This window comes from Streptomyces sp. Edi2, assembly GCF_040253635.1.
Taxonomy (GTDB): Bacteria; Actinomycetota; Actinomycetes; order Streptomycetales; family Streptomycetaceae; genus Streptomyces.
On record NZ_JBEJGX010000003.1, the window covers coordinates 6931501 to 6989171 of the forward strand.

Below are 57671 nucleotides of genomic sequence, written 5' to 3' on the forward strand. Positions count from 1 at the left end.
CTGACCGGCCTCACGCTCCGTCAGTGGTGCGGTGCCTCGCGCCGCCGGGCCGTCCGGCGGACTTCGCGGCCGGCGTCCGTCCCCGGTCGGCGCCTCGGTTCGCGCAGCGCTGTCCCCCCGTGCCGCCGCCCCGTTAGCCTCCCGCAGCGGGCCCGGGCGGTGACCGCGCGTCCCGCGGCTGTCCGCCCATCCGGTGATCCGGTGCACCTCTCCGCTCCCCGGCTTCGACACGGCATCCGAGGGTTCCGCGATTGCCCTTATGGCATGTGCCGCGTCGAGTGCCCTGTTCTCGCCGCCAGTTGAACGGGGTCGCCGAACGGCTGGGTCCAGGCCGGATTGTTGACCTTCGATGCATTTCGTTCCGTCACAACGGGGATTGCCGACAGGGTTGGTCACGGTCCTTAACAGGGGATGCGATCTGCCGACCGGCGGCCGCGTCAAGCACCCCTTCGCAATTGACCAAGACGCACCTGTTCGTGATGTGGTTCGCGCCCCAACCCGTAGGCAGCGCAGCGGTGTTGACGACAACCGGCCTGGTCTGCAGGTATGTGCTCCCAGTGCTGTGCGGTTTCTTTCGCTGATCGGGTAAGGCATATATTTCGGCGCCCTGTTGTTGCGGCTGTTGTCCACAACTCGCCATGGAGGGCGCATTTCTTTCCGATAAAGCGTCAATTCGGGGATGGGGGGCGATCACCCTTTCGTGTGCTTTTCACCAAAGACCTCAAGGGTGTTCAGGGTGTCGCCGACAAAAGATGCGTGAGTACCCTTGCGCACACCATGATGACCGCGGCTCGCCCCGGCGACACCGGCCTCGCAGGCCCGGGCGAGCTTGACCGCTACCCCTACGCGAACGCCGCCAACGCCGCGAACGCCAACAACGCAGCCGGCCATGACCGTGCCGAGCGCGTTTCGCAGGTCTGGGACGGCCCCGAGGCCGACATCGGCCGGGTCGGCCGTCGCGCCGCCGGCAGCCGTGGCCGCGGCCTGCACGGTCAACTCGTCCAGCAGCTCGGCCAGATGATCGTCTCCGGGGATCTCGGCGCCGACCGTCCGCTCGTCCCCGAGGAGATCGGCCAGCGCTTCGAGGTCTCCCGCACCGTCGTCCGCGAGTCGCTGCGAGTCCTCGAGGCCAAGGGCCTCGTCAGCGCTCGCCCGAACGTGGGCACCCGGGTGCGCCCGGTCAGCGACTGGAACCTCCTCGACCCCGACATCATCGAATGGCGGGCCTACGGACCTCAGCGTGACGACCAGCGCCGTGAGCTCGGCGAGCTGCGCTGGACGATCGAGCCCCTCGCCGCCCGGCTCGCCGCCGGCCACGGCCGTGAGGACATCCAGCAGCGGCTGGCCGACATGGTCGAGATCATGGGGCACTCCGCGGCCCAGGGCGACACCATGACCTTCTCCCGCGCCGACGCCGAGTTCCACTCGCTGCTGCTGCAGCTCGCCGGCAACCGCATGCTCGAGCACCTCTCGGGCATCGTCTCCGCCGCCCTGCACGTCTCCGGCGGCCCCGGTGGCGGCTGTGAGCGGCCGGTCGAGACCTCCGTGGGGCAGCACATGCGGGTCGTCGACGCCATCGGCACGGGCGACGCCACGGCAGCCGAATCCGCGATGCGCCAGCTCCTCGCCGCCCATGGCGAGGTCGGCGGCCAGGGCTCCGGGACGCCCGTGGATCATGTCGTCCCCGCGCCCCGCGAGCACTGAAAGCCCGTACCCGGCCGTGCACGGACCGTAGGCGCCGCGCGGCCCCGTGCCCTGCGCGCCCCTCGGGGCAGCGCATGCCGTACGCGGCGAGACGCAGAGATATCGCCGGATCCGCGTCACCGACCGGATCCGGCGACAGGTCTTGGGAGGATTGCATGTCATATGACTGGGAATGGGTCGTTATGGGGTGTGACTCGGGCCACGCAGTTTGGGCGTAACGCTCTTCCGGGAAGCGCGATGACTTAAGAGGTGATAGCCGAGGAGGGAATACGAGCGGCGTTCGTGACGCTGTTCAACTCCCCGGTTGCCCCTGCGCCGTCGGTCCATCCCCACCGGCGGTCGTCGGCTCCGATCCACATTGGACGGGGTCGGAAGCCGTTTCCATCGTTCCGAGAGGTTGTTCGTGTCGGCCAGCACATCCCGTACGCTCCCGCCGGAGATCGCCGAGTCCGAGTCTGTGATGGCGCTCATCGAGCGGGGAAAGGCAGATGGGCAGATCGCCGGCGATGACGTGCGTCGGGCCTTCGAGGCTGACCAGATTCCGCCAACCCAGTGGAAGAACGTTCTGCGCAGCCTCAACCAGATCCTCGACGAGGAGGGTGTGACGCTGATGGTCAGTGCCGCAGAGGCGCCCAAGCGCACCCGCAAGAGCGTCGCAGCGAAGAGTCCGGCGAAGCGCACCGCCACCAAGACCGTCGCGGCCAAGGCTGCCACGGTCAAGAAGACCACCGCCGCCGCGGCCCCCGCCCATGTGGCGGACCCGTCGGCCGATGAGTCCGAGTCCGCGCCTGCGAAGAAGGCAGCGGCGAAGAAGGCGACCGCCAAGAAGACGGTCGCGAAGAAGGCCACGGCCAAGAAGGCCACCGCCAAGAAGACCGCGTCCAAGAAGGACGTCGACGAGTTGCTCGACGAGGAGGCGACCGAGGAGGCCCCGGCGCCCGGCAAGGGCGACGCTCCCGAGGCCGCCGAGGGCGCGGAGAACGCCGGCTTCGTCCTGTCCGACGACGACGAGGACGACGCCCCGGCACAGCAGGTCGCCGCGGCCGGCGCCACCGCCGACCCGGTCAAGGACTACCTCAAGCAGATCGGTAAGGTCCCGCTCCTCAACGCCGAGCAGGAAGTGGAGCTCGCCAAGCGCATCGAGGCGGGTCTGTTCGCCGAGGACAAGCTGGCGAACTCCGACAAGCTCGCACCCAAGCTCAAGCGCGAGCTGGAGATCATCGCCGAGGACGGCCGCCGGGCGAAGAACCACCTCCTGGAGGCCAACCTCCGTCTGGTCGTCTCCCTGGCCAAGCGGTACACGGGCCGCGGCATGCTGTTCCTGGACCTGATCCAGGAGGGCAACCTCGGGCTGATCCGTGCGGTCGAGAAGTTCGACTACACCAAGGGCTACAAGTTCTCGACCTACGCCACGTGGTGGATCCGTCAGGCCATCACCCGGGCCATGGCCGACCAGGCCCGTACGATCCGTATCCCCGTCCACATGGTCGAGGTCATCAACAAGCTCGCGCGCGTCCAGCGCCAGATGCTCCAGGACCTGGGCCGCGAGCCCACCCCGGAGGAGCTGGCCAAGGAGCTCGACATGACCCCTGAAAAGGTCATCGAGGTCCAGAAGTACGGCCGCGAGCCGATCTCGCTGCACACGCCGCTGGGCGAGGACGGCGACAGCGAGTTCGGTGACCTCATCGAGGACTCCGAGGCGGTCGTCCCGGCCGACGCGGTCAGCTTCACGCTTCTGCAGGAGCAGCTGCACTCGGTTCTGGACACCCTCTCCGAGCGTGAGGCCGGCGTCGTGTCCATGCGCTTCGGTCTCACCGACGGCCAGCCCAAGACGCTGGACGAGATCGGCAAGGTCTACGGCGTCACGCGTGAGCGGATCCGTCAGATCGAGTCGAAGACGATGTCGAAGCTGCGTCACCCGTCGCGTTCCCAGGTGCTGCGCGACTACCTCGACTAGTCCGGCTGCCCAAGAGCGCCACGAGCCCGGTCACTCCTCGCTGGAGTGGCCGGGCTCGCGTTTGTCCGGGGTGCGCCGGGCCGCCGTTTGGGTCACTCTGGGTGTGCGCGCACTGTCCCAGAGTCAGGAGTCCGAATGCGCCCGACCGCACACGCCGCCCTCGGCGCCCTCGCGCTGGTCCTGGCCCTGCCGGCGTCGGCGGCTGCGGACGAGTCGGTGATCGGCGGTAAGCCCGCAGCGCTGTCACAGAGCCCCTGGGCGGTGGCGCTGGCCTCTCATGAGCGCTTCGGGGCCCAGCGCTCCGGGCAGTTCTGCGGCGGTGTGCTCGTCGGGCACTCGACGGTGGTGACGGCGGCGCACTGTCTGAGCAAGGAGGTGCTGGGCGTCCCCTGGCGGGAAGTGCGGGACCTGAGGATCGTCGTCGGACGCGACAAGATCGGCGGTGGCGGCGGTCAGGAACTCAAGCCGGCGAAGGTCTGGGTCAACCCGCGCTATGACAGCTACACCAACGACGGTGACATGGCCGTCCTCACGCTGGACAAGCCGGTTCCGAACCGGCCTATCCCGATGGCGGGACGGCAGGACAGCGCCTACCGGGCAGGCAATGCGGCCACGGTCTACGGCTGGGGGGACACCACGGGCGGAGGCAGCTACGCGTCACAGCTGCGCGCGGCACACGTCACCGTGCTGCCCGATGCGGTCTGTGCGCGGGCGTATCCGGGCAGTGCCGACGGTACGTACAAGGCGCGGACGATGCTGTGCGCAGGGGCGCCGCGCGGCGGCCACGACGCCTGCCAGGGCGACAGCGGCGGGCCGCTGGTCGTGCGCGGACGGCTGGTGGGCCTGGTGTCGTGGGGGACCGGCTGTGGACGGCCGGGCAGTCCCGGGGTCTATACGCGCGCCTCGGCGATTCTCCCGGCGGTGTCCGCGAACGGGGCCGGCTGACCGGGGCGGAGGGAGGCTGACGGGCATGCGTGCGCGTACGAGTGCGGGCGGTGTCCCCGGTGGTGTCGGGGAACCGCCCGCGATACGGCGCTGGGCCGCTGCTCGCTCGTCGTGGATGCGAAGTGTCAGCGTTCCTCATCGGACGCGGACGCCGGAGAAGCGGTCAGCCGCTCCGTCTCGTCCTGTATTTCCGCGGCGATCTTCTTGAGTTCTGGCTCGAACTTGCGACCGTGGTGGGCGCAGAAGAGCAGTTCTCCGCCGGACATCAGGACGACGCGCAGGTATGCCTGGGCGCCGCAGCGGTCGCAGCGGTCAGCGGCCGTCAGCGGGCTCGCGGGTGTCAGAACAGTAGTCACGTCGCCTCTTCTCTAGCTCGACGAGCTGTCGTACCAGGGTCAACATCCAACCAGGCCGAAAACGTTCCCGCTCGTGCCTTTTCCTCGAAAAAATTCTCGGAGGGGGCCGGGTGCTGCCGGGTGGCGGCGAATGAGCCGTATTGCGTGGTGGTCTGATTCACGTTGGTTGTTGGATCTGTTGTCCTCCCGGCTGGCTTGCCGGTTGTTGATGAGGACGTGCCCGGAGCCTAAATGGTTCATGCCTCGAAGGGAACGTGATGTGCACGTCACTCGGACGTCACCCCATCGAGGGATCGAACGTACGAGCGAAATTCTACTACCATGGGCATGCTTACGGGTGGCGTCACATCGGCTCTACCAGGCCTCGGTACCCTCTGACGGGCGACACCGCCACAACCGAGTCCGCGGAATGCGGGCTGCCAGAAATTCAGCGAGGAGCGAACCGCGTGACCGCCGAGATGTCCGTGCCGTCCACCGCAGTGCTGACCGGGGCAGACCGGGACGGTTCCAACTACACCGCGCGGCATCTGCTCGTCCTCGAGGGGCTCGAAGCCGTCCGGAAGCGCCCCGGTATGTATATCGGCTCGACGGACAGCCGCGGCCTGATGCACTGCCTGTGGGAGATCATCGACAACTCCGTCGACGAAGCCCTGGGCGGCTACTGCGACCACATCGAGGTGATCCTTCACGACGACGGGTCGGTGGAGGTCAGGGACAACGGCCGCGGCATCCCCGTGGACGTCGAGCCCAAGACCGGCCTCAGCGGCGTCGAGGTCGTGATGACCAAACTGCACGCCGGCGGAAAGTTCGGCGGCGGCTCCTACGCGGCCTCCGGCGGTCTGCACGGCGTCGGCGCCTCGGTCGTCAACGCCCTCTCCGCCCGGCTCGACGTCGAGGTGGACCGCAGCAGCAAGACACACTCGATCAGCTTCCGCCGCGGCGTCCCGGGCATTTTCACCGAATCGGGCCCCGATGCCCCCTTCGACCCGGGCAACGGCCTGCTCAAGGGCAAGCGGATCGCCAAGACGAAGACCGGCACCCGGGTGCGCTACTGGGCCGACCGGCAGATTTTCCTCAAGGACGCCAGGCTCTCCCTGGAGACGCTGCACGCCCGCGCCCGTCAGACCGCGTTCCTCGTACCCGGCCTGACCCTGGTCGTCCGTGACGAGCGGGGCATCGACGGCGCCGGCAAGAGAGAAGAGACGTTCCGCTACGACGGCGGCATCAGTGAGTTCTGTGAGTACCTCGCGCAGGACAAGGCCGTCTGCGACGTGCTCCGGCTGACCGGCCAGGGCACCTTCAAGGAGACCGTGCCGGTCCTCGACGACCGCGGGCACATGACACCCACCGAGGTCACCCGGGAACTGGGCGTCGACATCGCGCTGCGCTGGGGCACCGGCTACGACGTGACGCTCAAGTCCTTCGTCAACATCATCGCGACACCCAAGGGCGGCACCCACGTCTCCGGCTTCGAGCGGTCGGTCGCCAAGACGGTCAACGAGGTGCTGCGCTCGAGCAAGCTGCTGCGCGTCGCCGAGGACGACGTCAACAAGGACGACGCCATGGAGGGCCTCACCGCCGTCGTGACCGTACGGCTCGCGGAGCCGCAGTTCGAGGGCCAGACCAAGGAGGTGCTCGGCACCTCCGCCGCCTCGCGGATCGTCGCCCAGGTGGTGAGCAAGGAACTCAAGGCGTTCCTCACCTCCACCAAGCGGGACGACAAGCAGCAGGCCCGCGCCGTCATGGAGAAGATCGTCGCCGCGGCCCGGACGCGCATCGCCGCCCGTCAGCACAAGGAGGCCCAGCGGCGGAAGACGGCGCTGGAGTCCTCCTCGTTGCCGGCCAAGCTCGCGGACTGCCGCAGTGACGACGTCGACCGCAGCGAACTCTTCATCGTCGAGGGCGACTCGGCGCTGGGCACCGCAAAACTGGCCCGGAACTCGGAATTCCAGGCGCTGCTGCCGATCCGCGGCAAGATCCTGAATGTCCAGAAGTCATCGGTTTCGGACATGCTCAAGAATGCCGAGTGCGGCTCCATCATCCAGGTCATAGGGGCCGGATCCGGTCGCACCTTCGACATCGACACCGCGCGCTACGGCAAGGTCATCTTCCTGGCCGACGCGGACGTCGACGGGGCGCACATCCGCTGTCTGCTGCTGACGCTCTTCCAGCGCTACATGCGGCCCATGGTCGAGCAGGGCCGGGTCTTCTCCGCCGTCCCGCCGCTGCACCGGGTCGAACTGATCAACCCCAAAAAGGGCCAGGAAAAGTACATCTACACCTACTCGGACAACGAGCTGCGCCAGACGCTGCTCGAGCTCCAGCGCAAGAAGGTGCGCTACAAGGACAGCATCCAGCGCTACAAGGGCCTGGGTGAGATGGACGCCGACCAGCTCGCCGAAACGACCATGGACCCGCGCCACCGCACCCTGCGCCGCATCAACATCAGCGATCTCGAAGCGGCGGAGAAGGCCTTCGACCTCCTGATGGGCAACGAAGTCGCCCCCCGTAAGGAGTTCATCACCAACTCCGCGTCCACTCTGGACCGTTCGCGCATCGATACCTGACCGGGCCGCAGCTTCCGACGGGCGCCTCTCCACCCCTGGGTGGATGGGCGCCCGTGGCATTTCCACCCGGCCCCCACCCAGGCTCCGATCCGGTCGTCGATACCGCTCAGTAGCGTCGGGAACGTCGATTTTCCCGTCCCACGAAGGGCCTGAGTTCATGAGCGGCTTGCTCAACATCGTCGTGATCACCGCGGCGGTTGCATGGGTGTTCATCCGGCAGTTCACGGCTCAGCGTGTGACGTCGGAGGGCAAGAAGTGGTGGCTGATTCCGGTCGTCCTGACGGCCCTGGCGGTGCGGCAGCCCGGCCTCCTGGACCCCGGGCACCACGCGGAGTCCGCCGTCCTGCTCGGTGTGGAGATCCTTATCGGGCTGGCCTGCGGCGTCGGCTGGGCGTGGACGACGCGCATCTGGACGGACGCGGACGGCGTGGTCTGGAGCAAAGGGGGCTGGGCGGCGGCCGGCGTGTGGCTGTGCGGCATGGTGCTGCGGCTCGGTCTCATGGGCATTGCGGCGGCCATGGGGGTCCACCAGGGCAGCGCGGCCACCATGCTCTCCGTTGCGGCGATGCTGCTGACCCGGGCCGGTGTCACCACCTGGCGGGCCCAGGCCTCGCAGCAGACGTACCGTGTCCCCGTTGCGGGCTGACGACCCCGCGAGCCCTCGAAAGGACCGTACGTGCCGCTGAACTACTGGACGAGGTGGCCCCTGCGGGAGTCAATGTCCCGTGAGGGAGTCAGCGGCGCCCGGATGTGGATCGGCCGAGCGGTGCGTGTCGTGGTGCTCGCCGCCCTGGTGTGGATCACCCTGACGGGGCCGGGCTTCACCGGCTGGGGGCGGGTGGCAGCGTGCACCGGCATGGCCGTCACCGTCCTGGTCTTCCGTGGCTTCTTCCGCATGACGCTGGCGCGCCGTCTGTGGCCGTCCCTCGGGCTGTTCGCAGTACTGGTGGCGGCGGCCTACGGCTTCGACTTCGCCGGGGCGCGGGTGCCGGCGATCGTGCTGTGGTGCGCCGGTGCCGTCATCGCGTTGGAGCGTCTTCCGCTGGGCGTCGCCGTACCGTGCGCCGCTGCAGCTCTCGGCTCGTACGCAGTACTGGACCACGGCAACTGGATCGCGATCACCGCGACCACCGTGGGTCTGGCGCTGGCGGGCTATGTCGTCCGGCTGGATGCCGAGGCTCGCGGCAATGCCCAGCGGCTGCTGGCCCAGGAACGGGCTGCCCGCAGGGCGGAGGCCGAATCGGCGGCGCTCACCGAACGAGGGCGGATCGCACGCGAGATCCACGACGTCCTTGCCCACAGTCTCAGCGCGCAACTGGTGCACCTGGAGGCGGCGCGGCAGCTGATCCAGCGCAGCACCGACCTCGAGGCGGATCGTGATCAGCTCCTGGACAGGGTGGTCGCGTGCCGGGGAATGGCCCGTGAAGGGCTTGACGGTACGCGTGAGGCGCTTTCCGCGCTACGTGGGGAGGTGATCCCGGTCGAGGGCTTTCTGCGCCGCCTGGCGGCCACTGAGGGCATTCAGCTGGAGGTGGCGGGCGAGGGCCGTGCCTTGCCGGCGGAGGCGGGCCTCGCGGTCCGCAGGGTCGCCCAGGAGGCGCTGACGAACGTACGCAAGCACGCACCGGGGGCACGGGTGAAGGTGCGGCTGGAGTACGGGACGGACGGCGTAGGGCTGGAGGTGCGTGACTTCGGCGGCCGCGACAAGCCCGGCGAGCTCGGGGACAGCGGCTCCGGATACGGTCTGCTCGGGATGCGGGAGCGCGCCGAACTCCTCGGTGGAACGCTGGATTCCGGCCCCGACGAGGAGGGTTTCGTGGTGCGGCTGCGGGTGCCTGTATGACGGCACGCACTGTGACACGGGTGGTGGTCGCCGATGACCAGACGGTGGTGCGCGAGGGAATCGTGATGCTGCTGGGACTGCTGCCGGGCATCGAGGTCGTCGGATCGGCTGCGGACGGTGCGGCCGCCATCCGCCTCGTCGCCGAACTCCGTCCCGACGTCGTACTGATGGACCTGCGGATGCCACGCTGTGACGGCGTCGAGGCCACCCGGCGCATCCGTACCGAGCATCCCGGTACTCAGGTCGTGGTGCTCACCACCTATGCGGACGACGACTCGCTCTTTCCCGCACTGCAGGCCGGCGCCCGTGGCTATCTGACCAAGGACGCGGACGGCGATGAGATCGTCCGTGCCATCGACGGTGTGCTCTCGGGCGAAGCCGGTCTGTCGCCCACGATCCAGCGCAGGCTGCTGGAGCGCGTCGCGGAGCCCGTACGGTCCCTGCCGCAACCGCCGGATGTGCCGCCGGACGGCCTGACCGCCCGCGAGGTGGAGGTGCTGCGACTGGTCGCCGAGGGGCAGTCCAATCCGGAGATCGCACGGACGCTGCACGTCTCCACCGCGACGGTGAAGACCCACATCAACAATCTCTTCGCCAAAGCAGGGCTGCGGGACCGGGCCCAGGCCATCCACTACGCGTACCGCCACGGCCTGGCACAACCGCCCGGATACCCCATCACCTGATGGGGTGAAGGGTTCGGAATGAAGAGTCCCGGATCTTCCTTTCTGTCCAACCTTGGGTCGCACGGACAACAGCCCCGTGCACCAAGGAGAGTTCGGTGGACAAGCAGGACGGCCGCTCGGCCGGTGAATCAGGGGGCGTACGGCTCGACGACCCCTGGTACGACGCTCTCGCCTCCGGGTGGGGCGAGCTGGACGGCCCAGCGGAGGCAGCGGCCGAGTGGGGCAGCGGGCAGTCACCCCGGCCGGTACCGGTACCCGAGGACGAGCGGTCCGCGCCGCATGACGAGGTCTACCTCGCGGTGCAAAGAAGCGCGGCCTTCCAGGAGGTGCGCCGCCGCTACCGGCGGTTCGTCCTGCCCGGCACGGCGGTTTTCCTGGCCTGGTACCTCGCCTACGTGATCGCGGCGACCGCAGCGCCCGGCCTCATGGCCCATCGCGTCGCCGGCGCCCTGAATGTCGCGATGCTGGCCGGACTCGGCCAGTTCGCCACGACATTCCTGCTGACCTGGGCGTACGCACGCCATGCCCGGCGGCGCAGGGACAGCGCGGCGCTCGACATCCGCTGGGAAACCCAGGAGCTCACCGGAGGGAACGTACGGTGACCGACGACCACCAGACTCTTGCCTGGGTTCTGTTCAGCGTGTTCATCGCCATCACCCTGGCGATCACCACCTGGGTGAGCCGTCGCAGACACGGCTCCGCCGAAGAGTTCTACGCGGGCGGGAGGCTTTTCTCCCCGATGGAGAACGGTTTCGCCATCGCGGGGGACTACATGTCCGCCGCCTCCTTCCTCGGGATTTCCGGGCTGATCGCCCTCTTCGGTTACGACGGCCTGTTGTACTCGGTCGGCTTCCTCGTCGCGTGGCTCGTGGTTCTGTTCCTCGTCGCCGAACTGGTCCGCAACTGCGGCAGATTCACCCTCGCCGATGTCGTCGCTGCCCGGATGCGGGAACGTCCCGTCCGTGTGGCGGCCGGGGCGGCCTCCGTCACCGTGTCGGTGCTCTACCTGGTGGCGCAGATGGTCGGGGCCGGCAGTCTGGTCGCCCTGCTCCTGGGGGGCGCCGGCCAGCAGGCCCGTACCTGGATGGTGATCGGGGTCGGCGCCTTGATGGTGGTCTACGTCGCCTTCGGCGGGATGCGTGCCACAACCTGGATCCAGATCGTCAAAGCCGTGCTCCTCATGGGTGGCGCCATCGCCCTGACCGTCCTGGTACTCGTCCGGTTTCACGGCGACTTCAACGTCCTGCTGAACACCGCCGCCGAACGCAGCGGCCACGGTCGCGACTTCCTCGCACCTGGCCTCAAATACGGTGAGGACTGGGTCTCTCGGCTGGACTTCATCAGCCTCGGCATCGCGCTCGTCCTGGGCACCGCCGGGCTGCCGCACATCCTCTCCCGCTTCTACACCGTCCCGACGGCACGTTCCGCCCGTCGATCCGTCGTCTGGTCCATCGGGCTGATCGGTGGCTTCTACTTGATGACCATCGTGCTCGGCTTCGGTGCCGCGGCGGTACTCGGCAGCGACGCCGTCCGTACGTCCAATACGGCCGGCAACACCGCAGTCCCGCTGCTGGCCCTCGATCTGGGAGGCGGCGCGGGTTCGACCGGCGGCACGGTTCTCTTCGCAGTGGTGGCCGCAGTCGCGTTCGCGACCATCCTGGCCGTGGTCGCGGGCATCACGCTCGCCTCGTCGGCTTCCGTCGCGCACGACCTGTATGCCTCGCTACGGCGCCCGCGCGGCACGGCGCAGGATGCCCAGCGCGCGGAGGTGACCGTGGCGCGCATCGCAGCGGTGGCCGTCGGCGCGGTCGCGATCGGCCTCGCCCTGCTGGCCCAGGACCTCAACGTCGCCTTCCTGGTGGGCCTGGCCTTCGCAGTTGCCGCATCGGCCGATCTTCCGGCCCTGCTGTACACGCTCTTCTGGCGCCGCTTCACAACCCGGGGCGCGGTCTGGTCCGTCTATGGCGGCCTGATTCCGGCGATCACCCTGGTCGTTCTCTCACCGGTGGTCTCCGGCAGCCAGGAGTCACTTTTCCCGGGGATGGACTTTGCCTTCTTCCCGCTCGACAACCCCGGTGTCGTATCGATCCCGCTGGGCTTCCTGATGGGGTGGCTGGGAACGGTGCTCTCCCCCGAGGCCGCCGATGAGGCACGGCATGCGGAGACGGAGGTGCGGGCGCTGACAGGGGCGGGGGCGGCTTAGGCCTGTTCGACATATTCCGATACCCCCGGGGCGGGCGGCGATGGTCTGGCCCTGGAGCGGACAGGCGCCGCAGTCGCGTGTTGCATGGTTGCCACACCGAGCTGATGGGCACCGGTTTCCCGGTGCCCATCAGCTCGGTGTGGCGTTCATTTTCCCGGCTAGACCCACTCGTAGCGGTGCTCGGGGCGGCCGGTCTCGCCGTACTTGAGCGTGAGGCGCACCCGCCCGGCGCGTTCCAGGAGCTTGAGGTAGCGCTGTGCGGTCTGCCGGCTCAGCCCTGCCTGGAGGGCGACGTCCTGCGCCGACAGCGGGGCGTCCGCGGAGCGGAGCACCGAGCGCACCCGGTCGGCCGTGGCGGTGGAGTGTCCCTTCGGCAACTCAGCGGGACCCGCGTTGGCGGCTCCCAACGCTCCGAAGATCCGGTCTACTTCGGACTGCTCGGCCTGTCCGCCGCCCGCAAAGGTACGGTGCAGCGCTGCGTATCCCAGCAACTTGGAGCGCAGGCCTGCGAAGGTGAACGGTTTGACGAGGTACTGCAGCGCACCGTGGCGCATCGCGGCCTGCACGGTGGCGATGTCGCGCGCGGCCGTCACCATGATCACGTCGGTGACCAGGCCGCGCCGCCGCAGGTCGCCGACCAGTTGGAGTCCTGTTCTGTCGGGTAGGTAGTGGTCCAGAAGGATCAGATCGACGGAGTGGGTCTCAAGGGCGGCAAGGGCCTCAGCGGCCGAGTGCGCGAGGCAACTGACACGGAAGCCCTCGATCTTTGCGACGTAGGCAGCGTTGATCTTCGCGACCTGCGCATCGTCGTCCACGACCAGTACGTCGATCATCTGGCGGCCCCCGTGGAGCCGTCGGGGCGGCGAGTGCCCCCTTCGGGCTGTCTGGTGACGTGAGTGCCCGTGACTGCTTCCTGGAGGGTTGCTTCACGCGCTTCGGGAAGCTCTTCGGACAGTGCGTCGGGGACCGTCACGGTGAACACAGCTCCGCCACCGGGGCGTTCGCCCACCTCGACGCTGCCTCCGAAACGCTCGGCGAGACGCCGTACGAGCGCGAGGCCGATGCCGCGCTGCCCGTGGGCCGGCGGTTCCTTCGTCGTCCAGCCCTCGGTGAAGATCTCCCCGCGGCGCTCCTCGGGCACGCCCGGTCCGTTGTCGCTGACGCGCACGACGGCGGTGCGGCCCTCGGCGCGGACCTCCGCCTCCAACTGCGCGTCACGCTCACCCGAGGTGGCGTCCAGTGCGTTGTCGACGAGGTTGCCCAGGATGGTGACCAGACTGTGCGGGTCGACCAGGCGGTCGGGGAGGTGTGTACGGGGGGAGATGCGCAGGGAGGCGCCACGCTCGGTGGCGACCGTGGCCTTGCCCACCAGCAGGGCAGCCAGCAGCGGATCGTGGATGCGCTCGGTGACCTGCTCGGCGGTCGCGTGATGCACGCCCACGGCCTGTGTCACAAACTCCACTGCCTCCTCGTGCAGCCCGAGTTCGAGCAGGCCGAGAAGGGTGTGCAGCCGGTTGGCGTGCTCATGGTCCTGGGCACGGAGGGCATCGATGAGGCCACGGGTGCCGTCCAGCTCTCGCCCCAGCCGCTCCAGCTCCGTACGGTCGCGCAGGGTGACCACCGCACCGCCGTCGTCGGTCGGCATGTGGTTCGCCACCAGGACCCGGTGCCCGCTGACAGTCAGTAGGTCCGCCCCGGAAACGCGGCCTGCCAGGACGTCCGTCGTACGGCCGGGCGGCAGGACCGCGTCCAGGGGCCGGCCGGTGTCCTCGGCATGGAGGTCCAGGAGACGCTGCGCCTCGTCGTTCAGCAGACGGATGCGGCCGTTCTTGTCGAGGGCCAGGAACCCTTCCCGGATGCCGTGCAGCATCGCCTCCCGCTCGACGAGCAACGCGGAGATGTCGGAGAACGCCAGGTCGTGGGTACGGCGCTGGAGCCGGCGGGCGACGAGATAGGCGGCGAGCGCGCCCACGGCGAGTGCTCCGCCCGCGTAGGCGAGCAATTGGGGGACGGTGGAGAGCAGCCGTTCCTGCACGCTTTCGTACGCGATGCCGACGGAGACGGCACCGACGACCTTGCCGTCCTCGTCACGGAGCGGGACCTTGCCGCGCGCGGACCGGCCCAGTGTGCCCTCGTCGATCTGCATCACCTCCTGGCCGGAGAGCGCGACGCTCGGATCGGTCGAGACGTGGCGGCCGATCTCATCGGGGTCGGTATGGGACCAGCGGACCCCTCGCCTATCCATGATCACTACGTACTCGGCGCCGGTGGCCGCGCGAATCCGCTCCGCCTCGTGCTGTACGGGGCCATGGCGCGTCGGACGGGAGGACTCCAGGGCATCGTCAAGCCGAGGCTCGGCCGCGGTGGTCTGCGCGATGGCGAGAGCGCGGCGCATCGCCTGGTCGTCGAGCTGTGCACTGAGCGGGGCAAGGAACAGGCCGGTCGCCAGGGCTGTGACACCGGCTGCGATGGCCAGCTGCACCATCAGCACCTGGGAGAAGACCCGCCGCGGCCACCCCAGCCGCGGCCTCGTCCGGCGCGTTGCGTGGTCGGTAGGGCTGTAATCGGCCAGGGCCCGAGTGCCGGGAGCTCCCGGCCGGTGCGGTGGACCGTCAGTCGTGTGCGGGGTGCTGCGTGGCTCGCTGCCGTGGGCTCCGGAGGCTGCCTCGGTGGGAAACGGGGCGGAACCCGAGGGCTCTGCGGCGCTCGGGCGGGGGACCGACGCTTCCTTCTCGCCCATACGAACGAACAGTAAGCGTGGAGATAGGTCGGCCGGTAATCCCTGACGGAACGAATTCGGAGGGTGTCGGGGCGGCGACTCGCGAGGTGCGTCGCCCGTCGCGAGCCGCCGCAGAACGTGACGCTCACTGCTGACTGGGCCGACGGTGACGTCAATGCCGCGACTCACGGCCGCTCGTCGACTCGTCGCGCTCGGCCTCCGCTCATCCGTGCAATCGGCAGCAGGAGGGAGGCCATTGAGGTGTCGGCGTGAGTGGCTTAAGTGGCGTCTAGCCGATCGGTGGCAGAGGGCTGACTTCAGCGACGAAGGGCCCACGTCAGATACGCGTCAACGAGGCCGGGAGGCAGTCGGGAGCGGTTATCCACAGGCCTTTCGGTTGCGGATTGCGCGCGCGTAACCTCGCACGGTGAGCAGGTGGGTGGGCCTTGCGCCAGGGCGCCAACCGACCCGGCAGTACATGGTGCGCGATGGGGCGAGCGGAAGGGAGCGATCATGCGGCCGACGGGGGAGGGCAGTCATGGGATCTGGCGCAAGTCGTGGAGGAGGGAGGGACATGTGCCGCTCGGGAGGTGGGGCGCGGGCGGACGGTTCCGGCGCAGCTGGTCGGTGGGTCTGTCCTGCCGTCTCACCTGGTCGTGGAGCAGTCGCCCGCTGCTGGGTGCGGTTCGCGCGACCGGTGGGGCCGCATGTGGTCGGAGTGACTGTCGGCCTCCGGGCGGGCGGCGGATCGGTCCGTACGAGGGGCCGTGCCTGATCTCTGAGGCGGAAGCGCAGGGCTGGGGAGCGCAGGGTGATGAAGTACCCGGTGAGCGTCTTGGGGAGCCCGCCGAGTCACCTGCCGACGGCCTGGACCGTCCTGTGCGGCATGCTGCTCGCCGCGCTGATGGAGGCAATGGCCATACGCGCCGGTGGACCGAGCGGCGCACCACAGCTGGCGGGCGCCGCAGCACCATCGGCCCGCTGTTCGACGATGACCCGCCAGGCGCGGCCGTCGGAGTGCGCCACGGTGACCGCCCAGGCGGCGGTGGCTCCGGCAAGGGTCGCGCTGCCGGGCGTCAGGCTGTCGGCCGACCGCGGTTCGGGCCACACCGTGTCGGTCCGTACGACGTCGAGTGCGTCCGCCAGGTCCTCCCCGATCAGTTCACGGACCGCAAGGTCGGCGGCCTGGGCCGGCCGGTCCCAGGCCGAGCGGCCACGGGCGTGGTCCAGCGTGATCCGTCCGTCGCGCGCCGTCTCCACGGCCTCCTTGACGAGGGGGGCCGAGGCCCGTCCGTAGGCGTAGCCGTAGGGGAGGACGAAAAGGGTGGGGGAGAAGCGATGCCCCCCGATGTGGGTGACCTCCCAGGCCTCGGTTCCACCGGCGGCGAGCTCGGCGGCCAGCGGCCGACCGAGCAGGGCGCAGCAACGGTCCCGCTTGCCGTTGGTGCACACCAGGACCAGCGGCTCACCGATGTACGGCTCCCAGAGGCCGTGATGCTCTCCCGCTCCCAGGGCCGCGAAGTCCAGCCCGAGGGCCGCCTGCGGGTCGGTGATGGAGGTCGTGCGGATCCAGGAACGTCCCGGCGCGGTGTGTGCGAGGAACAGCCGCCGCCGGGAGGTGCCGTGTCGGTCGGCATGGCGTCCCGGTCGGCGGATCAGGGCGATGCGTACGCCCGTTCCCTCTGCCGCGGTTTCCAGTGCCCGGCCGACGTCAGGGTGGAGGTGGCTGTCCGTCAGTGCATGGGTGCCCCAGGGCCCCGGCTGCTCGATGAGCAGCCAGGTCCGGGCAGGGGCCGCGGTCCCGGCGAGAGATTCGGCCGATTCACGAGAAGCGGTGGCACAGGTACTCACATAGGTGAGCCTAACCTCATCTGCCCCGTGTCGGGTTCCGGGTGGGTGTGCAGTCGGGCGATGGGGAGCGGGATGACCCGGGGCGAGGGCAACTGCCCCTTCGTGTGAGCTCCGGGACGCCAGGATTCCGGCGGTCCGCGCCCGATGGTGCCGGAGTCCTCGCATCACCCTGGGGGCGCCCTGCCGCAGCTTTCCGTCACGGCAGCGGCAGCGGCAGCGGCTGCGGTGGGCGGGGGCCCTGGTAGTGACCATTCGGGCGCATACGGAGGGGTGGTTCGGCGTATTCCTCCAGGGCGTGGGCGATCCAGCCGGCGGTGCGGGCGATGGCGAAGATGGTCTCGCCTGCCTCCGTCGGCATACCTGTCGAGACGGTCAGTACGGCCAGCGCTAGATCGACATTGGCATGCAGCTCCGTGTGCCGGGCAGTGGTGGTGATCACTTGCCGGGCGGCCTGGAGGGTGGGGCGGGCCCGCGGGACGTCCTCCAGGAGGCGGAACAGGGTGCGGGCCCGGGGGTCCTCGCCCGGGTAGAGGGGGTGACCGAGACCCGGGACCCGGCGGCCGGCCCGTAGGTGGTCGGCGACCACGGCAGCAGCGCTGCCCCGGTCCCGCACCTCCACCAGCATCCGGTGGGCGAGTCCGCTCGCCGCGCCGTGCAGCACGCCGTCCAGTGCTCCGAAGCCCGCCGAGACGATCGCGTACGGATGGGCGCGGGCGGAGGCGGCGACGCGTACCGCGAACGTCGAGGCGGCGAGGTCGTGGTCGATGAGCAGGAGCAGCGCGGCGTCCAGGACGCGAAGTGCCGCGACGTCGCCGGGTTCCGCGGTCAGCCGTGACCAGAGGCGCGCGGCGAGGGGGCCGGCAGCGCTCTGCCGGGGGTCGTGCGACGGCAGCGCGTCGACGAGCGTCGGGATGAGGGTGCGGGCGGTGCCGACGACGGTGTCCTCGGACAGGTCGAATCGGAGCGGGTCGGCGGCCGCAGCGGCGATTGCGGCGACCCGTAGCCGGTCCATCGGTCCGCTGTGGGCCGGCAGTGCCATTACGGCACGGTGGGCGGCCGACAGTGCGTCCGGGGGTGCCGTGAAGCGGATGCCGGGGCGCAGCTCGCCGGTCCACAACCACTCGGCTACTTCCTCGTAGCTGTAGTGGGCGGCCAGTTCCGATGAGTCGACGCCGCGGAAGTAACAGTGGTCGCGGTCGATCAGTGTGACGCCCGTTCTGACCGCCAGCTCGCTGCCGGCGGGGGAGGGGTCGCGGCGGCCGGCACGTCGGGCGAGCGCGTCGACCTCCTTCGCGTCGAAGGTGCTGCCGCGGGCGCCCGGCTCGCGACGGCTGGTCAGCTGGCCGCGGCTGACATAGGCGTACACCGTCTCCGGCTTCACGCCCAGCCGGTCGGCTGCCTCTCGGGTGCTCAGTCGGTGCCTGCCCGTGTCCTGTGCCGTGTCTCGATCCGCCATGGGCTCACCGTATCCAGACTCATCCACATTGATTCAATCAATATTGACAATGCTTGAGTCAAGCATAGACAGTCTGATCAATATTTAGGTGAGGAAGGGCAAGGGGATCAGCAATGCCGAGTGCCGAGGCGAAGACACCGATCGATGCACCCCGTGGGCTTGCGGGCGTCATCGTTACCGAGACCCAACTGGGCGACGTCCGGGGCATCGAGGGCTTCTACCACTACCGCCAGTACTCCGCCGTCGAGCTGGCGACGGCCCGCACCTTCGAGGACGTCTGGTACCTGATGTTCCACGGGGAGCTGCCCGACGCGGCGCAGCTCGCGAACTTCAGGGCCGAGACCGCCGCTCTGCGCCCACTGCCCGCGGCCGTACGCGATGCGCTGCCCGCCCTCGCCCGTGCCGGCGTGGTCTCCGGCCCTCTTGCCGGGCTGCGCACGGCCCTGTCCCTGCTGGGTGCGACAGCCGGCTTCCGGCCCCTGTACGACATCGACGCCGGCCGCCGGCGTGCCGACGCCCTTGCCGCGTGCGCCGCCGTACCGACCCTGGTCACCGCGCTCCACCGGCTCGGCCGGGGCCTGCAGCCCGTCGAGCCCCGCCCGGATCTGAGCTACGCCGCCAACTACCTCTACATGCTCACCGGCGACGAGCCGGAGCCTGACCGGGTCCGGGCGATCGAGGCGTATCTGATCTCCACCATCGACCATGGCTTCAACGCATCGACCTTCACCGGACGCGTCATCGCCTCCACCGGCGCCGATCTCGCGGCCTGCCTGGTCGGTGCCGTCGGAGCCCTCTCCGGACCGCTGCACGGCGGTGCGCCCAGCCGAGCCCTGGACATGCTCGACGCCATCGGCACACCCGACCGCATCGACTCCTGGATCCGCGACCGCGTCCTGAGCGGGGACCGGATCATGGGTTTCGGCCACTCCGTATACCGCACCGAGGACCCGCGCTCCAGGATGCTCCGAGGCATTGCCCAGCAGATCGGTGGGCCGCTGGTGGACTTCGCTGTCCAGGTGGAGGCGAGGGTCGAAGAGCTGCTGGCCGAGCTCAAGCCCGGACGTGAGCTGCATACCAATGTGGAGCTCTACGCGGGGGTCGTCATGGAGCTGTGCGGGCTGCCGCGCGAGATGTTCACGCCCACCTTCTGCGCGGCCCGCGTGGTGGGCTGGAGCGCCAACATCCTGGAGCAGGCCGAGGATTCGAAGATCATTCGCCCCGCGGCCCGGTACGTCGGTCCGCCTCCGCCGCAGCCGCTGCCCGTCGTCGCGTCCTGCTAGCGGGGAGCGCCGTAGGCGGGTGCGGGTGCGGGTGCGGGTGCGGGTGCGGGTGCGGGGCGGGCCGGGCCGGGCTCGCGGCGCGGGCATTCCGTTACGATCGGCAGCTCGTCCGCCGCCGGTCAGCGCGGCCCGCCACCCGCACCATGGAGGCGCCCCCTTGGGCACGCAACAGATCCCGGTCGTCGTGCTCGCGGGCTTCCTCGGGTCAGGCAAGACCACGTTGCTCAACCACCTCCTCGGTAACGGCGACGGCACCCGTATCGGTGCGATCGTCAATGACTTCGGCAGCATCGAGATCGACGCCATGACCGTCGCCGGGCAGGTGGATTCGATGGTCTCGCTCGGCAACGGCTGTCTGTGCTGTGCGGTCGACACCAGCGAACTGGACACCTACCTGGAGCGGCTCGCGCGCCCCGCTGCCCGGATCGATGTGATCGTCATCGAGGCCAGCGGGCTGGCCGAGCCGCAGGAACTCATCCGGATGATCCTCGCCAGTGACAACGACCGGATCGTCTACGGCGGGCTGATCGAGGTCGTCGACGCCGCGGAGTTCGAGGACACCAGAACCCGGCATCCGGAGCTGGACCGGCATGTGGGCATCGCCGACATCGTGGTGCTCAACAAGGCCGATCGCATCGGTGACGCGGCACGGCAGCACCTCATGGACACGCTCGTGGATCTCGCTCCTGGCCGGCCCGTGCTCTGCACGGCGTACGGACGGATCGATCCCGAGCTGTTCTTCGACCACGGGCCGGGTGACGACCACGACGCGGCCGTACGCCAGCTGTCCTTCGAGGACCTGCTGCGCGAGGCCGCGGCGAACGAGGACTCCGCGCACGGCCCGGAAGGCCAGTGCGACCACCCCGGCCACACCCACGACGCAGGTCACTTCCATGCGGCCTACCAGAGCGTGGAGTTCACCTCCGTCGAGCCGATGCACCCGCGCCGCCTCATGGACTTCCTCGACAGCCGCCCCGCCGGCCTCTACCGCATCAAGGGATTCGTCCACTTCGACGTACCGGAGAACCGCCAGAAGTTCACGGTGCACGCCGTCGGTGACTTCCTGCGCTTCTACCCTGCACCGTGGCCGAAGGGCGAGGAGCGGTGCACCCAGCTCGTCATGATCGGCAGCGGCATCGACGCACCGGCCCTGCACAAGGAACTGGACAACTGCCGCGAAAGCTCACCGTCGGACGCCGACCAGAACAGCATGTGGGGCGTGCTGCGGTACGTGGCAGCGCGCGAGGACTCCGCAGACGGCTGACACCGCCGGGCCGGTCCTCCACCGGCCCGACGGCGTCACCCGCATCTGTCACGCGCCGGGTTACACCGGCCCCGCCAGCGCTGTCACCGTCTTCATCAGCGGCACACCCGAGCCGTCCCGCCGCGGGTCCACCTCCGGCATCTCGACCGGAGTGCCCTTGGCATCCGCGCCACGCACCGGAGCCGGCCCCACCCACGCCTGGATGAGCACGTCCTCACCCTTCAAGAACCGCTGGCACCGCACCCCGCCGGTCGCCCGCCCCTTGCGCGGATACTGGTCGAACGGGGTGAGCTTGGCCGTTGCCACCGAGTCGTCCAGCGTGCCGTGCGAGCCGGCGACCGTGAACACCATGGCCTCGGAGGCCGGATCGACCGCGGCGAACGCGATCACCTTTGCGCCCTCCGCCAGCTTGACGCCCGCCATGCCGCCCGCCGGCCGGCCCTGCGGCCGCACCTGCGACGCTTGATAGCGCAGCAACTGCGCCTCGCTGGTGACGAAGACCAGGTCCTCCTCACCGGTGCGCAGCTCGGCCGCGCCCACGATGCGGTCCCCGTCCTTGAGGGTGATGACCTCCAACTCCTCCTTGTGGGCGGGGTAGTCGGGCACCACCCGCTTGACGACGCCCTGCTCCGTGCCCAGCGCCAGGCCCGGCGACGACTCGTCCAGCGTCGTGAGACAGATCAGCTCCTCGCCGTCCTCCAGCGTCAGGAACTCCGCGAGCGGCGCGCCCCCGGAGAGACTGGGCGCCGTCGCGGTCTCCGGCAGGTGCGGCAGATCGATCACCGAGATCCGCAGCAGCCGTCCCAGGGACGTCACCGCGCCCACCTCGCCGCGGGTCGTCGCCGGCACCGCCGAGACGATCACATCGTGCTTGACGCGCTTGGCGTCGGCGTCGAAGGCCACGTCCCCGGCGACCGTACGCGCCAGCAGCCCCGTCGAGGACAGCAGCACCCGGCACGGGTCGTCGGAGACCTCCAGCGGTACCGCGCCGACCGAGGTGCCCGCCGACTCCAGCAGGACCGTCCGCCGGTCCGTGCCGTACTTCTTCGCGACCGCGGCCAGCTCGCCGGACACCAGCTTGCGCAGCTCGGCGTCCGACTCCAGGATCTGCGTCAGCTTCTCGATCTCGTCCTGCAGCCGGTCACGCTCCGACTCCAGCTCGATACGGTCGAACTTGGTCAGCCGGCGCAGCGGGGTGTCGAGGATGTACTGCGTCTGGATGTCACTCAACGAGAAGCGCTCGATCAGCCGCTCCTTGGCCTGTGCGCTGTTCTCGCTGGAGCGGATGAGCCGGATCACCTCGTCGATGTCCACCAGGGCCGTCAGCAGGCCCTCGACGAGGTGGAGGCGGTCGCGCCGCTTGGTCCGCCGGAACTCGCTGCGCCGCCGCACCACGTTGAAGCGGTGGTCGACGTAGACCTCCAGCAGTTCCTTGAGGCCCAGCGTCAGGGGCTGGCCGTCCACCAGCGCGACGTTGTTGATGCCGAAGGACTCCTCCATCGGCGTGAGCTTGTAGAGCTGCTCCAATACGGCCTCGGGGTTGAAGCCGTTCTTGACCTCGATCACCAGCCGCAGGCCGTGCTCGCGGTCGGTGAGGTCCTTGACGTCCGCGATGCCCTGGAGCTTCTTCGAACCGACCAGGTCCTTGATCTTGGAGATGACCTTTTCGGGGCCGACCGTGAAGGGGAGTTCGGTGACGACCAGACCCTTGCGGCGGGCGGTGACGTTCTCCACCGCGACCGTCGCGCGGATCTTGAACGTGCCGCGGCCCTTCTCGTACGCGTCCCGTACGCCGCCGAGGCCCACGATCCGGCCGCCCGTCGGCAGGTCCGGACCCGGCACGAAGCGCATCAGGGTGTCGAGATCGGCGTTCGGATGCTTGATCAGATGGCGGGCCGCGGCGATGACCTCGCCCAGGTTGTGCGGCGGCATGTTCGTCGCCATACCGACGGCGATGCCGGACGCGCCGTTGACCAGGAGGTTCGGATACGCGGCAGGGAGGGCGGCCGGTTCCTGCTCCTGGCCGTCGTAGTTCGGCGCGAAGTCGACGGTGTCCTCTTCGATGGACTCCGTCATCAGGGACGTCGCGGACGCCATCCGGCACTCGGTGTACCGCATCGCGGCGGGCGGGTCGTCATTGCCCAGCGAACCGAAGTTGCCGTGACCGTCGACGAGCGGCAGCCGCATCGAGAACGGCTGCGCCATACGCACCAGGGCGTCGTAGATCGACGCGTCGCCGTGCGGATGGAGCTTACCCATCACCTCGCCGACGACGCGGGCGCACTTGACGTAACCGCGATCGGGCCGGAGCCCCATCTCGTTCATCTGGTACAGGATGCGGCGGTGCACCGGCTTGAGACCGTCGCGGGCGTCCGGCAGGGCGCGCGAGTAGATGACCGAATACGCGTACTCGAGGAAGGAACCCTGCATCTCGTCGACGACGTCGATGTCGAGGATCCTCTCCTCGAAGTCGTCCGGCGGCGGGGTCTTCGTGCTGCGGCGGGCCATCGCGGCTGCGGCTCCTTCTGCTGCGTCTACTGCCGATGCCGGGGAGGCGGCATCGAACAACGGTCAACCAGTCGGGTCAACCAGCTGAGGGATCGACCCGCGAGTATGTCTGAGTCTGACGCGGACCATTGTGGACCGCCCCACTGACAACGCCGACCGCGACTCCCCTTTCAGCTCCCTGCGGGTCGCGCACGGCACACGTCCCGGGCCGGCCGCCCGGTGACTTCGCCAGATGCCGACGCGCTTGCATACAGTGACAGAACTTCCTCGCAAGCGGATCGAAGGGACGTACATGCCCATGGGTCACACGGCCACAGAACAAGCCGGCTCCGGCGGCCTGACAGCAACCGAGCACCGGCTGGCCAACGGCCTGCGCGTGGTGCTCTCCGAAGACCACCTGACGCCGGTCGCAGCGGTCTGCCTGTGGTACGACGTCGGCTCCCGCCACGAGGTCAAGGGCCGTACGGGCCTGGCTCACCTCTTCGAGCACCTGATGTTCCAGGGCTCCGCGCAGGTGAAGGGCAACGGCCACTTCGAGCTGGTGCAGGGCGCCGGCGGTTCGCTCAACGGCACCACGAGCTTTGAGCGCACCAACTACTTCGAGACCATGCCCGCCCACGAGCTGGAGCTCGCGCTCTGGCTGGAGGCCGACCGGATGGGCTCGCTGCTGACCGCGCTCGACGACGAGTCCATGGAGAACCAGCGCGACGTCGTCAAGAACGAGCGCCGCCAGCGCTACGACAACGTCCCCTACGGCACGGCCTTCGAGAAGCTGACGGCCATGGCGTACCCCGAGGGCCACCCGTACCACCACACCCCCATCGGGTCGATGGCCGATCTGGACGCGGCCTCCCTGGAGGACGCGCGGGCGTTCTTCCGGACGTACTACGCGCCCAACAACGTCGTCCTGTCGATCGTGGGCGACATCGACCCCGAGCAGACGCTGGCCTGGGTCGAGAAGTACTTCGGCTCGATCCCCGCGCACGACGGCAAGCAGGCGCCGCGGGACGGCACGCTTCCCGACGTCATCGGCGGCGAGCTGCGCGAGGTCGTCGAGGAGGACGTGCCCGCCCGGGCCCTGATGGCGGCCTACCGCCTGCCGCACGACGGCACCCGTGAGGCGGACGCCGCCGACCTCGCGCTGACCGTCCTGGGCGGCGGCGAGTCCTCCCGCCTGTACAACCGGCTGGTGCGCCGCGACCGCAGCGCCGTGGCGGCCGGCTTCGGCCTGCTGCGGCTGGCCGGCGCACCCTCGCTGGGCTGGCTGGACGTGAAGACGTCCGGCGGCGTGGAGGTCCCCGGCATCGAGCGCGCGGTCGACGAGGAGCTGGCCCGCTTCGCCGCTGAGGGACCGACCCCGGAGGAGATGGAGCGGGCACAGGCCCAGCTGGAGCGCGAATGGCTGGACCGGCTGGCCACGGTCAGCGGCCGCGCCGACGAACTGTGCCGCTTCGCTGTCCTGTTCGGCGACCCGCAGCTGGCGCTGACCGCCGTGCAGCGCGTTCTGGACATCACTCCCGAGGAGGTGCAGGCGGTCGCCAAGGCCCGGCTGCGCCCCGACAACCGCGCGGTGCTCGTCTACGAGCCCACCGAGCCGACCGACGCCGCCGACACCGAGGAAGGGGAGGCGGACCAGTGAGCGACGCCACCACCCACGCCGATTCCCCCGTGAGCAGCATGGACTTTCACCCGCAGCCCCAGGGCGGCGCGCCCAGGCCGTGGGCCTTCCCGGCCCCCGACCGCAGCCAACTGCCCAACGGGCTCACCCTCCTGACCAGCCACCGCCCCGGCCAGCAGGTCGTCGCCGTAGAGATCAACCTCGTCGCCCCGCTGGAGGCAGAGCCCGAGGGCCTGGACGGCGTCGCCACGATCATGGCGCGCGCCCTGTCCGAGGGCACCGACAAGCACGACGCGGAGGAGTTCGCCGCCGAGCTGGAGCGCTGCGGCGCCACCCTGGACGCGCACGCCGACCACCCCGGTGTACGGGTCTCCCTCGAGGTGCCGGCGTCCCGGCTGCCGCGTGCACTCGTCCTGCTCGCCGACGCGCTGCGTACGCCCGCCTTCCCGGAGAGCGAGGTCGAGCGGCTGGTGCGCAACCGTCTCGACGAGATCCCGCACGAGCTCGCCAACCCGGCCCGGCGCGCGGCGATGGCGCTGTCCAAGGAACTGTTCCCGGCCACATCCCGTATGTCACGGCCGCGCCAGGGCACCGAGGAGACCGTCGGACGCGTCGATGCCGCGGCCGTCCGCGCCTTCTACGACGCCCATGTACGGCCCGCCACGGCCACCGCCGTCATCGTCGGTGACTTCACCGGGGTCGACCTGGACGCCGTGCTCGCCGAGACGCTCGGTGCGTGGAGCGGCTCGTCGGCCGAGCCGCTGAAGGCCTCGCCGATCGTCGGCGATGACACCGGCCGCGTGGTGATCGTGGACCGCCCCGGCGCCGTCCAGACGCAGCTGCTCATCGGGCGTATCGGCGCCGACCGGCACGACCGGGTGTGGCCCGCGCAGGTCCTCGGCACGTACTGCCTGGGCGGCACCCTCACCTCCCGTCTGGACCGTGTGCTGCGCGAGGAGAAGGGCTACACCTACGGGGTGCGTGCCTTCGGGCAGGTGCTTCGTTCCACCGCTCCCACGTCCCCCGAGGGGGCCACGGGTGCCTCGCTGCTCGCCATCAGCGGGTCGGTGGACACCGCCTCCACCGTCCCGGCGCTCGACGACCTGTGGAACGTGCTGCGCACCCTCGCGGCAGAGGGGCTGACGGACGACGAGCGGGATGTCGCCGTACAGAACCTCGTCGGGGTCGCGCCGCTGAAGTACGAGACCGCGGCAGCCGTTGCCGGCACCCTCGCCGACCAGGTGGAGCAGCACCTGCCGGACGACTTCCAGGCGCAGCTGTACGTCCGCCTCGCGGAGACCGGCACGGTCGAGGCGACCGCGGCGGCCGTGAACGCCTTCCCCGTGGACCGGCTGGTGACGGTCCTGGTGGGCGATGCGGCGCAGATCGCCGAGCCCGTCAAGGCGCTGGGCATCGGTGAGGTGACAGTCGTCGGCGGCTAGTACCGCCGTGTGACGGAAGGTCACATATCGACAAAGCAACTCCCGTGGCGATGGTCTGCCACGGGAGTTGCTGTATGTCCGGTTTATTGCGGCCGGTGCCTCGGTTCTTGTGGCATCCCGCACAAAAAAGCGGATCTGTTTGCCGATTGAAAGTTGCCCCGTTTAGCGTCGGTCCGGCTGTTCGTCACAAGTCCGCCACAACCGTGGCACCGGACAGTCATCGCCGAATCCCCGTACGGCGCGAGCCAGGGGAACCGGGGACCCAGAGTCCCTTGGGGTGAATCGGACTCCCCTCCGGAGGAGCCCGTAGGAGACCTTCCTGCTCCGAACCCGTCAGCTAACCCGGTAGGCGAGAAGGAGGGAAAGGACAAGCCAGTACATGGCGTTCATCCGTGCCACCGGGAAGCACCGTCGTACGAGCCGCCCCGTGCGGACGACCCGCCACATCGCCGGCATAGCCACCCTCGCGGCCGGCGGCGTGGTCGCCTCCGTGGCCTCGCCGGCGCTGGCGGCCACGGACGAGGCCCGCACCCAGGACACCGGTCTGCAGCACGCCGTCGTGCTCGGTGACGAGCTCGCCAACCACGTCGCGGCCCAGGCCGACGCGCAGCAGGCCGAAGCGGAGACCGCGGCGGCGAAGGCGAAGGCCGAGGCCGTGGCCAAGAAGCAGGCCGAGGAGGCCAAGCGGCGCGTCGAGGCCGCCCGCAAGGCCAAGGAGCGCGCCGCCCGCGAGGCGGAGCGCAAGCGCCTCAACACCTTCGTCGCCCCCGTGGCCGACTCCTACGTGTCCACCTCGTACAAGGCCTCCAGCGGCCTGTGGTCCTCGGGCAGCCACACCGGCATCGACTTTCACGCCGCCTCCGGCACCTCCGTCCACGCCGTCGGCACGGGCACCGTCGTCGAGGCCGGCTGGGGCGGCTCGTACGGCAACAACATCGTGATCAAGATGAACGACGGTACGTACACCCAGTACGGTCACCTGTCGTCGCTCGGCGTCTCGGTCGGCCAGCACGTCACCCCGGGCCAGCAGATCGGCCTCTCCGGCGCCACCGGCAACGCCACCGGCCCGCACCTCCACTTCGAGGCCCGTACCGGCGCCGACTACGGCTCGGACATCGACCCGGTCGCGTACCTGCACTCGCACGGCGTCAACGTCTGACCTTCCGCCTCGCCTGAGCGCGCTCCTCACCGGGCCGCGCGGCACCGGACCGAGCATCCGCCGAAGCCCCGGCCCCACGGCCGGGGCTTCGGCGTATCCGGCGCCGCGGTCGGTGTGCAGAGGGATACGCCGTCCCCCTCCCGGCCAACTTCCGGCCAAAAAATTTCCATGAATAAGCGGAGCCCGCCGAAAAGGCGTTCCCGTCGAATAGAGTCACGGAAAAGTCGCCGACCGGCGGCGTTTCCAGGGGATTACGGCGGAGGCACGGAAGATGCGAGGCCATATTTCCGCTCATGCGGTGTGCACGGCGATTCGCGATGACATTGTCTCCGGTGCGCTGGCGCCGGGGAGCCGGCTGATCGAAGAGATCCTTGCGGCCCGGTACGGCGTCTCCCGGGTGCCGGTCCGTGAAGCGCTGCGAACCCTGCAGTCCGAAGGGTTTGTCACCACCCGCCACCACGCGGGCGCCTGCGTCGCCGAGCCCACCGAGCAGGATGCCGCCGATCTCCTCGACGTCCGCGCCCTGTTGGAGCCGCTGGGGGCCGCCCGCGCGGCCGTCCGCCGTAGCCCGGCTCACCTCAAGGTGCTCCGCGGCCTGGTACGGCTCGGCCGTGAGCGGGCGCGTCACGGCAGCCCGGCGGATCTGCGCCAACTGGACGACTGGTTCCACGAGACGCTGGCCCAGGCAGCCGGCAGCCCCAGTCTGACGGCGCTGCTGACCCAGCTGCGGCGCAAGATCGAGTGGATGTATGCCGTGGAACTGCCCGCCCGCACGAGTGAGTCGTGGGAGGAACACGGCGCGGTGCTGGACGCGGTGGCCCGGGGGGATGCGGAACGGGCCCGTGCCCTGATGGCGGCTCATGTCGAGCGCTCACTCCCGGTGTACCGGCTCCGGCGCCCTGCCAAGACAGGCGTGAGGGATCCGAAACCGCCCGTCAACACGGCCCGTGCCCGCCCTTAACAATCGCCCCGTATACAAAGAAGTGCGGAATGGGATCCCGGGGGTGTGAGATTGCGTATTCCTCCCCGCCGGTATTCAGTGTGCATGTGTGCCGCCATGGGTGCTGCGCCGGCATGCGTGTTGCCATAGGTGTGGAGTCTGAAGAATGGAATAGCGCACGCTTTTTCTTGCGCTCCCGATATAAAGGAACCGTCTCCTCAATCCGGGGCCGCCGCAGCTCAAATCCTGGGGGGCTCAGACGGTCTCGGGAAGCTCCTCGAGGCCTTCGGCGACGAGCTTGGCCAGACGGTCGAGTGCTTCCTCGGCGCCCTCGGCGTCGGAGGCCAGCACGATCTCCTCACCACCCTGGGCACCCAGGCCCAGGACCGCGAGCATAGAGGCCGCGTTGACGGGGTTGCCATCAGCCTTGGCGATCGTCATGGGGACGCCGGAGGCGGTGGCCGCACGGACGAAGATCGACGCGGGGCGGGCGTGCAGGCCCTCGGCCCAACCGACATTGACGCGGCGCTCTGCCATGGTGTTGCCCTTCAAAGTCGTGACTGTTGTCTAGACCAGTCTCTCACGCTGCCGGGAGTGCTGGGCAGTCCTGTGTCCTGGTCTTTTGCGGCCATTGGTCTCCCCAGGGGAGGTCCGGCAGGCCGCCCGGAGCGCCGGAGTGTACGTCCGTACGGCATCCTCAGCTTGCCCCGCACCCCGAGCGTACGCGCGCCGAGCCGGTTGTCGGTGGCCGGTCGTACGCTGTCCGCATGCAGAAGCCGCAGGACCACGCGTACCCGACCCACTGGGAAGCCGACGTGGTGCTGCGTGACGGTGGCACGGCGCGGATCCGCCCCATCACCCCCGACGACGCCGAGCGGCTGGTCTCCTTCTACGAACAGGTCTCGGACGAGTCGAAGTACTACCGCTTCTTCGCTCCCTACCCGCGCCTGTCCGACCGCGATGTGCACCGTTTCACCCACCACGACTACATCGACCGGGTAGGGCTCGCCGCCACCGTCGGCGGCGAGTTCATCGCCACCGTCCGCTACGACCGGATCAACGAGCAGGGGCTGCCCGCCAAGAGCCCCGAGGACGACCAGGCCGAGGTCGCCTTCCTCGTCCAGGACGCCCACCAGGGCCGCGGCGTGGCCTCCGCCCTCCTGGAGCACATCGCGGCCGTCGCCCGCGAGCGAGGCATCCGCCGGTTCGCCGCCGAAGTGCTCCCCGCGAACTCCAAGATGATCAAGGTCTTCACGGACGCCGGCTACACCCACGAGCGCACCTTCGAAGACGGTGTGGTCCGCCTGGAGTTCGATCTCGAGCCGACCGAGCAGTCCATGGCCGTGATGCGTGGCCGTGAGCAGCGCGCCGAGGCCCGCTCCGTACAGCGGCTGCTCGCCCCGGGCTCGGTCGCCGTCATCGGAGCCGGCCGCGCCTCCGGCGGCCTCGGGCGTACCGCGCTGCGCAGCCTCCTGGAATCCGGCTTCACGGGGCGGGTACACGCCGTCAACCACGCCTTCCCCGAAGACATGCAGCGCCTGCAGCCCGAAGGGGTGCCGGCCGTCCGCGCGCTGCGGGAGATCGCCGACCCGGTGGACCTCGCCGTCATCGCCGTCCCCGCGGACAGCGTCCCCGACGTGGTCCGCGACTGCGGCGAACACGGGGTCCAGGGCGTGCTGATCCTGTCCTCCGGTTACGCCGAGGCCGGCCCGGACGGCCGGGAACGGCAGCGCGCCCTGCTCCGCCAGGCCCGCTCGTACGGTATGCGGCTCATCGGGCCCAACGCCTTCGGCCTGATCAACACCGCCACCGACGTCCGCCTGAACGCCTCTCTCGCCCCCCGGATGCCCGGCGCCGGCCACATCGGCCTGTTCACCCAGTCCGGTGCCATCGGTATCGCCCTGCTCAGCGGACTGCATGCACGCGGCCCCGGTGACGGCGGGATCGCCGGAATCTCCACCTTCGTCTCGGCCGGCAACCGCGCCGATGTCTCCGGCAACGACCTGCTCCAGTACTGGTACGACGACCCGGACACCGATGTCGTCATCCTCTACCTGGAGTCCATCGGCAACCCGCGCAAATTCGCCCGGCTCGCCCGCCGCACCGCCGCCGTCAAACCGGTGGTGGTCGCCAAGGGGGCCCGGCACAACGGCACGGCCCCGCCCGGCCACGCCGTGCCCACGGTCCGCGTTCCCGACAGCACCGTCGCCGCCCTGATGCGCCAGGCCGGCGTGATCCGCGTCGACACGGTCACGGAGCTGATCGACGCCGGTCTGCTGCTGGCCTCCCAGCCGCTGCCGGCCGGCCCGCGCATCGCCATCCTCGGCAACTCCGAGTCGCTGGCGCTGCTCGCCTACGACGCCTGCCTGACCGAAGGGCTGCGCCCGCAGGGCCCCCGTGTACTGCCCTCCGCGGCGACACCGGACGACTTCCGGGCCGCGCTCGCCGAGGCGCTGTCCGGCGACGGCTGCGATGCCGTGGTCGTCACGGCCATCCCCTGGGTGGGGGAGGGGGCCGCGGTTTCCCCGGCCGACAGCGAGGGCGCCGTACTTGCCGCCGCGCTGCGGACGGCGGCCGAGGCGCATCCGGAGAAGCCGGTGACGGTCGTCCACCTCGCCATGGACGATCTGGCCGAGACACTTGCGGCACCGGCACCGGCACCGGCACCGGCACCGGCGCAGTCGCCCGAGCCCGTGGCGCCCGCCCGGGACGAGCCGGTCCGCCCCGCTGGTCCGATCCCCGCCTCCGCCTGGTCCGTCCAGCCCCCGTATCCCCCGCAGCCCCCGTATCCCCCGCACGGCCCGTCGAACCGCTCACGCCCCCCGCTCCCCCCAGGCCCGCCACCCACCCTCGCCGCTCGCCGACCGGACCCGGCCCGTGACGCCGAGGCCGCCACCCCGCCGCAGCGCCGCCCGGCGCCGCTCCGCATCCCCGCCTACCCGGCCGCCGAGCGCGCCGTGCGCTCCCTGGCCGAGGCCGTCCGCTACGCCGCATGGCGCCGGGAGGCCGCCGAGCCCGGCCGGGTGCCCGAATACGACGACATCGAGGAGGCGGCGGCCGGCGCCGACATCGAGCGCCTGCTCGACCGGCTCACCCCCGACGCCCCCACGGGCCGCTCCGTCCCGGTGCCGCTCCAGGACGCCGAGGCCCTGCTCGCCCGCTACGGCATCCACACCCGGCCCGTCCTGCCGGCCCCCGACCCGGACACCGCCGTCCGCGCCGCCGCCCACCTCGGCTATCCGGTGGCCCTGAAAACCACCGCACCCCACCTGCGTCACCGTGCCGACCTCGGCGGGGTCCGTCTCGATATCGCCGGTGAGTACGAACTCCGCCGTACCTACGCCGAATTGACCGATTTCCTCGGCTCTCCGGAGGAGCTGCGCCCGGTCGTCCAGTCGATGGTGCCGCGCGGCGTCGACACGGTCATCCGTGCCGCCATCGACCCGGCCGCCGGCGCCGTCCTCTCCTTCGGCCTGGCCGGGGCGCCCTCCCAGCTGCTCGGCGACATCGCCCACCGCCTCATCCCCGCCACCGACCGCGACGTCACCGAGCAGATCCGCTCGATCCGCGCCGCCCCTCTGCTGTTCGGCTGGCGCGGCTCCCAGCCCGTGGACACCGCGGCACTGGCCGAGGTGCTGCTGCGCGTCTCCCGGCTCGTCGACGACCACCCCGAGGTCGTCGGCGTCGACCTCGAACCGGTCGTCGTCGCCGCCAACGGCCTCTCCGTATTGGGGGCGACCGTACGTCTGGCCCGGGCCCCCGCCACCACTGACCTCGGCCCCCGCCGGCTGCCCGTCTACTGAGGCTCTCGCGGCCCGGTACGCCCCGTAAGATGGACCCCATGGCTAAGACCGGTACGACGACCCAGGGGCTGCGCGCGGCGATCGAGCGCAGCGGCTATTACCCGACGCTCGTGGCCGAGGCGGTGCAGGCCGCGGTCGGCGGCGAGCCCGTGACGTCGTACCTCGTCCACCAGGAGACGACCTTCGACGCCAACGAGGTCCGCCGCCATGTCACGGTCCTGGTCCTGACCGGCACCCGCTTCATCGTCAGCCACACCGACGAGCAGGCCGCCGACGCCACCTCCCCGTCGCCGTACGCCACCACCTCCACCGAATCCGTCAAGCTGAGCCGGATCTCCTCCGTGGTGCTCAGCCGGGTGGTCGCCAACCCCGAGTCGTACACGCCGGGCCGGCTGCCCCGCGAGGTCGTGCTCACCATCGGCTGGGGCGCGGTCGCCCGCCTGGACCTGGAGCCCGCTGCCTGCGGCGACCCCAACTGCGAGGCGGACCACGGCTACACGGGCTCCTCCACCGCCGACGACCTCTCGCTGCGGGTCAGCGAGGCCGGTGACGGACCGGACTCGGTGCGCGAGACGCTCACCTTCGCCCAGGCGCTCTCCGAGGCCACCGCGGCCACCCCGGCCCCCCGCTGATGGTCCACATCGCCCCCGCCTGGCCGGAACCCGAACCGCTCGACCCGCTCGGCGCCCCCGTGCCGCGCTACGGCACCGGCTCGCTCGCCGATCTGCTGCCCACCATCGCCACGGGGCTCGGCATGACCGGCTTCGCCACCTCGATGGAGCTGGCGCCCGCCGACCGTGCCTGTGTCTTCCTGATCGACGGCCTCGGCTGGGAGCTGCTGCGGGCTCACCCGGAGGAGGCGCCGTTTCTCACCTCGCTCCTGGGCACGTCGTTCAACGACAGCGGCCGCCCGCTCACCGCGGGCTTCCCGTCCACCACGGCCACCTCGCTCGCCTCGGTCGGCACCGGCCTGCCGCCGGGCGCCCACGGCCTGCCCGGCTACACCTGCGAGGACCCGGCCACCGGCGCCCTGATGAACCAGCTGCGCTGGTACCCGTGGACCGACCCGTACGTCTGGCAGCCGTATCCGACGGTCTTCCAGCGCGCGGACGCCGCCGGAATCCACACCTGCCAGGTCTCCGCGCCGAGCTTCCAGCACACCCCGCTCACCCAGGTCGCGCTGAGCGGCGGCACCTTCCACGGCCGGCTCTCCGGCGAGGAGCGGATGGACCTCGCGGCCGAGCAGCTTGCCGCCGGTGACCGTTCGCTGGTCTACACGTACTACTCCGAGGTGGACGGCAAGGGACACCGCTACGGCGTCGACTCCGACGCCTGGCGCGGCCAGTTGATGTATGTCGACCGCCTCGCCCAGCGCCTGGCGGAACAACTGCCGCCGCGCAGCGCGCTGTACATCACCGCCGACCACGGCATGATCGATATCCCCTTCGATCCCGAGTCCCGGATCGACTTCGACGAGGACTGGGAACTGCGCGCCGGCGTACGCCTGTTGGGGGGCGAGGGCCGGGCCCGCCATGTGTATGCCCACCCGGGCGCGGCCGCCGATGTGCTCGCCGTGTGGCGCGAGGTGGTCGGTGAGCAGATGTGGGTGGCGAGCCGTGACGAGGCCATCGCCGCAGGGTGGTTCGGACCGTCCGTCGACGACCGGGTGCGTGGCAGGATCGGCGATGTCGTCGCGGCCGCGCACGCCGATATGGTGATCATCGCGACCGAACGGGAGCCCCGTGAATCGGAGATGGTCGGGATGCACGGTTCGATGACCCCGGTGGAGCAGCTGGTGCCGCTCCTGGAAGTCCGCACCTGATCCGCCCGGCCCGCTGCCCGCACGCCGCCCCACCCCCTCACGAGCCCGAAAGGCCCGCAACTTCTCATGCCCGAGCTGGTGTTCTTCTCCGGAACGATGGACTGCGGAAAGTCGACACTCGCTCTGCAGATCGAGCACAACCGCTCCTCCCGCGGTCTGCAAGGCATGATCTACAGCCGTAACGACCGGGCCGGCCGCGGCAAGCTCTCCTCCCGCCTCGGCCTGGTGACCGAGGCCGTCGAGGCGGCGCACGGGATGGACTTCTACACGCATGTCGTCGACCGTCTCTCCGCCGGCGGCCGGGTCGACTACGTCATCGCCGACGAGGCGCAGTTCCTTGTCCCCGAGCAGATCGACCAGCTCGCCCGCATCGTCGACGACCTCGAACTGGACGTCTTCGCCTTCGGCATCACCACCGACTTCCGCAGCAAGCTGTTCCCCGGCTCCCAGCGGCTGGTCGAACTGGCCGACCGCATAGAGGTGCTGCAGGTCGAGGCGCTGTGCTGGTGTGGCGCCCGGGCCACGCACAACGCCCGTACGGTCGACGGCCGGATGGTCGTCGAGGGCGCTCAGGTCGTGGTCGGCGATGTCGTCGGCGACGTGGACGGCGGCCCGCACACCGAGGTCGGCTACGAGGTGCTGTGCCGGCGTCACCACCGTCGCCGCCAGACCTCGGCGACCGCCCGCGCGGCCGCGCTCTCCCCGGACGTACTGCCGGTCGACAGCGCGAAGTAGGCCCGGCCGCCGGGCGGAGCCGCGGGTGACCGCCCCTCAGTTCCGCTGGGCGATGGTGAAGACGGCGCCCTCGCTGTCGCAGACCGTCGCCAGCCGTCCGTGCGCGGAGTCCCGGGCCGGCTGCAGCACCTGGCCGCCCAGTTCGCTGACCCGGCGGGCCGCCGCGTCCGTGTCGGAGACGGCAAAGTACGTCATCCAGTGGGAACCCCGGTCGCGTGGCAGGGCGTTGCCCACACCGTGGATACCGGCCACCGGGTGCTCTTTGAGATGCAGCGTCAGATAGTCGAAGCCGGCCGAGATCACCGGCTCCGCCTCATAGCCGAAGACATGCTCGTAGAACGTCAGGACGGAGCTCGTGTCCCGGGTGACCAGCTCGTTCCATGCCGGGGTGCCCAGTTCACCGGTGATCGTGGTGCCTGCCACCGATCTGCCCTGCCAGATGCCGAAGATCGCGCCCTGCGGGTCGGAGGCGATCGCCATCCGCCCCGCGTCGTCGTCCGCATCCAGGGGCCCGACGCCCACCGTCCCGCCGCAGGAACGGATCTGCTCGGCGGTCGCGTCGGCGTCATCGCTCGCCAGGTAGGTGGTCCAGGCGACCGGGAGATGGCGGTCGGGCGCCAGTTCGCCGAGCCCGGCGACTTCCCGGCCGTGGAGGAAGGCCCGGGCGTACGGACCGAAATGCTGCGGTCCCGGGCGGAACTCCCAGCCGAACAGCGCGCCGTAGAATTCCTGCGTCGCGGACAGGCTGTGGGCCAGAAGGCTCACCCAGCAGGGCGCGCCGGGCATCCGCCGGGTCGCTGCCTCGGTCGTCATTGTCACTCTCTCCTCGGAGCGTCGGGTGCTGACCATCTGCGCTACGGGCGCGGGTCCCGAGCAGATGCTCGCACCCGGTGACCTGGTGTGCGCCCCGGCCGCGCCGTCCATCGCCGGTTCGCGAGGGAGAATGCCCGCTTTGACGTTTCCGATCCGCCTCAGTGGCGTTACGGCAGGACGTAACTGCGTCATACGGAGGGTGGGTGCCTACCTTCTGTACGTAGCCGTCGCTACGCAAGGATGAGTCCCATGAATGCCATCATCACCGCTACCGAACTCGCGAGCGAGCTGGACCGGCCCACCGCGCCGACAGTCCTGGACGTCCGCTACCAGATGGGCGGCCCGCCCGGCCGCCCCGAGTACGAGGCCGGCCATGTGCCCGGCGCGGTCTACGTCGACCTGGAGAGCGAGCTGGCCTCGCCTCCCGGTCCCGGTGGCCGGCACCCGCTGCCCGACCTCGATGTCTTCACCGAAGCCATGCGCGCCGCCGGCGTCCGCGCGGACCGCCCCGTGGTCGTCTACGACGGTGGCCAGGGCTGGGCGGCCGCCCGCGCCTGGTGGCTGCTGCGCTGGACCGGCCACCCCGACGTGCGCGTCCTGGACGGCGGTCTCGCCGCCTGGCGGGCGGCCGGCGGCGATCTGAGCGTCGGTCAACCTACTCCGCAGGAGGGTGATTTCACCCCCGTGCCCGGTGGGCTGGCGCTGCTGCGGGCGGACGACGCGGCCGCCCTCGCCCGCCGCGGAGTCCTGCTGGACGCGCGTGCCGCCGAGCGCTACCGGGGCGAGGTCGAGCCGATCGACAAGGTCGCCGGCCACATCCCGGGCGCCGTGTCCGCCCCGACGACGGAGAACGTCGTCGAGGGCGGCACCGTCTTCCGCGACGCGTCGGAACTGGCCGAACGTTTCGCGTCGCTGGGCGCCACGGCGAAGGCGGAGGTCGGGGTGTACTGCGGCTCCGGGGTCTCCGCCGCGCACGAGGTGCTGGCCCTCGCGGTCGCGGGTATCCCCGCCGCCCTGTACGTCGGCTCCTGGAGCGAGTGGACGGTCGACCCGTCCCGCCCCGTCGCCACCGGCCCGCAGCCCGGCTGAGCCCCCGTCAGGTCCCGTAACGGGCCCTCGCACCACGCCGTCCGCCCGCTCCTGGAATGCAGGGAGCGGGCGGACGGCGTGGTGCGCGAAGGGAAAGGCCTCACGGGCCCTCCCGTTACTCCGGCTTCTTGCGCCGGGTGCCGAAGACGATCTCGTCCCAGCTGGGCACGGCGGCGCGGCGACCGGGCCGTACACCGTCCGCCTCGGCCTGCCGGTCCGTCGTCCCGGTCAGCCGGTCGCGATGGCCGGCCACCGCGCGGGGCATCAGCACATCGGCGTACGCGGAACCCGCGCCCGCGCTGGCCGCCGGGGCGGGCGGCTCCTCGACCTCGGCCTGGGACTCCTCGTCGCTCTGCGCCGACTTCACGGTCTCCGGGACGACCATGTCGCCGCGGAAGCTCGGCACCGCCTCCAACAGGCTGGTCAGCGAATCCCGCTCGCCGACCGCCTCCTCCGCGACCCGCGGCTCGCCGTCCTCGTCACCGGAGGGCGCCGTGCGGTCGGCGCGCTCGGGCGTCTGCCGGTCCAATGCGCGGTCCAGCGGCCGGTCGCGCGGCAGCCGCGCGATCCGCGGCACGAACGGGAAGCTCGGCTCGGGTGTGTCGTCGCTCTCGCCGATCAGCGCCCGCGCCTCGTCGTCCACGGCCTGGACGAGCCGCCGCGGCGGGTCGTACGTCCAGCTCGCGGAGTGCGGTTCGGTCGCGACGCGGTAGACCAGCAGCACCTCCCAGGTGCCGTCGTCCCGGCGCCAGGAGTCCCACTGCACGCTCTCCTTGTCGGCGCCGCGCAGCAGCAGCCGCTCCGCCACCGCCTCGCCGAGCTGCGGACCGGTGTTCTCGCCGGGGCGCCGCACCGGGGTCTTGCGGGCCCGTTCGGCCATGAAGGCGCGCTCGGCGAGCACCGGGCCCTCGAAGCGCCGCACCCGGTCGACGGGGATGCCGGCGAGCTGGGCGACCTCTTCGGCGGAGGCACCGGCTCTTATACGGGCCTGGATGTCCCGCGGGCGCAGATGACTCTCGACCTCGATCTCGATCTGGCCGAGCCGTGCACGGTCGTTGCGGACTGCGGCGCGCAGCCGTTCGTCGATCGGAAGCGTGTACTCGGTGCTGTCCGCAGCTTTGAGCACCAGCCGTGTGCCGTCGTTGGAGACGGCCACGACACGCAGTTCGGGCATGGGGACCTCCCGGGTGGTGCCTGCCGACGTCACTCGCGTCGCTGCTTCCGCTAGTCGAGTGTGGCCTGCCCGGGTGCAGCCTGCCACAACATTGCCGAGTTGCCCGGCGTGTCGGGGCTTGGCCCTGAAACGCCGTTATGACACGGTTACCTGTTCGCCACGCTCAGTGACCATGCCGCTTGTCCTGTCGCCGTTCACCCGTACCGAGCGGCGGTGCCCCGGTGTGAGTGCCGCCTTCATGGCCCCCTCCTGTGGGTTCCGGGCAGCCGGACGGGAACCGGGGCCAGGGCTCGCCACAGTACTCCATTCGGACCACTGAGGTGGACCGCCGCGCCGCTGAACTTCTGGGCGGGCAACGGAGTTGGGTCGTCTTGTCGATCTCTCTACCTGGCGCGTCGGTGGCAAGTTTCACAGATTCCCCAAAATCGGAACTTTTGGCTCCGCCGAATGGTCACTTCTCCATGCAGGATGGATCGAAGGGGCTATCAAAGGTTGGAGATGGACGAAGAAACCGAAAGCGACACGAAGAAGAAGGAGAAGCGGGTAGACCTGAGCCTTGCTCAGGTGGCCGGCAGCGCGCTCGCCGCGGCGGTCGCCGCGTACCTCGCAGGCCGGCTCGGCGTCTACGGAACGATCATCGGCGCGGGGGTGGTCAGTGTCGTGGCCACTACCGGCGGCTCGGTATTCCAGCACCTGTTCCGGCGCACCGGTGAACAGCTCAAGGAGGCGACGGTCACCACCCGGCCGAAGCCGCGCCGCTCCTCCGTCACCCGCACTCGATCCACCACACCGGATGTCCGGCAGGCCGGGCCCACGATGGTGCTGCCGACCTTCGACAAGGAGGGCACGGAGGACAAGGTCACCTCCGTCGCCGCCAGGACGTCCGCGCCCGGCCCCGCCCGTACGCAGCTGATCCCGCGGGCCGAGCAGACCCGCCGGCGCGACCCGGCAGCTGCCCGCCCCGGCCCGCAGGCGGATGACGCGACGCGGCTGCTGCGCGCCGCCGGCCCCGAGGCGACCCGCGCCCTGCGCGCGGTGGACGGGAGCGACCCGGGGCGGCCCGCCGACCGGACACAACTGGTGCCGCGGCTCGACCGGCCGACCATGGCGCTGGGTCAGGCGGACGGCCGTCCGACCGGCGTTCCGGCCGCGCGGCATCCGGCCGGCCCGCCCGAGGAGCTGAGCACCGCGACGTACGGCACGCGGCTGCGTGGCTGGAAGCGTCCGACGCTCGGTGCGCTCGCGGTCTTCGCGCTCGCCATGGGCGTGGTCACCGGCACCGAGCTGATCACCGGGCAGACGCCGAGCGGCGCGCAGGGCACCACACTGAGCAATCTCACCCACACCGGGGGAGGGGGCCGCCAGCAGCACCGCTCCCCGCAGTCGCCCGGTTCCGGTCACTCGCCGGACGGCGGTGGCCGGCACGGTGGCGGAGACCGCCGGAGCCCGGATCCGGGCAACTCGGGTGACACCGATTCCGGTACCGGTACGGACAAGCGCGGTGGCACGCCGTCACCGGACCCGAGCCCGTCCGACGGCAAGACGTCGCCGGATCCCGGCTCGCCCTCGTCGCCGGACCCGTCCCCGAGCGGTTCCGCCGGTGACGGACACACCGGCTCCGGCGACGGTCCGGCCGGTACCGGGGACGAGGGGGACGCCCCGAACGGGCAGCAGTCCGGCGGGCCGGCCCCCGAACCCGGCGCCTCCTGATCCGGCTTCGGTCCGTCCGGCAAGGACCGTGCGGACGAGGGGGAACCGTAACCGCCGCGGCCCGGCGCCCACACCAGGGCGCCGGGCCGCAGCCGCTATCGGTCAGTCCCCCAGGACCTGCCGCAGATAGGCATTGGCGAACCGGCGTTCCGGGTCCAGCCGGTCGCGCAGCGCGGTGAACTCCCCGAACCGCGGATAGGCGTCGGCAAGGTAGGCGGCGTCGCGGGTGTGCAGCTTCCCCCAGTGCGGGCGCCCGTCGTGTGCCGTCATGATCCGTTCGGCGGCCGCGAAATACGCTCCGTACGGTGTCCCGCGGTACATGTGTACGGCGAGGTACACGGTGTCCCGGCCCGAAGCGGTGGACAGCGGGATGTCGTCGGCGGGCGCGGTCCGTACCTCCACCGGGAAGCTGACCTTGAAGTCCGAGCGCTCCACCAGGGCCTTGAGTTCACCCAGCGCCGCCACCGCGGCCGCCCGGGGCAGCGCGTACTCCATCTCCACGAACCGCACCCGCCGCGGCGAGGTGAACACCCTGTACGGGATGTCGGTGTACGTACGGGCCGACAGGGCGCGGCTGGAGATCTTGGCAATGCCCGGTATGGCGGCCGGGACCGCCCGCCCGATGGTGCAGGCGAGCTGGAAGACCCCGTTGGACAGCAGCTCGTCCTCGACCCAGCCGCTGACCCTCCCGGGCGGTGCCGCCGGGCCCTGGCTGCGGTTGTTGCGCTTGGTGTTGCAGCCGCCGGTGTGCGGGAACCAGTAGAACTCGAAGTGTTCGTTCTCGGCGACCAGCTCGTCGAACCGGTCCGTCACCTCGTCGAAGGGCATCGGCTCCTCGCGGGCGGTCAGCAGGAACTCCGGTTCCACGGCGAAGGTCAGCTCGCTGATCACGCCCAGCGCGCCCAGGCCCAGCCGCGCCGCGGCGAAGACCTCCGGGTTCTCCTCGGCGGAACAGGACAGCACCGAGCCGTCGGCCGTGACCAACTCCAGTGCGGTGATCTGGGCGGCGATCGACGCCGAGTCCCGGCCGGTGCCGTGGGTGCCCGTGGACGTCGCCCCGGAGACCGTCTGCTCCATGATGTCGCCCATGTTGGTCAGCGACAGTCCGTGTGCGGCCAGTGTCTCGTTGAGGTGCTTGAGCGGAGTACCGGCCGCCACCGTCACCGTGCCGGCCTCGCGGTCGACCGAGCGGACGCCGGTCAGCCGCTCGGGACGGATCAGCAACCCGTCGGTGGCCGCCGCGGGGGTGAAGGAGTGACCGGTGCCGGCGGCCTTGACCGTCAGCCCGTCCGCTGCGGCGGCGCGGACCGCGGCCGCCACCTCCTCGGTGCTCGCCGGGGTCACGCTCCGGGCGGGGCGGGCGGTGACATTGCCCGCCCAGTTTCGCCACGGCCCGGCTGTCGGACCCCGCCCTCCCGAGCCGCCGACGGCGTTGCTGACTGCCATGGTGACGTCCCCTCCCTCCGCGCAGGCGGGCCGTGTCCGGCCGCCGTGGTTGAGCGCATGATGTCAGTCGCCGACGCCCCGTCAGGGCGGGGTGACGGGAATCACAGCGGCGCGGAGCCGGCCCGAACCGCCCGGCTCCCGGACATGTCGTACCGCCGGTAACTCGCCGACGGGCGGGGTGGGTTCACGCGGACCGGCGTGGCGGGGTTCCGCGGAGTGGCGGGGTGACGGGCGTTGCGGGGTTACGCGGACCGGCGAGGCCGGCCCCGACGGCGGCCCCTAGATGACGCTCTCCTCGTCTTGCCGCTCAGTGGCCTGCCCGGCTGGACCGGTCGGGCCGGGCAGGCCTCCCGCCACGGCCGGGCTTGCCACCGCGGGCGCGGACTGCGGGCGGAGCCTGCGGTAGCCCGCGAAGGCGACCAGCGCGGCGAGCAGACCCGCTGCGCCCGGCACCAGATAGCCCCGGGCGGCCCCGGCGGTGTCCACCACCCAGCCGGCGGCCGACGAACCCAGTGCGACGCCCACTGCCAGGCCGGTGCTGGTCCAGCTCATGCCCTCGGTCAGCTTCGCCCGCGGCACATGCTCCTCGACCAGCGCCATCGTGGTCACCATCGTGGGGGCGACGGACAGTCCGGCGACGAACAGCGCGACGGCCAGCAGCGGCAGCGAGCCGACCAGTTGCAGCGGCACCATGCTCACGGCCATCACGCACACCCCCGCCACCCAGCGGCGGGACGGATGCCCCTTGAGGTGGAGCAGGCCGAAGACCGCGCCGGCCGCACACGAGCCGAGCGCATAGACGGCCAGGACCAGACTGGCCGCCGCCTTGTGCCCGACCTCCTCGGCGAACGCCACGGTCACCACGTCGACCGCCCCGAAGATCGCCCCGGTGGCCGTGAACGTCACCACCAGCACCTGCAGCCCCCGTGAACGCAGCGCGGACCCCTTGGTGTGCTGTTCGCGCGGATGCGGCACCGGTTCCGTCGCCCGCTGCGCCGTCAGCCAGAAGACACCGGCGGCCAGGAAAACGGCGGCCAGTAGTGGCCCGGCCTCGGGGAACCAGGCGGTGGACAGGCCGATGGACAGGATCGGCCCGACGATGAAGCACATCTCGTCGACGGTCGACTCCCACGAGTACGCGGTGTGCAGCTCCCGCGGGGAGCCCCGGTAGAGCTCTGCCCAGCGCGCCCGGATCATCGACCCCACGCTCGGCACACACCCCGCGCAGGCCGCGAAGACGAACAGCAGCCAGTCCGCCCAGCGCTGCTGCGCGCTCAGCAGCAGTCCGGCGACCGCAGCGATCGACACCAGGGTGGCCGGACGCAGGACGCGGCTCTGGCCGTGCCGGTCCACCAGCCGGGAGATCTGCGGGCCGAGGACCGCGGCGGACAGCGCAATGGTCGCGGACAACGCGCCGGCCAGGCCGTAGCGGCCGGTCAGCTGGGAGATCATCGTGACGATCCCGATGCCCAGCATCGACAACGGCATCCGGCCCAGCAGCCCGGCGGCGGAGAACGACTTGGTGCCGGGGCGACCGAAGATGGCGCGGTAGGGACTGGGCAACGGGGGTGCTCCGCCGGTGAGGACCGAAAAGATCGGTAAGGAATGACAGGGGCCGATACAGCTTACGGGCGGTGTGCCGCCGGCCGCCTCCGGATTTCCGGCACCGCCCGCCAAAGCGACCGCTCCTCCTGGCGCCGGGACCAGTCCGCCGCACCCATGGGAAGGGTGGCAGGATCGATGGCATGCCCGAACAGTGCGATCCCCGCCCTTATGACGCCCTGCTGCTGCTGTCCTTCGGCGGTCCCGAAGGCCCCGATGACGTCGTCCCGTTCCTGGAGAACGTCACCCGCGGCCGCGGCATCCCCCGCGAGCGACTGAAGGAGGTGGGGCAGCACTACTTCCTGTTCGGCGGCGTCAGCCCCATCAACGCCCAGAACCGGGAACTGCTGGACGCACTGCGCAAGGACTTCGCCGAGCACGGCCTGGACCTGCCCGTCTACTGGGGCAACCGCAACTGGGCGCCCTACCTGACCGACACCCTGCGCACCATGGTCCACGACGGCCACCGCCGTATCGCCGTCCTGGCGACCAGCGCCTACGCCTCGTACTCGGGCTGCCGGCAGTACCGCGAGAACCTTGCCGACGCCCTCGCCGCCCTGCAGGCCGAGGGCCTGGAGCTGCCCCGGGTCGACAAGCTGCGGCACTACTTCAACCACCCCGGCTTCGTCCGGCCGATGGTCGACGGCGTGCTGGCCTCCCTCGCGGCCCTGCCTCAGGAGGTGCGGGACGGCGCCCACCTCGCCTTCACCACGCACTCCATCCCCACCGCGGCGGCCGACACCTCCGGCACGCCCGACGACCACACACAGGACGGCACGGGCGGCGCCTATGTCGCCCAGCACCTGGACGTGGCGCGGGTGATCGCGGACGCCGTCCGGGCGGAGACCGGTGTGGACCACCCCTGGCGGCTCGTCTACCAGTCCCGCAGCGGGGCCCCGCACATCCCCTGGCTGGAGCCGGACATCTGCGATCACCTGGAGGAGCGGCACGCCGCAGGCGTCCCGGCCGTCGTGATGGCTCCCATCGGTTTCGTCTCCGACCACATGGAGGTCAAGTACGACCTCGACACCGAAGCCACCGCCAAGGCCGCCGAGCTGGGGCTTCCGGTCGCCAGGTCGGCGACGGTGGGCGCCGACCCGCGGTTCGCGGCCGCCGTCCGCGACCTCCTCCTGGAGCGCGCGGCCGCCGAACGGGGCGCCACCCCGGAGCGCTGTGCCCTGGGCGCCCTCGGCGCCGGCCACGACCTGTGCCCCGTCGGCTGCTGCCCCGCGCGCGCACCGCGCCCGGCCGCCGCCGGCGCCGACTGGCGCGGCCCTGCCGCTCAGGCCCCCGCATAAGCCCCCCACGCCCCCGCACAAGCCCTCACGCCTACGCCCACGCCCCGATCACCGCTCGTCCGAGCAAGGAGCATCGTGCCCGATCCGCTGCACCCCGACGCCCGAGAGACCACCCCGGCGCAGACCGACCCGGCGCAGAGCGACGCGCTGTACGACGAACTTCTCGACCTGGCCCTGGAGGCCGCCCGCCGCGCGGGGGCGCTGCTGCGCGACGGCCGGCCCGCCGACCTCGGTGTGGCCGCCACCAAGTCCAGCCCCATCGACGTCGTCACCGAGATGGATCTCGCCTCCGAGAAGCTGATCACCGGCTTCCTCGGGGAGCACCGCCCCGACGACGGATTCCTGGGGGAGGAGGGCGCCAGCACCGACGGCACCAGCGGCATCCGCTGGGTCATCGACCCCGTCGACGGCACCGTGAACTACCTCTACGGGCTGCCGTCCTGGTCGGTGTCCATCGCGGCGGAGAAGGACGGCGAGGTGGTCGTCGGGGTCGTCGCCGCCCCGATGCGCGGCGAGACCTACCAGGCCGTCGTGGGCCGTGGCGCGTTCAACAAGGGCGAGCGCATCCGCCACCGGCCCGCCCCGCCGCTCTCCCAGGCCCTCGTCGGTACCGGGTTCGGCTACCTCGCCGAGCGCCGGGCCGGCCAGGCGGAGGTGGTGCGCACGCTGCTGCCGCAGGTCCGCGACATCAGGCGCGGCGGCTCGGCCGCGATCGACCTGTGCGATGTGGCCTGCGGCCGGCTCGACGCCTACTACGAGCGCGGTCTGAACCCCTGGGACCTGGCGGCCGGTGCCCTGATCGCCCGTGAGGCCGGCGCGCTCACCGGTGGCCGTCCCGGCCGGGAGGCCTCCCACGAGCTGACCGTCGCCGCCTCCCCGGCCCTCTTCGAGCGGCTGCAGCCGCTCCTGGAGGAGCTCGGCGCCTGGCACGACTGACCGGACCCGCTGGACCCGCGTCCGGGCACGACAGCGCCCCGGCACCATCCCCTGGATGCCGGGGCGCTCTCGTCGTACGCCGGGGAGAGGTCAGGCGTTGCTGACCGCTCCGTACCGCACGCCGTGCTCGGTCGCCAGTCGCTGCAGGTCCTCGAGTTCTGCCTGCTCGACCTCGGCGAGGAAGTCATCGCCCGCAGCGCGGGCCCGGTCCAGATCAGCTTCGGTGTTCTCTATGCGCTGCAAAATGCCTGCGGTGAACGCGTCCATTGCGCCCCCTCGTCGTGGGTCGGTGGGCACGGGGGTGTGCCGACGGGCGGTTCGATCACGGCGTGGTCCCTGCGATGGATCAGTTCAAGGCAAGTAGCCGAAATAAACAGGGCGTGATCGCGGGTGTGCAGTCGTCCTCCCCACCCCTCACCTCAGGGAAACCTCAACCCGCCCGGGAATCATGTCCATCGGGTGCCGCCCCGGGGGCCTCCGCCCCTGCGCACCCCCCTTACCGCCGGTTTATGGCTCTTCGGGGCAGGATGGAAGAGCTCTCAAGACATTGTTGTGCCTGCCCGAAAGGGCCCTGAGGAAGGACTAGCGACGTGCGTGTTCTCGTCGTCGAGGACGAGCAGCTGCTCGCCGATGCGGTGGCCACCGGACTACGCCGGGAGGCCATGGCGGTCGACGTGGTCTACGACGGCGCTGCCGCCCTGGAACGGATCGCGGTCAACGACTATGACGTCGTCGTGCTGGACCGTGACCTTCCGGTCGTTCACGGCGACGATGTCTGCCGCAAGATCGTCGAGCTGGGGATGCCCACCCGGGTCCTGATGCTCACCGCCTCCGGCGACGTCAGCGACCGCGTCGAGGGCCTGGAGATCGGCGCGGACGACTACCTTCCCAAGCCCTTCGCCTTCACCGAGCTGACCGCCCGGGTCCGCGCTCTGGGGCGCCGCACGACCGTCGCGCTGCCGCCCGTCCTGGAGCGGGCCGGCATCAAGCTCGACCCCAACCGCCGCGAGGTCTTCCGCGACGGCAAGGAGGTCCAGCTCGCCCCGAAGGAGTTCGCAGTGCTGGAGGTCCTGATGCGCAGCGAGGGCACGGTCGTCTCGGCGGAGCAGCTTCTGGAGAAGGCCTGGGACGAGAACACCGACCCGTTCACCAACGTCGTGCGGGTCACGGTCATGACGCTGCGCCGCAAGCTCGGCGAGCCCGCGGTGATCGTCACGGTCCCCGGCTCGGGATACCGGATCTGACCGGCGATGCCTTCCCTGCCCTCGTTCTCCAAGGCGGCCAATCCGCCGCCGCCCGTTCCGCCCAAGCCGACCTGGGACCCCAGGCCGGTCGATGTGCGTCCCTTCCCGTGGCTGCGGCCCACGATCCGGATACGGCTGACGCTGCTGTACGGCGGCATGTTCCTGATGGCCGGCATCGTGCTGCTGACGATCATCTACATGCTGGCCGCGGACGCGCTGCACGACGGCAGTGCGCTGCCGCTGAAGATCCTCGGCGGGAAGTTCCAGTCGACCAGTGACATCTGCGACCTGCCCACCGAGACGTCCGGGCAGCTGCTCCAGCAGGCCGTCGAACAGTGTCTGCAGCACCAGCGCGCGGTCGCCCTCAACAGCCTCCTCAACCGCTCCCTGCTGGCGTTGCTGGGTCTGACGGTGGTGGCGTTCGCTTTCGGTTATGCGATGGCGGGGCGGGTGTTGTCGCCGTTGGGTCGGATTACGCGGACGGCTCAGCGGGTGGCGGGTTCGGATCTGCACCGGCGGATTGAGCTGGGGGGTCCGGATGACGAGCTGAAGGAGCTTGCGGACACCTTTGACGAGATGCTGGACCGGTTGGACCGGGCGTTCGAGTCGCAGCGGCGGTTCGTGTCGAATGCTTCGCACGAGTTGCGGACGCCGTTGGCGATCAACCGGACGTTGCTGGAGGTGCAGCTGGCGGATCCGGGGGCGTCGCCGGAGCTGGCGCAGCTGGGCAAGACGCTGCTGGCGACCAATGAGCGCAGTGAGCAGTTGGTGGAGGGGCTGTTGCTGCTGGCGCGTAGTGAGAACAAGGTCGTGGACAAGAAGCCGGTCGACTTGTCGGAGGTGGCTTCGCAGGCGGTGGAGCAGAGCCGTGAGGAGGCGCAGGGCAAGGGGGTGGAGTTGCGGGGGGTGCGCGGGCAGGTGTTCGTGCAGGGCAACGGGGTGCTTCTGGAGCGGATTGCGTTGAATCTGGTGCAGAACGCGGTGCGCTACAACGTGCCGGAGGGGGGCTGGGTGGAGGTGACCACCGAGTCGCAGCCGGGGTGTGCGGTGCTGGTGGTGTCCAATACGGGTCCGGTGGTGCCTGCCTATGAGGTGGAGAACCTTTTCGAGCCGTTCCGGCGGTTGCGTACCGAGCGCACCGGTAGCGACAAGGGGGTCGGGCTGGGGCTGTCCATCGTGCGCTCGGTGGTGCGCGCGCACGACGGCACGATCACGGCCCAGCCCCGCGAGAACGGCGGCCTGGTCATGAGGGTCATGCTGCCTCTCTGATGCAGGCCGCAGGGGGGTTGTACGCCCGCTGGAGCCGCTCTGCACCCCCCTGGGCAGTCATCGGACATCTGTGCGTACGATCGCCCGTCTCGCGGCCGTACACCGCCTCGCCTGCCGGTTTGACGACAAGGGGGGTCGGCGTGGATCCTTCGCCGAGTTCGCTTTGCGCGGAATTGAACCGGTCCGCCCGCCGGTCTGCGTGTGTGTGATGCCTCACAGACGCGATTTTCCGGCCATCTACGCTCTGTGATCAAAAAGCCTGTCGGAATGCCGGGGAAGTCCGGGTTTCCGGGGGGTGAGATCACGGGAAGTAGAGGTGATGGGCTGCGCGAGGTGCGACATTCGGACCGTGTACGGTCCTGATCGCCATCCAAACCGATCACTTCTTCAGGGGTGCGGTTGGGTGTCGATTGAGTAACAGACCTTGATGTGAGGCAAAATCTCCGCCTCAGGTCGGGCACAAGTCCGGCCTCTCACGCGTTACGAGCGCTGAGACACCGCAGACACCCAGAGGGGGAGAGCGAAAATGGCTACGGATTACGACACCCCACGCAAGACCGACGACGACCTCAACGAGGACAGCATTGAAGAGCTGAAGTCGCGGCGGAACGACAAGTCCGCCTCGGCCGTCGACGTCGACGAGTTCGAGCAGGCTGAGGGCCTGGAGCTGCCCGGCGCGGACCTGTCCAACGAAGAACTGGCCGTGCGCGTGCTGCCCAAGCAGCAGGACGAGTTCACGTGCATGAGCTGCTTCCTGGTCCACCACCGCAGCCAGCTGGCCGCGGAGGACAAGAACGGCAACCCGATCTGCCGCGACTGCGCGGCCTGAGTCCGGTCTACGCCGTGGCAGGCGTGAACCCGTTCCGCAAGGGCTCCAAGGGCGTCGAAGGCTCGGCGGCCGGCGCACGATCACGCGAGGAAACCGCGCCCGTGCCCGCCGACCCGAGCGCCCTTCCCGCGGAGCGGACGACCCGTCCACCGCAGTGGGGGCACCTCCCGCTCGAGCAGAGCCGAGAGCGGGGGAGAGGCCGCACGGCCTCGCTGGCGGCCATGGTCGGCCGTGGCGCCGGAAGAACCGGCGGCAGGGTACGGGCCGGGCTCGCCGTGATCGCCGACCGGATCATCGAGACCGCCCCGCGGATCCCGGTCCGTGACCTTGCCACCCTGCGCGCCCAGTTCCCCGGAATGACCCCCGAGGACCTGGCCGACAAGCTGGTCGCAGGCGCCTGCACCGCCACCGGGGCCGTCGGAGCGAGCGTCGGCGCGGCAGCGATGCTGCCCGTACCGCCCGCCATGCCGGCCGAGCTGGCCGCCGAGGTCACCGGCGTCGCCTCGGTCGAGATCAAACTGATCGCCGAGCTCCACGAGGTCTACGGCCTGCGGCCCGCCGGGAATTTCCGGCAGCGCGGGATGGCCTATCTGACGTCCTGGACGGAGGAGCGGGGCGTCGACCTGACCAAACCGGCCTCGCTGAACATCGCCCTCGGTGTGCAGATGAGGCGTGAGCTGCGCCAGCAGATCATGAAGCGCACGCTGCGCAACCTCCCCAACCTCACCCCGTTCATGATCGGCGCCTCCGTCGGCGCGTTCATGAACCGCAGGGACACCAGAAAGCTTGCGGAAAAAATCCGTAAGGACCTGCGCACGAAGCAGGTCCCCTGGGATGCCCTGCCCCCCTCCGCGCCGGATGCCCCCGCGGGCGGCGAACGGGCGGCCGGGGAAACCCCGCCCGCACCGGACGGCTGACCCGCACCCCCGCGCGCCGGTCACCCTGCCGGGCCGGTCAGGCCTGTCCGGCCGCCAGCGCCGCCACCAGGCGCTCCGGTGTCCGCGTCGAGAGGTAGGCGTACGGCGTCGGGTCCTGCGGATCGGTGATCTCCACCCGCACCGCGGTACGGATGTAGCCGCGCAGCAGCATGAACGCGCGGGCATCGGCCTTGTGCGTACGCCACGCCAGCGCCTCGTCCGCGTCCAGCGCCCGCGCCTCGCCCAGTGCGGTCACCGGGATCTTCGCGTCGCCGGCGATCAGGGCGCCGCCCACCACCCGGATCCGTGCCGAGCCGTACGAGCTCACCGCCACCGCGGACAGCGCCGCTCCGCCGATCAGTCCGCCGAGCATCCACAGCGTCCCCAGGGGGAGCAGCATCAGGGCGCAGGCGACGCCGACCATTGCGGCGATCACCCACCAGGACCGGGGCGCGGTGAGGCGTTCTTCGTACGGCTGCATGGCTCCAGCTTGGCACGGCGGCGCGGGCCCGTTACGCGCGCGGGTAGGGTCTGACCTCGTGAGTGGAACTGACGAACCCAGGGCGCGGCTGACGCCACCGGCGGACGCCGTCGCTCCGGTCCGGCATGCCGACGCGCCGGCACCCGGAGAACTCCTCGGCGCGCACTACGACCGGTGCTTCGGCTGCGGCACGGGCCAGTCGCACGGCCTGCATCTGGAGGCGCGGGCCGGCGACGGCGTGAGCGTGTCCGCCGAGTTCACCGTCAAGGAGGCCCACCAGGGTGCGCCGGGGCTGGCGCACGGCGGGGTACTGGCCACCGCGCTGGACGAGACCCTGGGCTCGCTGAACTGGCTGCTGCGGGTGATCGCGGTGACCGGCCGGCTGGAGACCGATTTCGTACGGCCCGTGCCGCTGGGCACGGTGCTGCACCTGGACGCGCGGGTCACCGCGGTGCACGGGCGCAAGATCTACTCGACGGCCGTGGGGCGCATAGGCGGTCCGGACGGTCCCGTCGCGGTGCGCGCCGAGGCCGTCTTCATCGAGGTGAAGGTCGACCACTTCATCGACAACGGCAGGGCCGAGGAGATCCAGGCGGCGATGTCCGACCCGGACCAGGCCAAGCGAGCACGTGCCTTCGAGGTGAACCCATGAGTCAGGGACGGAATCCGGTGGACGTACTGCTGCGGCGGCTGGATCCGGACGTGCCCGTTCCGGCGTACGGGCATCCCGGCGACGCGGGCGTGGACCTGGTGACGACCGAGGCCGCCGAGCTGGCGCCGGGGGAGCGCACCGTGCTGCCCACCGGGGTGTCGATCGCGCTGCCCGACGGGTATGCGGCCTTTGTGCACCCGCGGTCCGGACTGGCCGCGCGCTGCGGCCTGGCGCTGGTGAATGCCCCCGGGACGGTGGATGCCGGGTACCGTGGAGAGATCAAGGTGATCGTGGTCAATCTGGACCCGCGCGAGAGCGTGCGGTTCGAGAGGTTCGACCGGATCGCCCAACTGGTCGTCCAGCAGGTCGAGAAGGTGCGCTTCCACGAGGTGGCGGAACTTCCCGGCTCGGCGCGGGCCGAGGGGGGATTCGGTTCCACCGGCGGTCATGCGGCGGTGGGCGGCTCCACGGGCGGGAATGAATACGCATCGGTCGGTGCCGACCGGGAAGGACAGTGACGTGTTCGGACGTCGCAAGAAGAACGAGGCTCCTGAAGAGTCGGTCGAGGACACCACGCTCGACGAGCACGCGGTGAGCGACGCCGACGAGGACGAGGCGCCGCAGCAGCGGCTCAATCTTCCGCCCGCGCCGCGCCCCGACGGTCCCTGGGACGTGTCGGAGGTCTCCGAGCCCGGCGAGGGCCGGGTGGACCTCGGCGGGCTGTTCGTGCCGGGTGTCGAGGGCATGGAGCTCCGGGTGGAGGTCGCTGGTGACGCCATCGTCGCCGCGACCGTGGTGCTGCAGGACAGCGCCGTACAGCTGCAGGCCTTCGCCGCCCCCAAGAACGAGGGCATCTGGGGCGAGGTCCGCGAGGAGATCGCGGCCGGCATCACCCAGCAGGGCGGCGTCATCGACGAGGTCGAGGGCCCGCTGGGCTGGGAGCTGCGTGCCCAGGTACCCGTACAGCTGCCGGACGGCACGAACGGTGTGCAGGTCGTGCGCTTCATCGGTGTCGACGGGCCCCGGTGGTTCCTGCGCGGTGTGATCTCCGGCCAGGGCGCGGTGCAGCCGCAGGCCGCCGGCGTGCTGGAACACATCTTCCGGGACACCGTCGTCATCCGCGGCGAGGGCCCGATGGCCCCCCGCGATCCGATCGTCCTGAAGCTGCCCGACGACGCCCAGATGGTGCCGGACGGTGTGCAGCAGGACCAGGTCGAGCAGTCGCGCTTCGGCGGTGGTGTGGAGCGTCTGGAGCGTGGACCGGAGATCACCGAGATCCGCTGACACCTCCGGCGGCCGGGCGGCGTGAGTGCGCCCCGGTAACGGCTGGATCGTGACGGTCTCAAGGGCCCGTACTCCCCTTCGGGGGGTGCGGGCCCGCTTTGTTTGTGCAGGTCAGGTCGCGATGCGTAGGAAAGTCGTCAAGGGAACGCCAATGGCCGTAAGGGAGCCGTCAACAGCGGTCACAGGCGGCCGGAACGGCGCTTTGCTCTAGGGGTCCTGTCCGCCCCGTTCACTAGGAGCACACGATGGCCGATGTGGCCTTCGTCGTCGTCACGATCGCGGTCTTCGCGCTGGTGGCTCTCGTCGCCAAGGGGGTGGCGAAGCTGTGACCGCGGAGAACATCGTCGGCCTGGTCGTGGCCGTCGCCCTGCTCGGCTACCTGGTCCTCGCCCTCGTCTTCCCGGAGAGGTTCTGAGGTGTCGACTGCTGCCGCCGCAGCGGGCCACATGAGCCCCGTTCTCGCGGGCGTGCTCCAGCTGACAGCGCTCATCGCGGCGCTGGCCCTGGCGTACCGCCCCCTCGGCGACCACATGGCCGCCGTCTACACGTCCCCCAAGCACCTCCGCATCGAGAAGGCCGTCTACCGCTGCATAGGCGCCGATGCGGACACCCAGATGCGCTGGCCGGCCTATCTGCGCGGCGTCCTGGCGTTCTCCGCGGTGGGGGTGCTCTTCCTCTACCTGCTGCAGCGGGTCCAGGGCGGTATGCCGCTGTCCCTCGGCTTCGCGTCGATCAGCCCGGACCAGGCGTTCAACACCGCGGCGTCCTTCGTCGCCAACACCAACTGGCAGTCCTACAGCGGCGAACAGGCGATGGGCCACGTCGTACAGACCGCCGGTCTCGCCGTGCAGAACTTCGTCTCCGCCGCCACCGGCATGGCCGTCGCCATCGCGCTGGTCCGCGGCTTCGCCAGGTCCCGCACCGGCGAGCTCGGCAACTTCTGGGCCGACCTGGTCCGCGGCACCGTACGGGTGCTCGTGCCGATCGCGGTCCTCGGCGCCCTCGTCCTGGTCGCCTGTGGTGCCGTCCAGAATTTCTCGGGCATCCATGAGGTCGGCCAGTTCATGGGCGGCTCCCAGCAGACCAACGGTGGCGCGGTCGCCTCCCAGGAGGTCATCAAGGAACTGGGCACCAACGGGGGCGGTTACTTCAACGCCAACTCCGCCCACCCCTTCGAGAACCCCGACGCCTTCACCAACCTCTTCGAGGTCTTCCTGATCCTGGTCATCCCCTTCGCGCTCACCCGCACCTTCGGCAAGCTGGTCGGGAACGTGAAGCAGGGGTACGCCGTCCTCGCCACGATGGGCATCATCTGGCTCGGCTTCACGGCGCTGATGATGTGGAGCGAGTTCGCCCACGGCGGCCCGGCCCTGCAGGCCGCGGGCGCCGCCATGGAAGGCAAGGAGACCCGCTTCGGCATCGGCGGCTCCTCGATCTTCTCGGTGGCCACCACCCTCACCTCCACCGGCGCGGTGGACTCCTTCCACTCCTCCTTCACGGCCTTCGGCGGCGGCATCCAGCTGCTCGGCATGATGCTGGGCGAGATCGCCCCCGGCGGGGTCGGATCCGGGCTCTACGGCATGCTGGTCATGGCGATCATCGCGGTCTTCATCGCCGGGCTGATGGTGGGCCGCACGCCCGAATACCTCGGCAAGAAGATCGGCACCCGCGAGATCAAGCTCGCCGCCTGCTACATCCTCATCACCCCGACGCTGGTGCTCGGCTTCACCGCCGTCTCGATGGTGCTGCCGGACGCGCTGGGCTCGATGCTCAACACCAAGGCGCTGGGTGCCGGTTCGCACGGCTTCTCCGAGGTGCTGTACGCCTTCACCTCGGGCGCCAACAACAACGGTTCGGCCTTCGGCGGACTGAACGCCAACACGCCCTGGTACAACACCACGATCGGCCTGGCGATGCTGCTCGGCCGCTTCCTGCCGATGGTGTTCGTGCTCGCTCTGGCCGGCTCGCTCGCCGAGCAGAAGCCGGTCCCGGAGACCGCGGGCACCCTCCGTACCGAGAAGCCGCTGTTCGCCGGGCTGCTCGTCGGCACGATCCTGATCATCACCGGTCTGACCTACTTCCCGGCGCTGGCCCTCGGGCCGCTGGCGGAGGGGTTGTCATGACCGTCCCTGTGAAACCGGAGGAGCCCGGCTCCATGTCCACCGCCACTCCGACCCGCGCTCCGCACCAGGACGTCCCCAGCGGGCATCAGCCCGGCGACGGCCGTGTGGGCGGCGGTCTCTTCGATCCAAGGCAACTGCTCACGTCCCTGCCGGACGCGCTGCGCAAACTCGACCCACGGGTGATGGTCAAGTCCCCCGTGATGTTCGTGGTCGAGGTCGGCTCCGTGCTGACCACGATCTTCGCCTGCACCGCCCCCTCCGACTGGTTCGGCTGGGCGATCGCCGTCTGGCTGTGGCTGACCGTGCTCTTCGCCAACCTGGCCGAGGCGGTCGCCGAGGGCCGCGGCAAGGCGCAGGCCGACACCCTGCGCAAGGCCAAGACCGACACCGTGGCACGCCGGCTGAGCGGCAGCGGCGAGGAGCAGGTGCCCGGCACCGAACTGCGCATCGGCGACCGCGTCGTGTGCGAGTCGGGGGACGTCATTCCCGGTGACGGCGATGTCGTCGAAGGGGTGGCATCCGTCGACGAGTCCGCCATCACGGGTGAGTCGGCTCCGGTCATCCGTGAGTCGGGCGGTGACCGCTCCGCCGTGACAGGCGGCACCAAGGTGCTCTCCGACCGCATCGTCATCAAGATCACGACGAAGCCCGGCGAGACCTTCATCGACCGGATGATCAACCTCGTCGAGGGGGCCGCACGGCAGAAGACCCCCAACGAGATCGCGCTCAACATCCTGCTCGCCTCGCTCACCATCGTCTTCCTGCTGGCGGTCGTCACCCTCCAGCCCTTCGCGATCTACGCGGGCGCCGAACAGACCATGATCGTCCTGCTGGCGCTCCTGGTCTGCCTCATCCCGACGACCATCGGCGCACTGCTCTCGGCCATCGGCATCGCCGGTATGGACCGGCTGGTGCAGCGCAACGTCCTGGCCATGTCAGGGCGCGCCGTCGAAGCCGCGGGCGATGTATCGACATTGCTGCTCGACAAGACCGGCACCATCACCCTCGGCAACCGCCGGGCCGCCGAGTTCGTCCCCGTCCGCGGCACCACCGAGGCCGAGGTCGCGGACGCCGCCCAGCTGTCCTCGCTGGCCGACGAGACCCCCGAGGGGCGCTCCATCGTCGTGCTCGCCAAGGAGAAGTACGGACTGCGCGAGCGGCACCAGGGGGAGCTGGCCGACGCCGAGTGGGTTCCCTTCACCGCCCAGACCCGGATGTCGGGTGTGGACACCGACGGGCGCAAGGTCCGTAAGGGCGCGTCAGGTTCGGTCATCGCCTGGGTCGAGGAACGCGGCGGCAGCGTCGCCGAGGACGCGCAGCAGCTCACCGACGCCATCTCGCAGGCCGGCGGCACCCCGCTGCTGGTCGCCCTGGAGGACGAGAGCGGCCCCCGCGTCCTGGGAGTCATCCACCTCAAGGACGTGGTCAAGGAAGGGATGCGCGAACGCTTCACCGAGCTGCGCAAGATGGGCATCAAGACCGTCATGATCACGGGTGACAACCCGCTGACGGCCAAGGCCATCGCCGATGAGGCCGGCGTGGACGACTTCCTCGCGGAGGCCACGCCCGAGGACAAGATGGCCCTCATCAAGCGGGAGCAGGCCGGTGGCAAGCTCGTCGCGATGACCGGCGACGGCACCAACGACGCCCCCGCGCTGGCACAGGCGGACGTCGGAGTGGCCATGAACACCGGCACCTCGGCCGCCAAGGAGGCCGGGAACATGGTGGACCTGGACTCCAACCCGACCAAGCTCATCGAGATCGTCGAGATCGGCAAGCAGTTGCTGATCACCCGGGGGGCGCTGACGACCTTTTCGATCGCCAACGACGTCGCGAAGTACTTCGCGATCATCCCGGCGATGTTCGCCGTGGCCTACCCCGGCCTGGACACCCTCAACATCATGCGGCTGTCCAGCCCCCAGTCTGCGATCCTCTCGGCGATCATCTTCAACGCGCTGATCATCGTCGCGCTGGTGCCCCTCGCCCTCAAGGGCGTGCAGTACCGGCCGGTCAGCGCCGACCGGATGCTGCGCCGCAACCTCGCCGTCTACGGGCTGGGCGGTCTGATCGCACCGTTCATCGGCATCAAGCTCATCGACCTGCTCCTCACTCTCCTCCCCGGAATCGGGTGACCGCCGTGAACAACTCCGTACGCAACACCGCCCGGTTGATCGGGGCCGGCCTGCGCGCCCTGCTCGTCCTGACCGTGATCTGCGGCGTCATCTACCCGCTGGTGGTCACTGGCGTGGCGCAGGCGGCGTTCCCCGGCAGGGCCAACGGGTCCGAGGTGAGCTCCCACGGCAAGGTCGTCGGTTCGTCGCTGATCGGCCAGCGCTACGACAAGGGCAAGGACAAGAACGGCAACCCGGTCCCGGACCTGAAGTTCTTCCAGCCGCGCCCCTCGGCGGGCCTGGGCAGCAACCGGGCCAACGGCATCAACACCCAATACGACCTCCAGGTTTCCGGCGCCTCCAACCTGGGCGCCACCAACACCGACCTCATCAAGGCGGTGAAGGAGCGCAAGCAGTGGGTCTCCGAGACGTACGGGGTCCCCGGGTCGAAGGTCCCGGCGGACGCCGTCACCTCGTCGGGCTCCGGACTCGACCCGGACATCTCGCCCGCGTACGCCCAGTTGCAGGCGGACCGGGTGGCCAAGGAGAACCACCTGCCCGGCAGCACGGTGCGGCAGCTGGTCACCCGCCACACCGACACCCGCATCCTCGGCTTCATGGGGGAACCGCGGGTGAACGTACTGGAGTTGAACATCGCGCTCAAGGACCTGGTGGAGGGCCGGGCCGGGGCCTGAGCGCACGGGCGCGTGCGTCGCGCCTCACCAGACGTCACCGTCGCGCCAGTCGCAGGCGAGGTCGGTGTCGAGGTTGAGGGGGGTGGCCGGGGCGGGGAGGACGTGGATGCAGCCGTCCTCGTCGGGGGTGCGCCGGATGCCGTCCGGGGTGAGGGTCCAGGACCGGCCGCGCCACAGCTGCCAGCCCCGGGCGGCGTAGAAGGACGCGGCCTCGTCGGCGGCGCCGAGCGCGCCGAGGTCGTAGCCGCTGCGGATGACCCGCTCCAGGGCGTCCATCATGGCCGCGCCGTGTCCGCGTCCGCGCCGGTCCGCGCGGATGCCGACCCCCTCCACATAGCCGCAGCGCAGTGCCCGGCCGTCGTGCAGCAGGCGTCGCTGGACCACGGACGCGTGCCCGATCAGCGCGCCGTCTTCGAAGACCAGGGCGTGCAGACCGCCGAGTGCGTGCTCCCAGTCCTCCGCGGTCATGTCGTCGAAGACGTCGTAGAGGAGGGTGCGGGCCGCCTTCAGGGTGGCGGGGCCCAGGTCGGCGGTGTGGGCGAGACGGACCTCGGTCCTGCGGGGCGTCGTCGGCTGTGCCTCGGTCATATGGGTCATCGTCGCAGTCGGCGGGTGGCCCGGCGAGGGCATTTTTCCGGCCATGGGCCGCCTCCTTCCGGCTCCTTCCGCGTCCGTCCTGTCAGTGAGGCGTCAGGGAAGGGTGGTTGGGCTGGTGCCCCGAGGGGCCGGCCGGTGTCATGGAGGCGGCCGGGCCTTCCGGGGCGTCGAAGCCGTACGGGGTGTCCGCGCCGTCCCGGCCCCGGCTCCGCCGTCCCCGCCCGGCCGCTCCGGCACTGCTCCGGCACCGCCGCCCGCAGGCGTCCACTCGAAGGCCCGGCCCATACGAAGGCCCCTCCGCCCCAGAGCCCACCCACCCGAAGGCCCGCCCACCCTCATGAATCCCGGCCGCCCGCTCCTCCCGCCCGCTGTATCAGAGTCGCGTCAAGACCGGCCGCCAAGTGGCCGACTGCCCTCTTTGTCCAGTTGTCCGGTCGGTAGGGTCGCAGCAGGTTCAGCCCGGTGGGGGCGGCTTTCACGTAAGACAATGGGGCCATGGCACGCGGCAAGCTACGGATATATCTCGGCGCGGCACCGGGCGTC

Annotated in this window: 49 protein-coding genes and 1 riboswitch (1 of these 50 running past the window's edge); of the genes, 35 read left to right on the plus strand and 14 right to left on the minus strand. The window is 70.4% G+C overall.

What is annotated here, in order from left to right; translation table 11 throughout:
* Positions 1–702: 702 nt before the first annotated feature.
* The 3 genes from ABR737_RS33910 (at position 703) to ABR737_RS33920 (ending at position 4606) form a co-directional block, all read left to right on the plus strand.
* Positions 703–1704, plus strand: a complete 1002-nt coding sequence (locus ABR737_RS33910) for a FadR/GntR family transcriptional regulator (RefSeq protein ID WP_350254762.1) — start codon at positions 703–705, stop codon at positions 1702–1704.
* A 397-nt stretch (positions 1705–2101) separates the two neighbouring features.
* Complete coding sequence (locus tag ABR737_RS33915) at positions 2102–3661, plus strand: RNA polymerase sigma factor (protein WP_350254764.1); 1560 nt, start codon at positions 2102–2104, stop codon at positions 3659–3661.
* A 135-nt stretch (positions 3662–3796) separates the two neighbouring features.
* Positions 3797–4606, plus strand: a complete 810-nt coding sequence (locus ABR737_RS33920; protein WP_350254766.1) for a serine protease — start codon at positions 3797–3799, stop codon at positions 4604–4606.
* Positions 4607–4731: 125 nt separating this feature from the next.
* Here the strand turns inward: ABR737_RS33920 and ABR737_RS33925 are convergent, their stop codons facing one another.
* Positions 4732–4962, minus strand: coding sequence for a DUF7455 domain-containing protein (locus ABR737_RS33925; RefSeq protein ID WP_003981845.1), 231 nt, complete (start codon positions 4960–4962; stop codon positions 4732–4734).
* Between the two features lie 446 nt (positions 4963–5408).
* On the opposite strand from ABR737_RS33925, the gene ABR737_RS33930 reads away from it, so the two are divergent.
* From ABR737_RS33930 to ABR737_RS33955, 6 genes are all read left to right on the plus strand, one after another.
* Positions 5409–7529, plus strand: coding sequence for a DNA gyrase/topoisomerase IV subunit B (locus ABR737_RS33930; protein WP_350254768.1), 2121 nt, complete (start codon positions 5409–5411; stop codon positions 7527–7529).
* A 157-nt stretch (positions 7530–7686) separates the two neighbouring features.
* Complete coding sequence (locus ABR737_RS33935) at positions 7687–8175, plus strand: DUF1453 domain-containing protein (protein WP_350254770.1); 489 nt, start codon at positions 7687–7689, stop codon at positions 8173–8175.
* Positions 8176–8247: 72 nt separating this feature from the next.
* Complete coding sequence (locus ABR737_RS33940) at positions 8248–9372, plus strand: sensor histidine kinase (RefSeq protein WP_502964422.1); 1125 nt, start codon at positions 8248–8250, stop codon at positions 9370–9372.
* On the plus strand, positions 9369–10055 hold the full coding sequence (locus ABR737_RS33945; RefSeq protein ID WP_350254774.1) for a response regulator transcription factor: 687 nt from the start codon (positions 9369–9371) through the stop codon (positions 10053–10055). The genes ABR737_RS33940 and ABR737_RS33945 overlap by 4 nt, the downstream gene beginning before the upstream one ends.
* 95 nt (positions 10056–10150) lie before the next feature.
* Positions 10151–10657, plus strand: a complete 507-nt coding sequence (locus ABR737_RS33950; protein ID WP_350254776.1) for a DUF485 domain-containing protein — start codon at positions 10151–10153, stop codon at positions 10655–10657.
* Positions 10654–12258, plus strand: coding sequence for a monocarboxylic acid transporter (locus ABR737_RS33955; RefSeq protein ID WP_350254778.1), 1605 nt, complete (start codon positions 10654–10656; stop codon positions 12256–12258). The genes ABR737_RS33950 and ABR737_RS33955 overlap by 4 nt, the downstream gene beginning before the upstream one ends.
* A 158-nt stretch (positions 12259–12416) precedes the next feature.
* Here the strand turns inward: ABR737_RS33955 and ABR737_RS33960 are convergent, their stop codons facing one another.
* The 4 genes from ABR737_RS33960 to ABR737_RS33975 all read right to left on the minus strand — a co-directional run bounded on the left by ABR737_RS33960 (position 12417) and on the right by ABR737_RS33975 (position 18284).
* On the minus strand, positions 12417–13091 hold the full coding sequence (locus tag ABR737_RS33960) for a DUF7342 family protein (RefSeq protein ID WP_350254780.1): 675 nt from the start codon (positions 13089–13091) through the stop codon (positions 12417–12419).
* A complete protein-coding gene (locus ABR737_RS33965) occupies positions 13088–14743 on the minus strand; it encodes an ATP-binding protein (protein ID WP_350254782.1) in 1656 nt (551 codons plus the stop codon). Before ABR737_RS33965 ends, ABR737_RS33960 begins: the two co-directional genes overlap by 4 nt.
* Before the next feature lie 1086 nt (positions 14744–15829).
* Entirely contained in the window at positions 15830–16828 is a 999-nt protein-coding gene (locus ABR737_RS33970) for a ferredoxin family protein (RefSeq protein WP_350254784.1), read from the minus strand.
* A gap of 196 nt (positions 16829–17024) precedes the next feature.
* Positions 17025–18284 carry a citrate/2-methylcitrate synthase gene (locus tag ABR737_RS33975; RefSeq protein ID WP_350254786.1) on the minus strand — a complete coding sequence of 420 codons (1260 nt, stop codon included), beginning with the start codon at positions 18282–18284 and terminating at the stop codon, positions 17025–17027.
* A 113-nt stretch (positions 18285–18397) separates the two neighbouring features.
* Here ABR737_RS33975 and ABR737_RS33980 point away from each other — a divergent pair, with 113 nt between their 5' ends.
* Both ABR737_RS33980 and ABR737_RS33985 read left to right on the plus strand, forming a co-directional pair.
* Complete coding sequence (locus ABR737_RS33980) at positions 18398–19567, plus strand: citrate synthase/methylcitrate synthase (protein ID WP_350254787.1); 1170 nt, start codon at positions 18398–18400, stop codon at positions 19565–19567.
* A gap of 157 nt (positions 19568–19724) precedes the next feature.
* Entirely contained in the window at positions 19725–20831 is a 1107-nt protein-coding gene (locus tag ABR737_RS33985) for a CobW family GTP-binding protein (protein WP_350254788.1), read from the plus strand.
* A gap of 60 nt (positions 20832–20891) precedes the next feature.
* Here ABR737_RS33985 and ABR737_RS33990 read toward each other — a convergent pair whose 3' ends face one another.
* Positions 20892–23339, minus strand: a complete 2448-nt coding sequence (locus tag ABR737_RS33990) for a DNA gyrase/topoisomerase IV subunit A (RefSeq protein WP_350254790.1) — start codon at positions 23337–23339, stop codon at positions 20892–20894.
* 298 nt (positions 23340–23637) lie between these two features.
* On the opposite strand from ABR737_RS33990, the gene ABR737_RS33995 reads away from it, so the two are divergent.
* The 4 genes from ABR737_RS33995 to ABR737_RS34010 all read left to right on the plus strand — a co-directional run bounded on the left by ABR737_RS33995 (position 23638) and on the right by ABR737_RS34010 (position 28519).
* Positions 23638–24978 carry a M16 family metallopeptidase gene (locus ABR737_RS33995; protein ID WP_088800441.1) on the plus strand — a complete coding sequence of 447 codons (1341 nt, stop codon included), beginning with the start codon at positions 23638–23640 and terminating at the stop codon, positions 24976–24978.
* 38 nt (positions 24979–25016) lie between these two features.
* Entirely contained in the window at positions 25017–26399 is a 1383-nt protein-coding gene (locus ABR737_RS34000) for a M16 family metallopeptidase (RefSeq protein ID WP_350257032.1), read from the plus strand.
* A gap of 211 nt (positions 26400–26610) precedes the next feature.
* Positions 26611–26766: riboswitch (cyclic di-AMP (ydaO/yuaA leader) on the plus strand.
* A 12-nt stretch (positions 26767–26778) separates the two neighbouring features.
* Entirely contained in the window at positions 26779–27558 is a 780-nt protein-coding gene (locus ABR737_RS34005) for a M23 family metallopeptidase (protein ID WP_350254791.1), read from the plus strand.
* A 271-nt stretch (positions 27559–27829) separates the two neighbouring features.
* On the plus strand, positions 27830–28519 hold the full coding sequence (locus ABR737_RS34010; protein ID WP_350254793.1) for a GntR family transcriptional regulator: 690 nt from the start codon (positions 27830–27832) through the stop codon (positions 28517–28519).
* Positions 28520–28753: 234 nt separating this feature from the next.
* Here ABR737_RS34010 and ABR737_RS34015 read toward each other — a convergent pair whose 3' ends face one another.
* On the minus strand, positions 28754–29035 hold the full coding sequence (locus ABR737_RS34015) for an HPr family phosphocarrier protein (RefSeq protein WP_030990508.1): 282 nt from the start codon (positions 29033–29035) through the stop codon (positions 28754–28756).
* Positions 29036–29265: 230 nt separating this feature from the next.
* Between ABR737_RS34015 and ABR737_RS34020 the strand changes: the two genes are divergently transcribed.
* The 4 genes from ABR737_RS34020 to ABR737_RS34035 all read left to right on the plus strand — a co-directional run bounded on the left by ABR737_RS34020 (position 29266) and on the right by ABR737_RS34035 (position 34858).
* Entirely contained in the window at positions 29266–32301 is a 3036-nt protein-coding gene (locus ABR737_RS34020; protein ID WP_350254795.1) for a bifunctional acetate--CoA ligase family protein/GNAT family N-acetyltransferase, read from the plus strand.
* A gap of 38 nt (positions 32302–32339) precedes the next feature.
* On the plus strand, positions 32340–32933 hold the full coding sequence (locus ABR737_RS34025; RefSeq protein WP_088802386.1) for a DUF5998 family protein: 594 nt from the start codon (positions 32340–32342) through the stop codon (positions 32931–32933).
* Positions 32933–34123 (plus strand): alkaline phosphatase family protein, encoded by a 1191-nt coding sequence (locus tag ABR737_RS34030; RefSeq protein ID WP_350254796.1) that lies wholly within the window; start codon positions 32933–32935, stop codon positions 34121–34123. Before ABR737_RS34025 ends, ABR737_RS34030 begins: the two co-directional genes overlap by 1 nt.
* 66 nt (positions 34124–34189) lie before the next feature.
* Positions 34190–34858 (plus strand): thymidine kinase, encoded by a 669-nt coding sequence (locus tag ABR737_RS34035; RefSeq protein ID WP_350254798.1) that lies wholly within the window; start codon positions 34190–34192, stop codon positions 34856–34858.
* Between the two features lie 36 nt (positions 34859–34894).
* On the opposite strand, the gene ABR737_RS34040 is transcribed toward ABR737_RS34035, so the two are convergent.
* Positions 34895–35671, minus strand: a complete 777-nt coding sequence (locus tag ABR737_RS34040; RefSeq protein ID WP_350254800.1) for a VOC family protein — start codon at positions 35669–35671, stop codon at positions 34895–34897.
* A gap of 249 nt (positions 35672–35920) precedes the next feature.
* On the opposite strand from ABR737_RS34040, the gene ABR737_RS34045 reads away from it, so the two are divergent.
* Positions 35921–36760, plus strand: coding sequence for a sulfurtransferase (locus tag ABR737_RS34045; protein WP_350254802.1), 840 nt, complete (start codon positions 35921–35923; stop codon positions 36758–36760).
* A gap of 115 nt (positions 36761–36875) precedes the next feature.
* Here ABR737_RS34045 and sepH read toward each other — a convergent pair whose 3' ends face one another.
* Positions 36876–37934 (minus strand): septation protein SepH, encoded by a 1059-nt coding sequence (sepH, locus tag ABR737_RS34050; protein ID WP_350254804.1) that lies wholly within the window; start codon positions 37932–37934, stop codon positions 36876–36878.
* A 498-nt stretch (positions 37935–38432) separates the two neighbouring features.
* On the opposite strand from sepH, the gene ABR737_RS34055 reads away from it, so the two are divergent.
* Positions 38433–39644, plus strand: a complete 1212-nt coding sequence (locus ABR737_RS34055; protein WP_350254805.1) for a hypothetical protein — start codon at positions 38433–38435, stop codon at positions 39642–39644.
* A gap of 102 nt (positions 39645–39746) precedes the next feature.
* On the opposite strand, the gene ABR737_RS34060 is transcribed toward ABR737_RS34055, so the two are convergent.
* Positions 39747–41090: a D-arabinono-1,4-lactone oxidase gene (locus ABR737_RS34060; RefSeq protein WP_350254807.1), complete on the minus strand. Its 1344-nt coding sequence runs from the start codon at positions 41088–41090 to the stop codon at positions 39747–39749.
* A gap of 279 nt (positions 41091–41369) precedes the next feature.
* A complete protein-coding gene (locus ABR737_RS34065; RefSeq protein ID WP_350254809.1) occupies positions 41370–42653 on the minus strand; it encodes an MFS transporter in 1284 nt (427 codons plus the stop codon).
* 182 nt (positions 42654–42835) lie between these two features.
* Here ABR737_RS34065 and ABR737_RS34070 point away from each other — a divergent pair, with 182 nt between their 5' ends.
* Both ABR737_RS34070 and ABR737_RS34075 read left to right on the plus strand, forming a co-directional pair.
* Positions 42836–43990: a ferrochelatase gene (locus ABR737_RS34070; RefSeq protein ID WP_350254810.1), complete on the plus strand. Its 1155-nt coding sequence runs from the start codon at positions 42836–42838 to the stop codon at positions 43988–43990.
* Positions 43991–44077: 87 nt separating this feature from the next.
* Positions 44078–44926 carry an inositol monophosphatase family protein gene (locus ABR737_RS34075; protein ID WP_502964526.1) on the plus strand — a complete coding sequence of 283 codons (849 nt, stop codon included), beginning with the start codon at positions 44078–44080 and terminating at the stop codon, positions 44924–44926.
* A gap of 90 nt (positions 44927–45016) precedes the next feature.
* On the opposite strand, the gene ABR737_RS34080 is transcribed toward ABR737_RS34075, so the two are convergent.
* A complete protein-coding gene (locus ABR737_RS34080; RefSeq protein WP_006602631.1) occupies positions 45017–45193 on the minus strand; it encodes a hypothetical protein in 177 nt (58 codons plus the stop codon).
* Positions 45194–45516: 323 nt separating this feature from the next.
* Here ABR737_RS34080 and ABR737_RS34085 point away from each other — a divergent pair, with 323 nt between their 5' ends.
* The 4 genes from ABR737_RS34085 (at position 45517) to ABR737_RS34100 (ending at position 49185) form a co-directional block, all read left to right on the plus strand.
* Positions 45517–46170 carry a response regulator transcription factor gene (locus ABR737_RS34085; protein ID WP_006602630.1) on the plus strand — a complete coding sequence of 218 codons (654 nt, stop codon included), beginning with the start codon at positions 45517–45519 and terminating at the stop codon, positions 46168–46170.
* Between the two features lie 6 nt (positions 46171–46176).
* Complete coding sequence (locus tag ABR737_RS34090; protein ID WP_350254813.1) at positions 46177–47439, plus strand: sensor histidine kinase; 1263 nt, start codon at positions 46177–46179, stop codon at positions 47437–47439.
* A 526-nt stretch (positions 47440–47965) separates the two neighbouring features.
* Positions 47966–48268, plus strand: coding sequence for a DUF4193 domain-containing protein (locus ABR737_RS34095; protein ID WP_016575747.1), 303 nt, complete (start codon positions 47966–47968; stop codon positions 48266–48268).
* A gap of 101 nt (positions 48269–48369) precedes the next feature.
* Positions 48370–49185: a hypothetical protein gene (locus ABR737_RS34100; protein WP_350257033.1), complete on the plus strand. Its 816-nt coding sequence runs from the start codon at positions 48370–48372 to the stop codon at positions 49183–49185.
* A gap of 37 nt (positions 49186–49222) precedes the next feature.
* Here the strand turns inward: ABR737_RS34100 and ABR737_RS34105 are convergent, their stop codons facing one another.
* Positions 49223–49666, minus strand: coding sequence for a DUF3093 domain-containing protein (locus ABR737_RS34105; RefSeq protein ID WP_350254815.1), 444 nt, complete (start codon positions 49664–49666; stop codon positions 49223–49225).
* A 58-nt stretch (positions 49667–49724) separates the two neighbouring features.
* Here ABR737_RS34105 and ABR737_RS34110 point away from each other — a divergent pair, with 58 nt between their 5' ends.
* The 7 genes from ABR737_RS34110 (at position 49725) to kdpC (ending at position 56531) form a co-directional block, all read left to right on the plus strand.
* A complete protein-coding gene (locus ABR737_RS34110; RefSeq protein ID WP_350254817.1) occupies positions 49725–50318 on the plus strand; it encodes a PaaI family thioesterase in 594 nt (197 codons plus the stop codon).
* Positions 50315–50836 carry a dUTP diphosphatase gene (dut, locus tag ABR737_RS34115; RefSeq protein WP_088800457.1) on the plus strand — a complete coding sequence of 174 codons (522 nt, stop codon included), beginning with the start codon at positions 50315–50317 and terminating at the stop codon, positions 50834–50836. Before ABR737_RS34110 ends, dut begins: the two co-directional genes overlap by 4 nt.
* A 1-nt stretch (position 50837) precedes the next feature.
* Positions 50838–51602 (plus strand): DUF3710 domain-containing protein, encoded by a 765-nt coding sequence (locus tag ABR737_RS34120; protein ID WP_350254819.1) that lies wholly within the window; start codon positions 50838–50840, stop codon positions 51600–51602.
* A 325-nt stretch (positions 51603–51927) separates the two neighbouring features.
* Positions 51928–52017: a K(+)-transporting ATPase subunit F gene (kdpF, locus tag ABR737_RS34125; RefSeq protein ID WP_033264828.1), complete on the plus strand. Its 90-nt coding sequence runs from the start codon at positions 51928–51930 to the stop codon at positions 52015–52017.
* 31 nt (positions 52018–52048) lie between these two features.
* Positions 52049–53725 carry a potassium-transporting ATPase subunit KdpA gene (gene kdpA / locus ABR737_RS34130; protein ID WP_350257034.1) on the plus strand — a complete coding sequence of 559 codons (1677 nt, stop codon included), beginning with the start codon at positions 52049–52051 and terminating at the stop codon, positions 53723–53725.
* A 32-nt stretch (positions 53726–53757) separates the two neighbouring features.
* Positions 53758–55857, plus strand: a complete 2100-nt coding sequence (kdpB, locus tag ABR737_RS34135; protein ID WP_350254820.1) for a potassium-transporting ATPase subunit KdpB — start codon at positions 53758–53760, stop codon at positions 55855–55857.
* Between the two features lie 5 nt (positions 55858–55862).
* The gene (gene kdpC, locus ABR737_RS34140; protein WP_502964423.1) at positions 55863–56531 is read left to right on the plus strand and encodes a potassium-transporting ATPase subunit KdpC; all 669 of its coding nucleotides are present in this window, start codon (positions 55863–55865) and stop codon (positions 56529–56531) included.
* 24 nt (positions 56532–56555) lie between these two features.
* Here the strand turns inward: kdpC and ABR737_RS34145 are convergent, their stop codons facing one another.
* Positions 56556–57128: a GNAT family N-acetyltransferase gene (locus ABR737_RS34145; RefSeq protein WP_502964527.1), complete on the minus strand. Its 573-nt coding sequence runs from the start codon at positions 57126–57128 to the stop codon at positions 56556–56558.
* Positions 57129–57623: 495 nt separating this feature from the next.
* On the opposite strand from ABR737_RS34145, the gene ABR737_RS34150 reads away from it, so the two are divergent.
* A protein-coding gene (locus ABR737_RS34150; RefSeq protein WP_350254824.1) for an ATP-binding protein crosses the window boundary here: on the plus strand, positions 57624–57671 show its 5' portion. It continues 2505 nt past the right edge of the window; the window shows 48 of its 2553 coding nt (coding positions 1–48); its start codon is at positions 57624–57626; the stop codon falls past the right edge of the window.

Coding starts and splice junctions, on each gene's coding strand:
- ABR737_RS34000 (WP_350257032.1), top strand. CDS start 25,017: ATGGACTTTCACCCGCAGCCCCAGGGCGGCGCGCCCAGGCCGTGGGCC.
- ABR737_RS33995 (WP_088800441.1), top strand. CDS start 23,638: ATGGGTCACACGGCCACAGAACAAGCCGGCTCCGGCGGCCTGACAGCA.
- ABR737_RS34020 (WP_350254795.1), top strand. CDS start 29,266: ATGCAGAAGCCGCAGGACCACGCGTACCCGACCCACTGGGAAGCCGAC.
- kdpA (WP_350257034.1), top strand. CDS start 52,049: ATGAGCCCCGTTCTCGCGGGCGTGCTCCAGCTGACAGCGCTCATCGCG.
- ABR737_RS34015 (WP_030990508.1), bottom strand. CDS start 29,035: ATGGCAGAGCGCCGCGTCAATGTCGGTTGGGCCGAGGGCCTGCACGCC.
- sepH (WP_350254804.1), bottom strand. CDS start 37,934: ATGCCCGAACTGCGTGTCGTGGCCGTCTCCAACGACGGCACACGGCTG.
- ABR737_RS34080 (WP_006602631.1), bottom strand. CDS start 45,193: ATGGACGCGTTCACCGCAGGCATTTTGCAGCGCATAGAGAACACCGAA.
- ABR737_RS33980 (WP_350254787.1), top strand. CDS start 18,398: ATGCCGAGTGCCGAGGCGAAGACACCGATCGATGCACCCCGTGGGCTT.
- ABR737_RS33990 (WP_350254790.1), bottom strand. CDS start 23,339: ATGGCCCGCCGCAGCACGAAGACCCCGCCGCCGGACGACTTCGAGGAG.
- ABR737_RS34040 (WP_350254800.1), bottom strand. CDS start 35,671: ATGACGACCGAGGCAGCGACCCGGCGGATGCCCGGCGCGCCCTGCTGG.
- ABR737_RS33935 (WP_350254770.1), top strand. CDS start 7,687: ATGAGCGGCTTGCTCAACATCGTCGTGATCACCGCGGCGGTTGCATGG.
- ABR737_RS33920 (WP_350254766.1), top strand. CDS start 3,797: ATGCGCCCGACCGCACACGCCGCCCTCGGCGCCCTCGCGCTGGTCCTG.
- kdpB (WP_350254820.1), top strand. CDS start 53,758: ATGTCCACCGCCACTCCGACCCGCGCTCCGCACCAGGACGTCCCCAGC.
- ABR737_RS34070 (WP_350254810.1), top strand. CDS start 42,836: ATGCCCGAACAGTGCGATCCCCGCCCTTATGACGCCCTGCTGCTGCTG.
- ABR737_RS34035 (WP_350254798.1), top strand. CDS start 34,190: ATGCCCGAGCTGGTGTTCTTCTCCGGAACGATGGACTGCGGAAAGTCG.
- ABR737_RS34005 (WP_350254791.1), top strand. CDS start 26,779: ATGGCGTTCATCCGTGCCACCGGGAAGCACCGTCGTACGAGCCGCCCC.
- ABR737_RS33975 (WP_350254786.1), bottom strand. CDS start 18,284: ATGGCGGATCGAGACACGGCACAGGACACGGGCAGGCACCGACTGAGC.
- ABR737_RS33940 (WP_502964422.1), top strand. CDS start 8,248: ATGTCCCGTGAGGGAGTCAGCGGCGCCCGGATGTGGATCGGCCGAGCG.
- ABR737_RS34045 (WP_350254802.1), top strand. CDS start 35,921: ATGAATGCCATCATCACCGCTACCGAACTCGCGAGCGAGCTGGACCGG.
- ABR737_RS34095 (WP_016575747.1), top strand. CDS start 47,966: ATGGCTACGGATTACGACACCCCACGCAAGACCGACGACGACCTCAAC.
- ABR737_RS34010 (WP_350254793.1), top strand. CDS start 27,830: ATGCGAGGCCATATTTCCGCTCATGCGGTGTGCACGGCGATTCGCGAT.
- ABR737_RS34145 (WP_502964527.1), bottom strand. CDS start 57,128: ATGACCCATATGACCGAGGCACAGCCGACGACGCCCCGCAGGACCGAG.
- ABR737_RS34030 (WP_350254796.1), top strand. CDS start 32,933: ATGGTCCACATCGCCCCCGCCTGGCCGGAACCCGAACCGCTCGACCCG.
- ABR737_RS34090 (WP_350254813.1), top strand. CDS start 46,177: ATGCCTTCCCTGCCCTCGTTCTCCAAGGCGGCCAATCCGCCGCCGCCC.
- ABR737_RS33960 (WP_350254780.1), bottom strand. CDS start 13,091: ATGATCGACGTACTGGTCGTGGACGACGATGCGCAGGTCGCGAAGATC.
- ABR737_RS33965 (WP_350254782.1), bottom strand. CDS start 14,743: ATGGTGCAGCTGGCCATCGCAGCCGGTGTCACAGCCCTGGCGACCGGC.
- ABR737_RS33945 (WP_350254774.1), top strand. CDS start 9,369: ATGACGGCACGCACTGTGACACGGGTGGTGGTCGCCGATGACCAGACG.
- ABR737_RS34105 (WP_350254815.1), bottom strand. CDS start 49,666: ATGCAGCCGTACGAAGAACGCCTCACCGCGCCCCGGTCCTGGTGGGTG.
- ABR737_RS34025 (WP_088802386.1), top strand. CDS start 32,340: ATGGCTAAGACCGGTACGACGACCCAGGGGCTGCGCGCGGCGATCGAG.
- ABR737_RS34060 (WP_350254807.1), bottom strand. CDS start 41,090: ATGGCAGTCAGCAACGCCGTCGGCGGCTCGGGAGGGCGGGGTCCGACA.
- ABR737_RS34055 (WP_350254805.1), top strand. CDS start 38,433: ATGGACGAAGAAACCGAAAGCGACACGAAGAAGAAGGAGAAGCGGGTA.
- dut (WP_088800457.1), top strand. CDS start 50,315: ATGAGTCAGGGACGGAATCCGGTGGACGTACTGCTGCGGCGGCTGGAT.